The 57671-nt window shown below is 59.3% G+C and carries 38 protein-coding genes and 2 pseudogenes (1 of these 40 running past the window's edge); 26 read left to right on the forward strand and 14 right to left on the reverse strand.

Annotated elements, in window-relative coordinates; all coding sequences use genetic code 11:
- Positions 1 to 277: 277 nt before the first annotated feature.
- Positions 278 to 802, reverse strand: a complete 525-nt coding sequence (locus tag FPT12_RS18920) for an Hcp family type VI secretion system effector (protein WP_145018443.1) — start codon at positions 800 to 802, stop codon at positions 278 to 280.
- A 295-nt stretch (positions 803 to 1097) separates the two neighbouring features.
- Here FPT12_RS18920 and FPT12_RS18925 point away from each other — a divergent pair, with 295 nt between their 5' ends.
- A complete protein-coding gene (locus tag FPT12_RS18925; RefSeq protein ID WP_145018446.1) occupies positions 1098 to 1487 on the forward strand; it encodes a type II toxin-antitoxin system HigA family antitoxin in 390 nt (129 codons plus the stop codon).
- A 6-nt stretch (positions 1488 to 1493) separates the two neighbouring features.
- Here FPT12_RS18925 and selO read toward each other — a convergent pair whose 3' ends face one another.
- The 5 genes and pseudogenes from selO to FPT12_RS28380 all read right to left on the reverse strand — a co-directional run.
- A complete protein-coding gene (selO, locus tag FPT12_RS18930; protein ID WP_145018449.1) occupies positions 1494 to 2957 on the reverse strand; it encodes a protein adenylyltransferase SelO in 1464 nt (487 codons plus the stop codon).
- Between the two features lie 58 nt (positions 2958 to 3015).
- On the reverse strand, positions 3016 to 6363 hold the full coding sequence (gene mscK, locus FPT12_RS18935) for a mechanosensitive channel MscK (protein WP_145018452.1): 3348 nt from the start codon (positions 6361 to 6363) through the stop codon (positions 3016 to 3018).
- 34 nt (positions 6364 to 6397) lie between these two features.
- Entirely contained in the window at positions 6398 to 8140 is a 1743-nt protein-coding gene (locus FPT12_RS18940; RefSeq protein WP_145018455.1) for a potassium/proton antiporter, read from the reverse strand.
- Positions 8141 to 8312: 172 nt separating this feature from the next.
- Entirely contained in the window at positions 8313 to 9185 is an 873-nt protein-coding gene (locus FPT12_RS28375) for a methyl-accepting chemotaxis protein (RefSeq protein WP_371917727.1), read from the reverse strand.
- A gap of 30 nt (positions 9186 to 9215) precedes the next feature.
- Positions 9216 to 9938, reverse strand: a pseudogene (locus FPT12_RS28380) (MCP four helix bundle domain-containing protein); the annotation flags it as partial.
- A gap of 275 nt (positions 9939 to 10213) precedes the next feature.
- Here FPT12_RS28380 and FPT12_RS18950 point away from each other — a divergent pair.
- The 4 genes and pseudogenes from FPT12_RS18950 (at position 10214) to FPT12_RS28390 (ending at position 12780) form a co-directional block, all read left to right on the forward strand.
- On the forward strand, positions 10214 to 10444 hold the full coding sequence (locus FPT12_RS18950; RefSeq protein ID WP_019691434.1) for a hypothetical protein: 231 nt from the start codon (positions 10214 to 10216) through the stop codon (positions 10442 to 10444).
- The gene (locus tag FPT12_RS18955) at positions 10441 to 10743 is read left to right on the forward strand and encodes a cell division protein ZapA (protein ID WP_145018461.1); all 303 of its coding nucleotides are present in this window, start codon (positions 10441 to 10443) and stop codon (positions 10741 to 10743) included. Before FPT12_RS18950 ends, FPT12_RS18955 begins: the two co-directional genes overlap by 4 nt.
- 144 nt (positions 10744 to 10887) lie before the next feature.
- Positions 10888 to 11913, forward strand: a pseudogene (locus FPT12_RS28385) (cache domain-containing protein); the annotation flags it as partial.
- A gap of 135 nt (positions 11914 to 12048) precedes the next feature.
- Complete coding sequence (locus tag FPT12_RS28390; RefSeq protein ID WP_371922593.1) at positions 12049 to 12780, forward strand: methyl-accepting chemotaxis protein; 732 nt, start codon at positions 12049 to 12051, stop codon at positions 12778 to 12780.
- A 49-nt stretch (positions 12781 to 12829) separates the two neighbouring features.
- Here FPT12_RS28390 and FPT12_RS18965 read toward each other — a convergent pair whose 3' ends face one another.
- Both FPT12_RS18965 and putA read right to left on the reverse strand, forming a co-directional pair.
- Positions 12830 to 14632 carry an acyl-CoA dehydrogenase gene (locus FPT12_RS18965; RefSeq protein ID WP_145018466.1) on the reverse strand — a complete coding sequence of 601 codons (1803 nt, stop codon included), beginning with the start codon at positions 14630 to 14632 and terminating at the stop codon, positions 12830 to 12832.
- Positions 14633 to 14814: 182 nt separating this feature from the next.
- On the reverse strand, positions 14815 to 18768 hold the full coding sequence (gene putA, locus FPT12_RS18970; RefSeq protein WP_145018469.1) for a trifunctional transcriptional regulator/proline dehydrogenase/L-glutamate gamma-semialdehyde dehydrogenase: 3954 nt from the start codon (positions 18766 to 18768) through the stop codon (positions 14815 to 14817).
- Positions 18769 to 19227: 459 nt separating this feature from the next.
- On the opposite strand from putA, the gene putP reads away from it, so the two are divergent.
- From putP to FPT12_RS19010, 8 genes are all read left to right on the forward strand, one after another.
- A complete protein-coding gene (gene putP, locus FPT12_RS18975) occupies positions 19228 to 20712 on the forward strand; it encodes a sodium/proline symporter PutP (protein WP_145018472.1) in 1485 nt (494 codons plus the stop codon).
- A gap of 281 nt (positions 20713 to 20993) precedes the next feature.
- On the forward strand, positions 20994 to 23006 hold the full coding sequence (locus FPT12_RS18980) for a type VI secretion system tip protein VgrG (protein WP_145018475.1): 2013 nt from the start codon (positions 20994 to 20996) through the stop codon (positions 23004 to 23006).
- Entirely contained in the window at positions 22996 to 23733 is a 738-nt protein-coding gene (locus FPT12_RS18985) for a DUF4123 domain-containing protein (protein ID WP_145018477.1), read from the forward strand. The genes FPT12_RS18980 and FPT12_RS18985 overlap by 11 nt, the downstream gene beginning before the upstream one ends.
- On the forward strand, positions 23733 to 28514 hold the full coding sequence (locus FPT12_RS18990; protein ID WP_145018480.1) for an RHS repeat-associated core domain-containing protein: 4782 nt from the start codon (positions 23733 to 23735) through the stop codon (positions 28512 to 28514). The genes FPT12_RS18985 and FPT12_RS18990 overlap by 1 nt, the downstream gene beginning before the upstream one ends.
- The gene (locus tag FPT12_RS18995) at positions 28515 to 28931 is read left to right on the forward strand and encodes a hypothetical protein (protein WP_103316354.1); all 417 of its coding nucleotides are present in this window, start codon (positions 28515 to 28517) and stop codon (positions 28929 to 28931) included.
- Between the two features lie 49 nt (positions 28932 to 28980).
- Positions 28981 to 29340 carry a hypothetical protein gene (locus tag FPT12_RS19000; protein ID WP_145018482.1) on the forward strand — a complete coding sequence of 120 codons (360 nt, stop codon included), beginning with the start codon at positions 28981 to 28983 and terminating at the stop codon, positions 29338 to 29340.
- Between the two features lie 172 nt (positions 29341 to 29512).
- Positions 29513 to 29887 (forward strand): hypothetical protein, encoded by a 375-nt coding sequence (locus FPT12_RS19005; protein ID WP_145018484.1) that lies wholly within the window; start codon positions 29513 to 29515, stop codon positions 29885 to 29887.
- A 166-nt stretch (positions 29888 to 30053) separates the two neighbouring features.
- Positions 30054 to 30890, forward strand: coding sequence for a 23S rRNA (adenine(2030)-N(6))-methyltransferase RlmJ (locus FPT12_RS19010; RefSeq protein WP_054595295.1), 837 nt, complete (start codon positions 30054 to 30056; stop codon positions 30888 to 30890).
- A gap of 77 nt (positions 30891 to 30967) precedes the next feature.
- Here FPT12_RS19010 and msrA read toward each other — a convergent pair whose 3' ends face one another.
- The 5 genes from msrA to aceE form a co-directional block, all read right to left on the reverse strand.
- On the reverse strand, positions 30968 to 31615 hold the full coding sequence (gene msrA / locus FPT12_RS19015; protein ID WP_030129439.1) for a peptide-methionine (S)-S-oxide reductase MsrA: 648 nt from the start codon (positions 31613 to 31615) through the stop codon (positions 30968 to 30970).
- Between the two features lie 70 nt (positions 31616 to 31685).
- Positions 31686 to 34379: a GGDEF and EAL domain-containing protein gene (locus tag FPT12_RS19020; RefSeq protein ID WP_145018487.1), complete on the reverse strand. Its 2694-nt coding sequence runs from the start codon at positions 34377 to 34379 to the stop codon at positions 31686 to 31688.
- A gap of 241 nt (positions 34380 to 34620) precedes the next feature.
- Positions 34621 to 36015, reverse strand: coding sequence for an alkaline phosphatase D family protein (locus FPT12_RS19025; RefSeq protein WP_145018490.1), 1395 nt, complete (start codon positions 36013 to 36015; stop codon positions 34621 to 34623).
- A 335-nt stretch (positions 36016 to 36350) separates the two neighbouring features.
- A complete protein-coding gene (gene aceF / locus FPT12_RS19030; protein WP_145018493.1) occupies positions 36351 to 37985 on the reverse strand; it encodes a dihydrolipoyllysine-residue acetyltransferase in 1635 nt (544 codons plus the stop codon).
- A gap of 11 nt (positions 37986 to 37996) precedes the next feature.
- Positions 37997 to 40642 (reverse strand): pyruvate dehydrogenase (acetyl-transferring), homodimeric type, encoded by a 2646-nt coding sequence (aceE, locus tag FPT12_RS19035; RefSeq protein ID WP_145018496.1) that lies wholly within the window; start codon positions 40640 to 40642, stop codon positions 37997 to 37999.
- A gap of 382 nt (positions 40643 to 41024) precedes the next feature.
- On the opposite strand from aceE, the gene glnE reads away from it, so the two are divergent.
- The 6 genes from glnE to FPT12_RS19065 all read left to right on the forward strand — a co-directional run bounded on the left by glnE (position 41025) and on the right by FPT12_RS19065 (position 49558).
- Positions 41025 to 43964, forward strand: a complete 2940-nt coding sequence (glnE, locus tag FPT12_RS19040; protein WP_145018499.1) for a bifunctional [glutamate--ammonia ligase]-adenylyl-L-tyrosine phosphorylase/[glutamate--ammonia-ligase] adenylyltransferase — start codon at positions 41025 to 41027, stop codon at positions 43962 to 43964.
- Between the two features lie 130 nt (positions 43965 to 44094).
- Positions 44095 to 45129 (forward strand): lipopolysaccharide heptosyltransferase II, encoded by a 1035-nt coding sequence (gene waaF / locus FPT12_RS19045; protein ID WP_145018502.1) that lies wholly within the window; start codon positions 44095 to 44097, stop codon positions 45127 to 45129.
- Position 45130: 1 nt separating this feature from the next.
- A complete protein-coding gene (gene waaC, locus FPT12_RS19050) occupies positions 45131 to 46192 on the forward strand; it encodes a lipopolysaccharide heptosyltransferase I (RefSeq protein ID WP_145018505.1) in 1062 nt (353 codons plus the stop codon).
- Positions 46192 to 47313 carry a glycosyltransferase family 4 protein gene (locus tag FPT12_RS19055; RefSeq protein WP_145018507.1) on the forward strand — a complete coding sequence of 374 codons (1122 nt, stop codon included), beginning with the start codon at positions 46192 to 46194 and terminating at the stop codon, positions 47311 to 47313. Before waaC ends, FPT12_RS19055 begins: the two co-directional genes overlap by 1 nt.
- Positions 47313 to 48119 carry a lipopolysaccharide core heptose(I) kinase RfaP gene (rfaP, locus tag FPT12_RS19060; RefSeq protein WP_145018510.1) on the forward strand — a complete coding sequence of 269 codons (807 nt, stop codon included), beginning with the start codon at positions 47313 to 47315 and terminating at the stop codon, positions 48117 to 48119. Before FPT12_RS19055 ends, rfaP begins: the two co-directional genes overlap by 1 nt.
- Positions 48119 to 49558: a lipopolysaccharide kinase InaA family protein gene (locus tag FPT12_RS19065; protein ID WP_145018512.1), complete on the forward strand. Its 1440-nt coding sequence runs from the start codon at positions 48119 to 48121 to the stop codon at positions 49556 to 49558. The genes rfaP and FPT12_RS19065 overlap by 1 nt, the downstream gene beginning before the upstream one ends.
- 555 nt (positions 49559 to 50113) lie before the next feature.
- Here the strand turns inward: FPT12_RS19065 and FPT12_RS19075 are convergent.
- Positions 50114 to 50485: a DUF6124 family protein gene (locus tag FPT12_RS19075; RefSeq protein WP_145018516.1), complete on the reverse strand. Its 372-nt coding sequence runs from the start codon at positions 50483 to 50485 to the stop codon at positions 50114 to 50116.
- A 359-nt stretch (positions 50486 to 50844) separates the two neighbouring features.
- On the opposite strand from FPT12_RS19075, the gene FPT12_RS19080 reads away from it, so the two are divergent.
- The 7 genes from FPT12_RS19080 to FPT12_RS19110 all read left to right on the forward strand — a co-directional run.
- Positions 50845 to 51174 (forward strand): YceK/YidQ family lipoprotein, encoded by a 330-nt coding sequence (locus FPT12_RS19080; RefSeq protein ID WP_145018519.1) that lies wholly within the window; start codon positions 50845 to 50847, stop codon positions 51172 to 51174.
- 152 nt (positions 51175 to 51326) lie between these two features.
- Positions 51327 to 53084: a carbamoyltransferase gene (locus FPT12_RS19085; protein ID WP_145018522.1), complete on the forward strand. Its 1758-nt coding sequence runs from the start codon at positions 51327 to 51329 to the stop codon at positions 53082 to 53084.
- Complete coding sequence (locus FPT12_RS19090; protein ID WP_145018525.1) at positions 53068 to 54198, forward strand: glycosyltransferase; 1131 nt, start codon at positions 53068 to 53070, stop codon at positions 54196 to 54198. The genes FPT12_RS19085 and FPT12_RS19090 overlap by 17 nt, the downstream gene beginning before the upstream one ends.
- A complete protein-coding gene (locus tag FPT12_RS19095) occupies positions 54198 to 55094 on the forward strand; it encodes an antimicrobial resistance protein Mig-14 (protein WP_145018529.1) in 897 nt (298 codons plus the stop codon). Before FPT12_RS19090 ends, FPT12_RS19095 begins: the two co-directional genes overlap by 1 nt.
- A gap of 8 nt (positions 55095 to 55102) precedes the next feature.
- Complete coding sequence (locus tag FPT12_RS19100; RefSeq protein WP_256676808.1) at positions 55103 to 56524, forward strand: PIG-L deacetylase family protein; 1422 nt, start codon at positions 55103 to 55105, stop codon at positions 56522 to 56524.
- Between the two features lie 56 nt (positions 56525 to 56580).
- Entirely contained in the window at positions 56581 to 57465 is an 885-nt protein-coding gene (locus FPT12_RS19105; RefSeq protein WP_145018535.1) for a DUF6625 family protein, read from the forward strand.
- Positions 57462 to 57671, forward strand: the 5' end (the start) of a protein-coding gene (locus tag FPT12_RS19110; protein ID WP_145018538.1) for a glycosyltransferase. 945 nt of this gene lie beyond the right edge of the window; only the first 210 of its 1155 coding nucleotides appear in the window; the start codon lies at positions 57462 to 57464; the stop codon falls past the right edge of the window. Before FPT12_RS19105 ends, FPT12_RS19110 begins: the two co-directional genes overlap by 4 nt.

Here is a 57671-nt window from a genome sequence, read left to right on the forward strand (position 1 = left end):
CCTATCCCTTATCGTAAGGGGGAAACGGTGTCCTGTCTTTCATGGGGCTCGTTCATGTGCCATGTAGTACATTTCGTATATAAATCAATTAGATATGCGTTGTCTGCGTAGGGTTTAACCTGTTTCACTTTAGGAAAAGTCGCTAATGTGCGCAAGAAGTTGCGCACTTAGGGGGTTGAAGCAATTTGCTGGGAAGAGATCAGGTAAGTCGGCTGTTGGCTAAACGCCCATCGGTCAGCACTGCTGAGCGATGGGATAATGCAAGCCGTGGGGGGATTCAACCTGTCTTCTTATCGCTCCAGTCGTAAGAGCCGGAGGTGTTGGAGGCTATATGCTCCCAAGTGATTTTTCGGTAGCTGAAGGAAACTTCTTCTCGGTGGGTCAGTGGCTCATTGTTTGAGTCGAGGCGCAGTGGCATGCGCGATTGAATATCGACGATGACGGCTCCCTCCAACGTGATTGTGTAGAAGAGCTCCAGGGCACCGCCGTTTTCAGCATCGTCGCGGTAAAGCTCAAGGTGCCATTCGGACATTTTCTCGGCCCGTGTCAGGGCAGAAAAAAGCAGGGGTGAAGATTTGTCGAATGCCTTGGTGATCACCAGCGGTTTGTGGGTGCTCTGACCTCCAGCCCTTCCGGAACTTGGGTCGTGGGGGATATAGATGTTATGGCTGACGTCCCAGACCAGGATTTTGTCTTCATGATCTTTCTGCCAGCCACCGATGACCGATTGTTCAGTGGAAGCCCCTTCACTGATGAAGCCCTGCGTGGTCCCCGAAATAGAGAGATAGGTGGGGTTTTGCATGAGCGCTTTTCCTTGCGTGATAAATCAAAGTACTTGGGAGACAACGCTCCCGATGAGTCTCTGATCGTTATCAAGGTCCATGCCACTTAAATTTAATGTATAAAAATCAATAACTTATTATTTTTATCTGACAAATATCGCTGTTTTGTCAAGAAAAGTGCGCAACTTCTTGCGCACCACAGCGCAACAACTTGCACAGTGCCTTGAAAGCCATACAGGCGATGCTGCAAGCCTGATCGAAGGCGAGTTATCCACAGGCATGCTGCGCAAGTTCTTGCGCATCATGGCCATATGACTGCTTGCTTCAGAGCGGCCCTGGCACTTTGTGTCGCCGCTGCTGCGCAAACCGAAAAACGAGGCTGATTACGATGTGCTGGTAAAGGCGCTCGATGAGTTGCTGGACTTGATCGGCGAAGATGAATCAAGTCCGCTCATGAGTCTGGTGGACATTTTCAGTGACTGGATCGAGGCCTACGACCAGCAACACCGGCCAATGCCTGTGGCCAGTGGTGTTGATGTGCTGCGTTACATGATGCGCGAACACGGCTTGAGTCAAAGCGACCTGCCGGGTGTGGGCGCACAATCGGTGGTATCGGAAATCCTGAGTGGCAAGCGCCAGCTCAACCTGCGGCAGATCCGCTGGTTGGCCGAGCGCTTTAACGTGTCGGTAGAAACCTTCATCTGACCGCCCTCAAGACGAACAGCTGATCTCCAGATGCTTGCCCCACTCAGGCGGGCGCTCGGCGTAGCTGTCCATGCCAGGCTGTTCTTCGAACGGCTTGCTCAGGACCGCATGCAGGCGGCGAACCTCTGCGTAGTCACCGCTTTCTGCTGCGTCGATGGCTTTCTGCGCCAGGTAGTTGCGCAGGATGTAGAGCGGATTGACCGCGTGCATGCGGGCGCGGCGCTGTGCTTGATCGCTGTTGCCGTCGCGGGCGACGCGTGCGCAGTAGCGCTCGGCCCAGGTATCGAAGCCCTTGATGTCGACGAAGTCGTCGCGCAAGCGGGCGACGGCAAGCTCGGCGGCTTGATCGCCCAAACGGCGGAAAAACAGGCTGTAGTCGACGCTGCTGTTTTGCATCAGTTGCAGCAGGTTTTCGACCAGTTGCTGGTCGTCTTCTTCGCCAGTGGTCAAGCCGAGGCGACGGCGCATCAGGTCCAGGTAATGAGCCAGATACAGCGGGAAGTACAGGCCGAGGGTTTCGCGCAGGGCTTCGACGCTGATGAACGGTGTCAGGGCCTGGGCCAGTGCGCTGAGGTTCCATTGGCCGATGGGCACTTGATTGCTGAACGAGTAGCGACCCTGATCATCGGAATGGTTGCAGATGAAGTTGGCGTCAAAGTCGTCGAGGAAGGCAAACGGACCGAAGTCGAACGTGACGCCGAGGATCGACATGTTGTCGGTGTTCATCACCCCGTGGCAGAAGCCATAGGCCTGCCATTTGGCGATCAGCCCGGCGTTGCGCTCGACGACTTCGCGGAACATTGCCAGGTACGGTTCCGGCTGTTCCAGGCACTCGGGGAAATGCATCGCCAACACGTGCTCGCCGAGAGCTTTCTGTTGTTCGGGCCGTTTGGTGTAGTAGAAGTATTCGAAATGTCCGAAGCGCACATGGCTCGCTGCCAGGCGCAGGACCATGGCCGCGCGTTCCTGTTTCTCACGCCAGACCGGGGTGTTCGAACCGATAACGCATAGGGCGCGGGTGGTCGGGATGCCCAGTGCGTGCAACGCTTCAGACGCCAGAAACTCACGAATCGACGAGCGCAGTACCGCACGGCCATCGCCCATGCGTGAGTACGGCGTTTGCCCGGCACCCTTGAGGTGCAAGTCCCAGTGTTCGCCGGCCTCGTTGTAGACCTCGCCCAGCAGCAGCCCGCGACCATCGCCCAATTGCGGGTTGTAGGAACCGAACTGGTGCCCGGAATAGACCATCGCCCGCGGCTCGGCTGCTGCCCACAGCTTGTGGCCGCCGAACAGTTCGGCGAACACCGGCGTTTCGGCAACGCTCGGGTCGAGGTCGAGCAGGGCCATGGCCGCAGGGCTGGCAACCACCAGTCGTGGTTCGCCGATGGGCTCAGGCAGTACATGAGTTGAGAGCGCGTCGCCCAGGCGGGCGAAGCGGTTGTCGAAGGTCAGTTCGTCGAGGGCTTTCAACGGCCATCTCCAGCAGAATGTCCGAGCATTCTGCTGGGGAATGGCGCATGGCGTCCAGTCAGTCGAGATGCACCGACGGTGGCTCGGGTGGGGTCTTGCCTTTGTCGGGAGACGTGGCGGGTTTGACCGCATCGCTGGTCAGCAACAGCTGTTCCTGGCCTGTCAGGTTTTTCAGGTGGATATCCACCTGACGGAAAGCGATGTTGATGTTGTGCTTCTTGAATTCGCTGTTGATGAACCGGTTGATTTCATCGAGTGCCGGGTTACGGTCGCCGAGGTCGCGCACATGGATACGCAGCTCGTGATCCAGGGTGCTTTCACCAAAGTTCAGGAAGTACACCGAGGGCGCAGGGTCCTTCAGTACACGCGGGTTTTCCATGGCCGCTCTGAGCAGCAGGGTGCGTACCAGCTCCAGATCCGAATCGTAGCCGACGCCCAGCTTGAGGGTGACCCGGGTCACGGTGTCGGTCAGCGACCAGTTGATCAGTTGCCCGGTGATGAACGTCTTGTTCGGGACAATGATGTCCTTGCGGTCGAAGTCGGTGATGGTGGTGGCGCGGATGCGGATTTTGCTCACCGTGCCTGACAGGTTGCCGATGGTGATCGTGTCGCCGATCCGCACCGGGCGCTCGAACAGGATCATGATCCCGGAGATGAAGTTGGCGAAGATCTCCTGCATACCGAAACCCAGGCCGACCGAGAGCGCGGCCACCAGCCATTGCAATTTGTCCCAGCTCACGCCGAGGGTCGACAGGGTGGACACGAAACCCACACCGGCAATCACATAGGTCAGCAGGGTGGTCGTGGCGTAGGCGCTGCCCTGAGCCAGGTCGAGCTTGGACAGCACCAGCACCTCGAGCAACCCTGGCAGGTTTCGCGCCAGGGCTACGGTAATACCGATGATGATCAGCGCACCGAGCATGTCGCCGATGCTGATCGGCACCATGCTCATGTTGGCGCCTACGCCGCTGGTGTATTCGTACAACGTGATGTTGTCGAGGTACGAGAACACCGAGATCAGGTCTTTCCAGACCCAATACAACGCAGCGATGAAGCCGCCGAGCAAGGCCAGGCGGATCAGGCGCAGGGACTGTTCGTTGACTTTCTCGATGTCCAGTGTCGGCTCTTCGACGACCGCTTCACCGTCGCCGGCTTCTTTGGCGGCCTGGCGTTTGGTCAGGGCGCGCTGGTAGGCCAGGCGCCGCGCCGCGACGGCCAGACCGCGCACAAAGGTGGCTTCAATGATCAGCCAGAACATCAGCAGGTACAGGGTGTTGATCAACCGGTCGCTGAGTTTCAGTGCGGTGTAGAAGTAGCCAAAGCACACGGCGATAAACAAGGCAATCGGCAGCACAGTGAATAGAACGCCGACAGCTTTGCGAAACAGGGAGGCGCTGTTATGGGTCGGACTGTTGATCAGCAGGCGACTGAGCAGCCAGGCCATCAAGGCGTAGCAGGTCAGCACCACGGCGATGCCGATTACGTCGTCCGTCAGGGCCGCCGGTTGCAATTCGGCCACCGCCACCACGGCCACCAGCGCCAGCACCACCAGACCCAGACGACGGATCCAGCCGCGCAGGAATTCCACCTGAGGTTTTTCCCAGCGAAAGTGCAGTTCCGCCACGCCTCCCGGTGCCAGGACCCGGTACGCGGTGTAGAACACCAGCCACGCCTGGGCAATTTGCAACAGGGCGGCGCCGAGGTTGGCGTTTTGTCCGCGGGCGTCGATCTGCAAGGCGAAACCGCACAGGGCCAGGGCCAGTGACACCGGCATCGCCAGCAGCACGTTGATCAGGATCGCCTGCGGCGTGTGCCATTGGCTGTCGCGTTTGAAGTGCCCAATGTCCTGGTGCACCTTGTTCAGTCGCGCATAGAGGTATTTGCGCCGCCAGACCAGGAAGCCGATCAGCAGCACCAGCGGCAGAAACAGCAGTGGTCGCTGGGTCAGGCCGTCGGCCAGCTCGCTCAGGCTCGAAGCCCACGGCAGCGTGACGACCTGTTTCTCCAGTCGGTCCGGCACGCCGCGCATCCATTCGAAATCCAGCGGCTTGTTGCTGGGGATCCAGAACATCTGTTCGTCGAGGGTCGCGCGCAGGCCCTGGGCGGTGGTGAGCAATTGCTTCTGATTCAATTGCAGGGTGATGGATTCATTGAGCAGCGCACTCAGCTCGCGGCTCAGGCGCTCCAGCAGGTCGGCACGAGTGACGGCCAGATCCAGCAGGTTTTTGCGCAGTTGCGGGGTGACCTGATCGGCTGGCTGGCTCGCCAGCAAGTTATCCACATAGGCGCCGGGCGTACTGATCAGTTCGCGTTGTTGATTGACCTCGAACTGGTACAGGCGAATGTCGGCGATGTCGTTGGCCAGGTTCCGATCAAGCGTGAGCCGTGGCAAGGCCTGCTTTTGTTTATAGAGAATCTTGGACAGCAGCAGGCTGCCCTTGAGTACGCTGATTTGCTCGTCCAGCGCGGCGTCGCTTTGGGTCACGCTGTCGAGTTGCTGCTTGGTTTGCAGGTTCTGCTGGGTCAATTCGTTGAGGCGGTCGGTGCTTTTGAGCAGGTAGTCGGAGAGCTTCAGGTTGGCAGCGCTTTCCGTGGCCAGCAGATTGCTGCCGCCGGCTTTTTGCGCTTCGATCGATTGCTGGGTCACCGTCTGTTGAGACTGGGCCAGGCGCTTCTGGTTGATCAGGGTTTGCAGGTCCTGGATCTCCCGCTCCATCCGTGCGGTTTTTTCCAGCAGCAAGTCATGTTGGCTGCTGCCCAGGTCCTGCAGTTGACTGTTGCCAGCCAGTTCCTGACGACGCAGCGGGATCAGCGCATTCAACGCGGCCAGCTCGGCATTGAGGGTGTCGCGTTGTTCATTCGTCAGGGCTTTGCCGTTGTCTCTGCCCAGCTTGAGGATGCCGTTGATTTGCAGGATGCGTGTCTGGCTGGCGCTGATCTCGGCCTGGGCGCGCTCGGGGCGGGTCTGGGCGGTGATGATCAGGCTGTTGGCATCGGCCAGGGCTTTTTGCAGATCGCTTTGCTGGGTGCTGCGTTCAGTCAGCATCTGCTCGAGCTGTGGCACCGACAGGTTGGCGTAGCGTTGCTCGACCGGTACGGATTTGCTGGCCTTGAGGCGCTCCAGCTCGCGCTGGTTTTCGATGTTCTGCTTGGGTGCCGTGCTCAGTTGCTGCTTGAGGTTGTCCAGGCGCTTTTCATAATCGTCGCGGTTGGACAACTGGGTCAGCGTCTGTTGCAGCACCAGTTGCAGGGCTTTTTGATCGGCCTCGGGCAGTTTGCGCTCGGCAATCTTGTCCAGGCTCTTCTGCACGGTCTCGGCAGACGGCGGTTCGGCCGCTTGCAGGGAGCCGACGGAGAGACTGAGCCCGAGCAGGGCAATAGCAAAAAATGAGCGCAGAGTTGGCATAGAGACCGATCGAAAACGTAACGAAAAAAGGAGTTTAGAGGAACAGCCCGGGGCCCGGGCGACTTCCTTCGGGAAATCTGACGCCCACTTTGGCGATCTTGTTCCCGTCCATGACCGCGACCGTCCAGATGGTGTTGTTCCATTCCACCTGGTCACCGACCACCGGAGCGCCACCGACTTTCTGGGTAATGAAGCGACCGAGCGGCATGTCCGGATCGACCCCTTCGAGTTGCAGCCCGTACAGCGCTGAAACCGCACCCAGCTGGGCGTCGCCTTCCAGAACGAAGTCACCGAAGAAACGCAAATCGAGGCCGCGTTGCGGCGCCTGACTGAAGAGTTTTCCGAGCGCCGGAAGGTTGTGTTCATGGCCGATAACGCAGAGCAAATCGCCGACTTCAAGCACTGTACTACCCGACGGATGGAGCAGTTGCTGACGGCGAAACAGTGCCGCGATACGTGTGCCTTCGGGCATTTTCAGCTCGCGAAGGGCGGCGCCGATGCACCATTTTTCCGCGCCAAGGCGATAAACGAACAACTCCCACTCGCTGGTGACATGCACTTCGAGGGCGGCCCGGGAGATCGGCGCGGGTTCTGGCGGGACGGTCACCTTCAGCAGTTTGGCGACCCACGGCAGGCTGGTGCCTTGCACCAGCAGCGATACCAGCACGATGAAGAACGCAAGGTTGAAGTACAGCTGGGCGTTCGGCAGACCGGCCATCAACGGGAACACCGCCAGAATGATCGGGACCGCGCCGCGCAGGCCAACCCAGGAGATAAAGGCCTTCTCGCGGCCATGGAAAGCCTTGAACGGCAGCAGGCCGACCAACACCGACAGTGGGCGCGCAAACAGAATCATCCACAGCGCCAGACCAAGGGCGGGCAGGGCAATGGGCAGCAAGTCGTGGGGTGTCACCAGCAGCCCCAGCACCAGGAACATGCCGATTTGCGCGAGCCAGGCCATGCCGTCAAGCATGTGCAGAATGCCGTGGCGGCTGCGCACCGGACGGTTGCCGATCACCAGGCCGCACAGGTACACGGCGAGAAAGCCGCTGCCGTGCAAGGCGTTGGTCAGGGCGAACACCACCAGACCGCCAGCGATCACCAGAATCGGGTACAGGCCGGCGGCCAGGTGGATTCGATTGACCATTTGCAGCATCAACCAGCCACCGCCCAGACCGACGATGGCGCCGATGCCGAACTCACGAAACAGGTGAGTGAGCAGGCTCCAGTGCAGGCCGGTCTGGCCGCTGGCGAGCATGTCGATCAGGGTGACGGTGAGAAACACCGCCATCGGGTCGTTGCTGCCGGATTCGATTTCCAGGCTGGCGGTCACCCGTTCGTTGAGGCCTTTGCCGCCCAGCAGCGAGAACACTGCCGCGGCGTCGGTGGAGCCGACGATAGCGCCGATCAGCAGACCCTGGATCAGGTTCAGGTTGAACAGCCAGGCCGCGGCCATGCCGGTCAGCCCGGTAGTGATCAGCACCCCGACCGTCGCCAGCGACAGCGCCGGCCATAATGCCACGCGGAAACTCGCGACCCGGGTGCGCAATCCGCCGTCGAGCAGGATCACGGCCAACGCGAGGTTGCCGACCAGATAGGCGGTGGGGTAGTTATCGAAGATGATGCCGCCGCCGTCGACGCCGGCAGCCATGCCCACGGCCAGGATGATCACCAGAATCGGGATCCCGAGGCGGGACGAAAGTGAGCTCACCAGAATGCTCGCACCTACCAGCAACGCGCCGATCAAGAACAGGCTGTTGATGGTCGTCGCATTCAATGGCAGTACTCCAGAAAGCTAAAGGCGGGCGCAAACTGACCATGCAGTCTGCGTGCCAGTGATTCTAACCTGTTGAAATGTGATGCTGTCAAAAAGCTTTTGACCGCAAGGTACGCGACGCACTGATCGTTCCCACGCTCCCGCGTGGGAACGATCAACAGGCTAAGCGTAATTAAAGGCTGAATCGCCCAACCATATTGTTCAGGTCCAGCGCCAAACGCGACAGCTCGTTGCTGGCGGCGCTGGTCTGGTTGGCACCGGTGGCCGATTGCACCGACAGGTCGCGGATATTCACCAGGTTGCGGTCGACTTCGCGGGCCACCTGGGCCTGTTCTTCGGCGGCGCTGGCGATCACCAGGTTGCGCTCGTTGATTTCGACGATGGCGCTGTTGATGGTGTCCAGCGACAGGCCGGCACCACGGGCGATGTTCAGGGTCGATTCAGCGCGTTCAGTGCTGTTGCGCATCGAATCAACGGCGTGTTCGGTGCCGCTCTGGATGCTGCCGATCATGCGTTCGATTTCGCTGGTCGATTGCTGCGTGCGATGCGCCAGCGCGCGAACTTCGTCGGCCACCACCGCAAAACCACGACCGGCTTCACCGGCACGCGCAGCCTCGATGGCAGCGTTCAGTGCCAGCAGGTTGGTCTGGTCAGCCAGGCCGCGAATCACGTCCAGCACCTTGCCGATGTCGCGCGACTCGTTGGCCAGATCGCCGATCAGGGTGGCAGTGCTCTGTACATCGGCGCTCATGCGTTCGATAGCGCTGACGGTTTCCTGCACCAGGTCACGGCCGTCACCGGCAGAGGTGGTGGCGTTTTTCGAGGCTTCGGAGGTGCTCACCGCGTTGCGCGCAACTTCTTCCACGGCGCTGGTCATTTCATTGACTGCCGTCGCGGCTTGCTCGATTTCGTTGTTCTGCTGAGTCAGGCCGCGGGCACTTTCGTCGGTGACGCTGTTCAGTTCTTCGGCAGCGGAGGCCAGCTGAGTCGCCGAACCCGAGATCCGTTGCAAGGTGTCGCGCAGTTTCTCCTGCATCTTCAGCATGGCCTGCAACAGGCGGCCGGCTTCGTCGGTGCCGTCGACAACGATCGGCCGGGTCAGATTGCCCTCGGCGATTTCTTCGGCGGCGCTCAGTGCCTTGGCGATGGGCTGGGTGATGCTGTTGGTCAGCAGCCAGGCAAACAGAAGGGTCAAACCCGTGGCGATCACCAGCAGGGTCACCACCAGATTGAAGGCGGAGGAGTATTGGTCGGCGGCTTTCTGGTTGAAGTCTTCGGCTTGAGCGTTGTTGATCTCCACCAGGCGGTTCAGCACGGTGTTAATCGCATCGGAGGTGGTCAGCAATTCGGTGTTCAGAAGCGTGCGCAGTTCCTCGATCTGGTTATTACGCGACAGCGTCTTCATCCGGTCTTCAATCTGGCGGTATTGACCCAGCAACTGCCCGTACTGGTCGTAGGCCGCGCGTTCCTGAGGGCTGCTGATCAGTTTTTCATAGGCGGTCTGCGCCGTACGGATCTGCTGGCTGCGGGTGTCGAGCAACTCCAGGGTTTTTTGCTGGATATCCGGTTCGCGGTTGACCAGCAGGCGATAGGCCAGAGTGCGCTGGCGCAGGCCGACTTGAGTGAACTCGTCCAGGGCCTTGATACTCGGCACACTGTTCTGAACGATGTCTTCGCCGGCGCTGCGGATCTTGCTCATCTGGTTCAAGGCGAACACACCCAGAATCAACATCAGTGTGCCAATCAGGGTGAAACCTGCGAACGCCCTGGGGGCGATATTCATATTGCGAAGGGACATGGTGTTCACCGTAAAGCGCGCATTGGCACGAGTCTGAGACGAGGTATGTATGACTTATCGGTCATACGACTAAAGTCTTGAGCGCGCTGTGCGCTTTTGCCGCAGATCGGTCGTACTGACGAGCTGTCAGGAACCAGAGCGGACAATCGCAGTCTTTAAAACTCGCAAGCAAGGTCGCCGCCAGGCAAATCAAGGCTTTGCGCCTGAATAACCCTGGCGCCAGTGGTGACTTTTCTTTATCGTACGCGCCCTTTGAAAATGCTCGGAAAATCAAAATGTTGGAAGCATCCCTAAGCCAATTGGAACAACTGGTCAGCGACCTGGTGCAACAGAACCAGGAACTGCTGGGCACGAACGCAACACTGAGCGCAGAACTGGCCCAGGCCAAGGATGAAAACGAAAGCCTGCAACTGAGCCTGATGGAACAGGAAGAGAAGCAGGGCGCCACTGTCGCGCGCATTCAAGCGCTGGTTGAGCGCGTGAGCGCAGGTCCTGTGAACGCATGAGACACGGTGCCGACGGGATAAAAGTCGTTTCGATTCTCGGGGAAGACTATTCGATCAAGGCGCCGGCCGGGGAAGAGCAGACCCTGCTGGACGCCGCATTAATGTTGAAAGCGGTGCTGGCTGAGACCAAAAAGAAATACCCGACCCTGATCGGGGACAAACTGCTGGTGCTGACGGCAATGAACCTGTGCTCGCAGCAGCTCGACATGCAGAAACGTCATCAGCGGGAACTCGACCGTTACCAAGAGCAAGTCAGCGCCACGGTTGAAGTGATTTCGAAGACGATCAATCAGGCCTGATCAGCTTGCGCACAACCAAAGAGTAGATTGTCGACTGAGTTGTATACAATCGGCACGGCTGTTGCAGTAGTTTCGCCTCTTACTCTTTGGGGGTGCTTCATGCAGTTCTGGCGACGCAGTATTCAATGGCAGTTGATCCTGAGTATGGGCACCGCCCTGCTGGTCAGTATTCTGATCGTGGTCGGCATTTATACCCTGGTGGTCAACCGCCTTGCCCAGCGCTATCTGGTCGAGCAAGCGCTGCCGTCGAGCATCGAAGCGATGCGCAACGACATCGAACGGATTCTGGTCCAGCCGCTCACCGCGGCCAAGGACATCGCCAGCAATAGCATGGTGCGCGAGTGGTTGGCCGAAGGTGAAAACGCTGACCGGGCCAACGGCTTCGTCAGCTATCTGGAAGGCATCCGCGCCGAGCACAAAGCCTTTACCGCGCTGATCGCAGGCACTGCGTCGGGCCACTACTTCACCGAAAAAGGGCTTGATCGGACCCTCAGTCGATCCAATCCCGCAGACGCCTGGTTCTACGCCTTCCTCGACGGCAACCAGCCGCGCACTCTCAATATCGACAATGATACGGCGACCGGCGAATTGGCCTTGTTCATCGACCTCAAGGTCTCGCAGGGCGGTAAAGTCGTGGGCGTTGCCGGGCTGGGCCTAAGCATGAAGGAGCTCTCGGAGCTGATTCACAACTTCAGCTTCGGCGAGCGCGGGAAGGTCTATCTGGTGCGTTCCGACGGGTTGATCCAGGTTCATCCCGAGGCCGGGCTCAGCAACAAACGCCAGTTGGCCGAGCAGATCGGTAGCTCGGCGGCGCAAGCGGTGATGGGCCATCAAGGCCCGATCAGCAGCGGTTTTGTGCGCGATGGCGAAGACTATCTGGCCCTGAGCCTGCCATTGCGCGATCTGGGCTGGACCCTGGTGGCCGAAGTGCCGCAATCGCAAATTTACGCCGAGGCCCGACACGCGATGTGGCTGACCAGCGCCATCGGTTTGGGCGTTGCGCTGGTGTGCCTGTCATTGGTGGTGTTGCTGGCTCGCGGCCTGGTTCGGCCGATCCGGCAAGTAACAGCGGCACTGGTAGCGATTGGTAGCGGTGGTGGCGATTTGACCCACAGGTTAGATTCCAGTCGCGCCGATGAGCTGGGGGACCTGGCTCGGGGCTTCAACCGGTTCCTTGAAAATCAACGCAACATGATCGGCGAAGTGCTGGCCACCAGCGAGCGTTTGCGCACCGCCGTCGGGCAGGTTGCGCGAGTGGTGGAGAACACCGCCGAGCGTTCCGGTCGACAGCAGGAAATGACCGATATGGTCGCCACCGCCGTGCACGAGATGGGCCTCACCGTACAGGAAATCGCGCAGAACGCCGGCAACGCGGCGGTCGCCTCGCAGACCGCTCGCGATGAAGCCTTGCAGGCGCGTGAAGTGGTCGGTGGCTCGATCCGGCATATCGAAAGCATGTCCGACGAAATCGGCATCGCTGCCAGCGCCGTGAGCGAGTTGGCGACTCAGGTCGCGTCTATCGATCAGGTGCTGGCGGTGATTCGCGGGATCTCCGAGCAGACCAATTTACTGGCGCTGAACGCGGCGATTGAAGCGGCGCGGGCCGGAGACATGGGCCGGGGCTTTGCAGTGGTGGCTGATGAAGTGCGGACGCTGGCGCGCCGTACGCAGTCGTCCACCGATGAAATCCAGCAGATGATCGGCAGCCTCAAGCAGGGCGCGGAAAACGCGGTGTCATCGATGCACTCCGGGCAAGCGGCAACCGGTACCGGCGTCGAGTCGAGCCAGCGCACCGGAGCGTCGTTGACCGCGATTACCGGGCAGGTTGAGCGCATCAGCGACATGAACCATCAGGTAGCGACAGCTACCGAAGAGCAGTCGGCGGTGACCGAAGAAATCAACCGCAACGTACAGGGGATTTCTGATCTGGCACGGGCCACGGCGGGTGAGGTGAGGGCGTGTCGGGAGGATTGTCAGACCTTGCAGCGATTGGCCGATGACCTGGCGCGGCAGATGGGTGGGTTCAAGCTGGTTTGATGATAATGATCGTTCCCACGCTCTGCGTGGGAACGATCAGTGGGGGGCGTCAGAACCACTCATCCTGCATGTTCAGACACGTATCATCCCGCGCCTCGAGAATCGCCAGTTCATGGTGGCAACCCGGCACTTCCCAGGTCAGGAAGTAGCGCGCCGCTTGCAGCTTGCCTTTATAGAAGCTGACGTCCGCCGCGTTACCTTTGGCCAACCCTTCTTCAGCGCGGATCGCCTGTTCCAACCAGCGCCAGCCGATGACTGTGTGGCCGAACGCCTTGAGGTATAGCGCCGAGTTCGCCAGGCTGCTGTTGACCTTGCCTTGGGCCAGATCGGTGAGCAGGCCGATGGTGACGGTTTGCAAGCGTGCCACCAACGCATCCAGTGGTTGACGCAATGGAGTGAGCGCTTCAAACGCTTGCGCTCGCTCAGCGGTATCGGCGATCAAGCGGATCAATTGCTTGAGCCCGGCACCGCCGTTCTGCGCCAGCTTGCGGCCCAGCAGGTCCAGCGATTGAATGCCGTGGGTGCCTTCATGAATTGGGTTCAGGCGGTTGTCGCGGTAATACTGTTCCACCGGGTATTCGCGGGTGTAGCCGTGGCCACCGAGGATCTGGATCGCCAGTTCGTTGGCCTTCAGGCAGAACTCCGATGGCCAGGACTTGACGATCGGCGTCAGCAAATCGAGCAGTTCGTGGGCCTGTTTGCGCTCGGCTTCGGTCGCCAGCGTGGTGGTGTCGTCGACCAGTCGCGCGGCATACAAACCGAGGTCGAAGGCGCCTTCGACGTAAGCCTTTTGGGTCAGCAGCATGCGTTTGACATCGGCGTGCTGGATGATCGGCACCGGCGCAGTATTCGGGTCCTTGCTGTCTGGCAGGCGACCTTGCGGGCGCTCGCGGGCGTATTCCAGCGAGTACAGGTAACCGGCGTAACCGAGCATCACTGCGCCCATGCCGACGCCGATTCGAGCTTCATTCATCATCTGGAACATGCAGCTCAGGCCTTGGTGCGGCTTGCCTACCAGGTAGCCGACGCACTCGCCGTTATCGCCGAAATTCAGTGCGGTAGACGTGGTGCCGCGCCAGCCCATCTTGTGGAACAGCCCGGCCAGCAGCACGTCGTTGCGCTGGCCCAGGCTGCCGTCATCGTTGACCAGGAATTTAGGCACGATAAACAGCGAAATGCCTTTCACGCCCGCCGGTGCATCCGGCAGTTTGGCCAGCACCATGTGCACGATGTTTTCCGACAGCGGGTGGTCGCCGCCGGAGATGAAGATCTTGTTGCCCTTGAGTCGATACGTGCCATCGGCGTCCGGTTCGGCGCGGGTGCGGATGTCCGACAGCGAGGAGCCGGCGTGAGGTTCGGTCAGGGCCATGGTGCCGAAGAAGCGGCCGTCGATCATCGGTTGCAGGAAGCGCTGCTTCTGTTCGTCGGTGCCAAAGCTTTCAATCAGATTGGCCGCGCCCATGGTCAGAAACGGGTAGGACGTCGTCGCGGCGTTGGCGGACTGGAAGTGCGCAAAGCAGGCTTGCGAGAGCAAGGTCGGCAACTGCATGCCGCCGGCTTCGAAACTGCGTGCGGCGTTGAGAAAACCCGCTTCCAGGAACGCATCCACCGCAGGTTTCACTTCCGGAATCAGGATCGCCTTGCCGTCTTTGTAGCGCGGTTCGTTCTCGTCGCCCTTACGGTTGTGCGGGGCAAAGAATTTCTCGGCAAGGCTGCGCGCCGTACCAATGGCGGCGTCGAAGGTCTCGCGGTTGTGCTCGGCGAAACGCTCGCGCTGGGTCAGGCCCTCGGCATCGAGGACCTCATACAGCTCGAAAGCCAGATTGCGGGAACTGAGCAACGTCTCGGACATGGCGGCCTACCTTGATTGGAATGGACCGAGTCTAGGCGCGAGGAGGGCGGGCTGAACAGGAAGATTGATGACGGTGATAGAAGGGCAGAACAAGCAAGAAGCCTGACGCAGAACTCAGTGGGAGCGAGCTTGCCCGCGAATGATCGTTCCCACGCTCCTGCGTGGGAACGATCAGTGGAATGTCAGCCGATCGTCATCAAGCTGGCATTACCGCCCGCTGCAGCGGTGTTGACGCTCAATGCACGCTCGATCACCAGGCGTTCCAGCGCAATGTTGGTTTCGCCCTGCGACAGGCCATGGACCCCAACGATCGCGCCGGCACGCTTGGCCACCTGCTGGCAGACCGCACGCAACTGGTCGGAGTGGCCGTGATGCAGAACCGCATCAAACACCACTTCGTCCTTGTTCCAGTCGGCTACCGGCTTGATGCGTGCTTGCACTTCTTTCGGCAGACGAGCCAACAGCGCTTTGCTCAGCTCACCTTCCGGCAACACCGCCGAGCCACCCACGGCCAGTACCGCAGCCAGTTGGCTCAACAGATCGCTTTCGACGTCTGCCAGGCACAGCACGTGTTCACGCGGCAGGATGGCGTAGCTGTTGCGCTCGCCCGTCGGGCCGCTCAGCGTACGGGTGATGCCGCTTTGCGATTGTGTCGCGAATTGCACGCACAACGCGCTCAGCTCGGTCAGCTTGTGGCTGTCGGCCCAGGTTTTCAGGGCGCTCAGCGGTTTGCTCATGGCGTCACGCAGACGCACATCCGGCGCGCTCAGGGCATCGCCGCGAGCGAAAGACTGTTCGATCGCGTCGGTAGGGCGAGTCGACAGCAAGCGGTACAAGTACAACGGACCACCGGCTTTCGGGCCGGTCCCCGACAGGCCTTCGCCACCAAACGGTTGCACGCCGACCACTGCACCGACGATGTTGCGGTTGACGTAGACGTTACCGGCGTGGACGTTGTCGATCACCTTGGCGATGGTCTCGTCGATACGCGTGTGCACACCCAATGTCAGGCCGTAGCCGGAAGCGTTGATCTGCCCGATCAGTTGATCGATGTCTTTGCGCTTGTAGCGCACCACGTGCAGCACCGGGCCGAAAATCTCCCGCTGCAACTCGTCGAAGCTTTCCAGCTCGATAAGAGTTGGCATGACGAAGGTGCCGCGCTTGCATTCTTCCATGTCGGCGATGGCGACTTGATAGACGTTGCGACCTTTGTCACGCATGGCCTGGATGTGTTTCTCGATGCCCGCCTTGGCTTCGGCGTCGATCACCGGGCCGATGTCCACGGACAGGCGCTCAGGATTGCCGAGGCGGCATTCAGCCATGGCACCTTTGAGCATTTCGATCACGCGGTCGGCGGAATCTTCCTGCAAGCACAGCACGCGCAGGGCCGAGCAGCGCTGGCCGGCGCTGTCGAAGGCTGAGGACACCACGTCAATGACCACTTGTTCGGTCAGTGCCGAAGAGTCGACGATCATCGCGTTCTGGCCGCCGGTTTCGGCGATCAGCGGAATCGGACGGCCCTGGGCATCCAGACGACCGGCGACGTTGCGTTGCAGCAAGCGCGCAACTTCGGTGGAACCCGTGAACATCACGCCTTTGACCCGATCGTCTCCGACCAGGCGGGCACCGACGGTTTCGCCACGGCCCGGCAGCAGTTGCAGCACGCCTTCGGGAATCCCGGCTTCGAGCAGTATCCGTACGGCTTGAGCGGCGACCAGCGGCGTTTGTTCGGCAGGCTTGGCAAGTACCGGGTTGCCGGCGGCCAGTGCGGCGGCGACTTGACCGCTGAAAATGGCCAGCGGGAAGTTCCACGGGCTGATGCACACCACCGGACCCAATGGGCGGTGGGCGTCGTTGGTGAAATCGTTGCGTGCCTGCACCGCGTAGTAACGCAGGAAGTCCACGGCTTCACGCACTTCGGCGATGGCGTTGGCGAAGGTCTTGCCGGCTTCACGAGCCAGCAGGCCCATCAGCGGCTGAATCTCGCTTTCCATCAAATCGGCGGCACGTTCGAGGATCGCGGCGCGCTCGGCGGGCGGGGTGGCCTGCCAGATCGGTGCAGCGTTCAATGCACACTGGATGGCGTTGTCGACGTCGGTGACGGTGGCTTCTTGCACATGACCGACCACGTCACGCAGGTCCGACGGATTCAACACCGGTGCCGGTGTTTCGGCGCTGGCGGCGCAGCCCAGCATCGGCGCGGCTTTCCAGTTGTTGTGGGCGGTGGCTAACAGGGCGCAGGACAGCGATGCCAGGCGATGTTCGTTGGCCAGGTCGATGCCGCTGGAGTTGGCGCGCTCGCTGCCATAGAGGTCACGCGGCAGCGGGATACGCGGGTGCGGCAGACCGAAGCCGCCTTCCAGCGTCGCCATCTGCTCGATACTGCTCACCGGATCGGCTACCAGCTCCTGAATCGAGATCGACTGGTCGGCGATACGGTTGACGAACGAAGTGTTCGCGCCGTTTTCCAGCAGGCGCCGTACCAGATACGCCAACAGTGTTTCGTGAGTGCCGACTGGTGCGTACACGCGGCACGGACGGTTCAGCTTGCCTTCGGAAACCTTGCCTACAACCTGTTCGTACAGCGGTTCGCCCATGCCGTGCAGGCACTGGAACTCGTACTGGCCGGGGTAATAGTTCTGACCGGCAATGTGATAAATCGCCGACAGGGTGTGGGCGTTGTGCGTGGCGAACTGCGGGTAGATGACTTCCGGCACCGAGAGCAGTTTGCGGGCGCAGGCGATGTAGGAAACATCGGTGTACACCTTGCGGGTGTAGACCGGATAGCCTTCCAGGCCTTCGACCTGGGCGCGCTTGATTTCGCTGTCCCAGTAGGCGCCCTTCACCAGGCGAATCATCAGGCGATGACGGCTGCGGCGAGCCAGGTCGATCACGTAGTCGATCACGTACGGGCAACGCTTCTGGTAGGCCTGGATCACGAAGCCGATGCCGTTCCAGCCGGTCAATTGCGGCTCGAAGCACAGGCGCTCGAGCAAGTCCAGCGACAGCTCGAGGCGGTCGGCCTCTTCGGCGTCGATGTTCAGGCCGATGTCGTACTGCTTGGCCAGCAAGGTCAGTGACAGCAGGCGCGGGTACAGCTCGTCCATCACGCGCTCGTACTGGGCACGGCTGTAACGCGGGTGCAGGGCCGAGAGCTTGATCGAGATGCCCGGGCCTTCATAAATGCCACGACCGTGGGACGCCTTGCCGATCGAGTGGATGGCTTGCTCGTAGGACGCGAGGTATTTCTGCGCGTCATGTTCGGTCAGTGCGGCTTCACCGAGCATGTCGTAGGAATAGCGGAAGCCTTTGGCTTCGAATTTGCTGGCGTTGGCCAGGGCTTCGGCGATGGTTTCGCCGGTAACGAACTGCTCGCCCATCAGGCGCATGGCCATGTCGACGCCCTTGCGGATCATCGGCTCGCCGCTTTTGCCGATGATCCGGCTCAGGGACGAGGTCAGGCCTGCTTCGTTGTGGGTGGCGACCAGTTTGCCGGTCAGCAACAGGCCCCAGGTGGCAGCGTTGACGAACAGCGACGGGCTATTGCCCAAGTGCGGCTGCCAGTTGCCGGTGCTGATCTTGTCGCGGATCAGTGCATCGCGAGTGCCTTTGTCCGGGATGCGCAGCAGCGCTTCGGCCAGGCACATCAGCGCCACGCCCTCCTGGGACGACAGGGAAAATTCCTGCAGTAGGCCCTGAACAATGCCTGCACGGCCGCCGGCATTCTTCTGATTGCGCAGTTTTTCGGCAATCGAGGCGGCGAGCTTGTTGGTGGCGTCGCACATCGCAGCTGGCAGGCGCGCCTGCTCCAGTAGCATCGGCACTACTTCCGGCTCCGGACGACGGTAGGCGGCAGTGATCGAGGCGCGCAGTACCGATTGCGGGAGGATGCTTTCAGCGAATTCGAGGAAGCACTGATGGGCGTGATCGACGTGGACCTCGGCACCTTCTTCGGCTTCGGAGCGGGTCGAGCCGCTCAGCTCGGTCAGGGTTGCACCACCCTCGAGTTTTTCCAGGTAATTGAAAATTGCCTGTTTGATCAGCCAATGCGGCGTGCGATCAATCGAGGTCGCGGCCGCTTTGAGGCGCTCGCGGGTCGGGTCATCGAGTTTGACCCCAAGGGTGGTGGTAGCCATATTTTTATCCTCATGTTTGCCACGACTGCGTGGCATCAGCTGGCGGCAAGATTAGCCGTGCGCCGAAAGAGGTGCAACCGGGTGCAACCCTTTTTTATCGGAATAATCGGCAGCTTGTCAGGAAATAAATTCTGGTAAGGGAGCCTCGTTCCTGCTTGGTGCTTTTTACAGTAGTTGCCAAAGGTTCTTGCTCCGAAAAGGAGCAAAAAACCGGATTTAAAAGAAATCACATACCAAGTGCAACTTATTCCCAAAAACTGGTTGCACCTTATTTGCTTTGTTGAATAGCATTCGCGCACCAAGGTGCAACCGTCATTGATGCGGTTCATCGGCTGATGGCTTTCCTGGGGAAACATCAGTCATAAATGCGCGGATGCCCCGATCGTCTCTCAAACGTCATTGTTTGGCGGCGGTTCAGCAGATCGCTGCTACATAAAAACAAAGCCAGGGCGTTACTCAATGAGTGCAAGCAATCCAACCTTGATCACGTTCGTGATCTACATCGCGGCAATGGTGCTGATCGGCTTCATGGCCTATCGCTCCACCAACAACCTTTCTGACTACATTCTGGGTGGCCGTAGCCTGGGCAGCGTCGTGACCGCGCTTTCGGCGGGCGCCTCCGACATGAGCGGCTGGTTGTTGATGGGGCTGCCGGGCGCTATCTACATGTCGGGTCTGTCGGAAAGCTGGATCGCCATCGGCCTGATCGTCGGTGCGTACCTGAACTGGCTGTTCGTGGCCGGCCGGCTGCGCGTGCAGACCGAACACAACGGCGATGCACTGACGTTGCCGGATTACTTCTCCAGCCGTTTTGAAGACAAGAGCGGCTTGCTGCGGATCATCTCTGCTGTGGTGATCCTGGTGTTCTTCACCATTTATTGCGCCTCCGGCATCGTGGCCGGTGCCCGTCTGTTTGAAAGCACCTTCGGCATGTCCTACGAGACTGCATTGTGGGCCGGCGCTGCGGCGACGATTGCCTACACCTTTGTCGGTGGTTTCCTGGCGGTGAGCTGGACTGACACCGTACAAGCCACGCTGATGATCTTTGCCCTGTTGCTGACACCGATCATCGTGCTGCTGGCTACCGGCGGTATCGACACCACCTTCCTGGCCATCGAAGCACAAGATCCAGGCAACTTCGACATGCTGAAAAACACCAGTTTTATCGGCATCATTTCGCTGATGGGCTGGGGGCTGGGCTACTTCGGTCAACCGCACATCCTGGCGCGCTTCATGGCGGCGGATTCGGTCAAGTCGATTGCCAACGCGCGTCGCATCTCCATGACCTGGATGATCCTGTGCCTGGGCGGCACCGTGGCGGTGGGCTTCTTCGGTATTGCTTACTTCTCGGCGAACCCGGCCGTGGCGATGCCTGTAAGTGAAAACCACGAGCGTGTGTTCATCGAACTGGCCAAGATCCTCTTCAACCCATGGATTGCCGGTGTGCTGCTGTCGGCCATTCTGGCTGCCGTGATGAGCACCCTGAGCTGCCAATTGCTGGTGTGCTCGAGTGCCCTGACCGAAGACTTCTACAAATCCTTCCTGCGTAAAAACGCTTCCCAGGTTGAACTGGTCTGGGTTGGTCGCGCGATGGTTCTGGCCGTTGCACTGATCGCCATCGCATTGGCCGCCAACCCGGAAAACCGCGTACTGGGTCTGGTCAGCTACGCTTGGGCCGGCTTCGGTGCCGCGTTCGGTCCGGTGGTACTGATCTCGGTACTGTGGAAAGGCATGACCCGTAACGGCGCACTCGCCGGTATCGTGGTGGGTGCACTCACTGTGATCGTCTGGAAGCACTTCAGCCTGTTGGGTCTGTACGAAATCATCCCGGGCTTCATCTTCGCCAGCCTCGCTATTTTGCTGGTCAGCAAAATGGGTGAGCCGTCTGCCGGTATGTTGCAGCGTTTCGCCGCGGCGGAAAAAGATTTTCACTTGAACAAGTGATGTGAAGCGCTGAGGCGCTGATCTTTCGCTGAATAAAAAACGGCTCGCAGCCTTTATGGATGCGAGCCGTTTTTTTCGTCCGTCGGTTTTAACCATCGTGTTGTGGCTCAAGATGGCGCCAACACGGTCCGTCCGACAGGAATGTCTGTAGTAGTTCATCCTGATATCTGAAGGAAAACTCTCTAAAAAATCAGGGCGAATCTGATTTTTCTGACCCTCCGTCACCCCCCCTTGTCGCTCATGCAGAATCGCCCGCCTTCATTCTGCTTCAGAGGCATCGGATGCTCGCGTCAGCCCATCAACCGCATTTCACGTTGACCCTCGACGGCGTCCAGAATGAGCTCAAAGTGCTTGAGTTCACGGGCAAGGAAGCCATCAGCCAACCCTATCGTTTTGACCTGGAGCTGGTCAGTGAACATCCGGACCTCGACCTCGAGAGCCTGCTGTATCGTCAGGCTTTCCTCAGTTTCGATGCACTGGGGGCCGGCATTCATGGCCAGGTGCATCGCGTCGCCCAAGGCGATTCCGGCAAGCGTCTGACCCGCTACCAGATCAGTCTGGTGCCGCGGCTGACCGATCTCGATCGACGCATCAACCAACGAATCTTCCAGCATAAAAGCGTTCCCGAGATCATCGCTCTGGTGCTCAAGGATCACGGCATTCTGGGTGATGCATTCGCCTTTCGGCTCGATAGCGAATACCCCCGGCGCGAGTACTGCGTGCAATACGCCGAGAGTGATCTGGCGTTCATTCAGCGTCTTTGCGCCGAGATCGGTATTCATTACCACTTCCGGCACAACCCGAAAGGTCACCTGTTGGTGTTCGGTGACGATCAGACGTTTTTCCCCAATCTGGCGCAGCCGACCCTTTATTTGCCAGGCAGTGGAATGGCCGCCGACCAGCCTGCAATCAAGCGCTTCAACGTCCGCCTGGAAACCCGCACCACCGCAGTCACCCGTCGCGACTACGACTTCCACAAACCCGGCCTGTTGCTGCAAAGCACTGTCGACAGCGAGCAGCGTACGGTGCTGGAGGACTACCGTTATCCCGGTCAGTTCACCGATCGCGACCACGGCAAACACCTGGCGCAGCGGGCGCTGGAGCGCCATGGCGCGGATTTCCGTCAGGCCGAAGGTCGCAGTGATCAATCGGCGTTGCTCACCGGCCATTTTCTGAAGATCGCCGAACACCCGCGCACAGAGTGGAATGACCTGTGGCTACTGACAGAAATTCAGCACCACGGCCGGCAACCGCAAGTGCTGGAAGAGTCCGCTGACAGCGGTGATTTTCAGGGGTATCGCAATACCTTTCTGGCGACGCCGTGGGACGTACCGTTTCGTCCGCCTTTGGCCGAAAACAAGCCGCGGGTTCCGGGCTATCAGAACGCGGTCGTCACTGGGCCGACCGATAGCGAAATCCATTGCGACGAGTTTGGGCGGGTCAAGGTGCAATTTGCCTGGGACCGCGAAGGTCAGCGCAACGAACATTCCAGTTGTTGGCTGCGCGTCGCCAGTGGCTGGGCTCATGACGGTTACGGCAGTGCGCTGATCCCGCGGGTTGGAATGGAAGTGTTGGTGGGGTTTGTCGATGCCGACCCGGACAAACCCATGGTGGTGGCCTGCCTGCCGAATGGGGCCAACCCGGTGCCGCTCGATCTGCCGGCGGACAAAACCCGCAGCATTTTTCGCAGCCAGAGCAGTCCCGGTGGTGGTGGTTACAACGAACTGCGCATTGAAGACCGCAAGGGCGCCGAGGAAATCCATCTGCGGGCCCAGCGCGACTGGACACAACACGTATTGCACGACTTGCACACGCAAGTGGGCAACCAGCGAAGTGTGGTCGTCGCGGGTCTCGATCGCCATGAACTGAAGGCTGGCGAACAGCGCATCACCCACGGCATTCGCCAGGCCGAAGTGAGGCGCAGCGATCACCTGGAGGTGGTCGGCGACCGGCACATTCGGGTGAGCAGTCAGGTGCTCAATGCCAGTCAGCAATTCCATGTCAGCGCCGGCCAGCAAGTGGTTATCGACGGTGGTGCCAGCGCGACCATTCAGGCGGGCGGGCAGTGGATCAACATCAGCGCTGCCGGGATCTTCAGCAGCGTGCCGATTCAGCTGGGTGGCGCGCCGATGGTGGCGATGGTTGCTGCTGCGCCGAAGTCGCTGGACGTTCCATTGAAACTCGCCGCAACTCCAATTGCGCTGCTGAGCGCCGCACAGATTCTGAGCCTGAAAAGCGACGCGCCGTTCTGCGAAGAATGCGAGCGCTGCAAGGAGGGTGTCTGTGCAGCCTGATGCCTTGTCACCTCGTGCCTGGCTGGAGCGCCATCCGCTGAAACCTTCCGAGCAGTTGATCGCGGTGTTCGGCAATGCGAGCTCTGCCGAGCCCCTTAAAGCCTGGCAACGCTCGATCACTACGCAAGCACCGAGCGCCATCTGGGCCGACACCGCTTACGCCGAGTGGATGTCGGTGATGCCCTATGTCGGCATCGTCGCTGCGGACAGTGAGTTTCTGGAGTGGGTTGCCACTACCGAGTCTCGCGACTGGGGTTGGCTGGCGGTGTCTTCTGCTCCTCAAGAGGCTTTGGTCGACCATCTGCGCAGCCTTACGCAAGCCCTGTTACCCAACGGCAACGCAGTATTTTTCCGTTTCTGGGACGGACGTTATTTGCTGCCGATTCTTCAGTCTGAACAGGTTGATGTCGCGCAACTGATGCCGCCGATCGGGCGCTGCCTGATCAATGGTCAGGCCCTGGAAATCGGTGGTTGTGCGCTGAAAACATCGAAGGTTTTTCCATGGTGGGAGATTCCCGGCGCGCTATTGGAGCAACTCGCGGCCCTGTCTGCCACCACTCGAATCAACAACCTGCTGACGTGGCTGAGCGACGATCACCCGGACCTGTTTGAAGCGTTTTCCGAAAGCGTTTTACGGCACAAGGTTGCGGTCTTTCTTGACGCACCTGACCTGCCTCAAGCACCGAAAACTGCCTTGGTGGAGTTCTTGATGGCGGAGCTGATCTGATGGATCAGATCGCACGTATCGAGCAGGAACTCGACAGCTTTAAAGACACCCTCAGCCTCTACCGCGAACAACTCAACCGCTGGTTCATCAAGGCCGCCGACAAGGTTAGCCACGCTACTGACATGCCGTCGCTGATGGGCATGGAGCGGCAGATCAAGTTCGGCAGCACGACCACCGCGGTGAGCAGCGGCGATGACGATTTCATTTCCAGTGTGGCGCAGTGTCCGGCCGGCGGCCTGTTGCAGATCGAGAGCAAGTTCGAATCGGTCTACGACATTCCCTTGGGGAATATTCAGGTCGATGTGATTGCCGTGGAGGGCGGTGAAAAGACGCCGGTCCTGCTGGATGAAAACGGCAAAGGGACGTTTAAGGGGACCGCCGGGAAGTTCTATCGCGTTCATGTCCAAAGCGAAGTGACGGCGGGGCAAGTCGATGAGCTTTTCGACGCTTACGAGGGCCTGACCGAAGAGCTGGAAAACTGGCTGCGTGATGAGTGGGAAGGGTTCAAGCCGCAGTGGTCACAGCAGTCGGCTTCGGCATCGTTGGCGGCGGCGGGCAATGGAATGCTCGCGGGGAGTTGGGCGGCGATTCAGGGTGTTTGGGATGGCATCGGCGAGCTGAGCGACATTTTGAAAAATCCCGAAGCCTATGTCGAGAAGCTCGGTGAAAGCGCCGGCAGACTTGCCGATCTGGCCGTAAGCGCTCCAGACAAGATGGAAAAAGCCATGTTGCTGGCCAGCGACGAGGCGGCGCTGTGTCTGCTGATGCGCACCGCGACTTTGTGGCTGGAAGCATTGCCTCCGACGCAACTGGCCGGGTCTTCGGCCGAGGCCATTTCCAAGGTCGTGGTCGAGTTGGTCATCGATCTGCTGATGGGTCTGGTGCTGAGTGTCGTCGGGGTTGGCATTGCCTGGCTGACAGTGCGTCTGGCCAGGTACAGCGCGCAGATTTTTCAGGCGGCCATGGGGTTCGTGAAGTCGATGGTCACGATCATCAACAACTTCATGGACTACGTCGACCGCTACAAAAAAGTCGCCGCACGGGGTGTCGCGGCGGGTCTGAAAAAAGGTCGGATGCAGCTGCGCTGGAATGGTCGCAAAAACACCACGTTGAAAAAACACGAGCCTCACGTCGACGCCCCGACGCAGGCGAAAAACCCCAACGGCGACAGCGCCGATTCGGCAGATAAAACCGCGACCAACAAGTGTCCGGTGTCGATGGTCACTGGCGAAGAACTGCTGACCTTGGTCGATGGTTCGCTGGACGGGATTCTGCCGTTCGACTTCACCCGGCTCTATCGCACCAGCGCCGCCGAGATCGATAGCGGGCTCGGCTTTGGCTGGAGCCATTCGCTGGCGCATCGCCTGGAAATCGACGGTGACAACGTCATTTGGATCGACCACGAAAACCGTCGTACGGCATTCCCGTTACCGAACGTCGAGCGCCCGGCGATCCATAACAGTCTCTCGCGGGCGGCGATTTATCTGGGCGATGAGCCCGAGGAACTGATCCTCGCCCAGGCCGGTGACGACACGCGTTTTTATCACTTTCATAACGGCCGGCTGACGACCGTCAGCGACGGTTACGACAACCGCCTGCGCATCACCCGCGACCGTCAGGATCGCATCAAACGCTTCGATAACGGCGCCGGTCGCGCCTTGCTGTTGCGTTATGACCGCCGTCATTTGATCGCCGTCGATTACCAGCGTTTTGTTCCGGCCCAGAGCCTCGACGAGGCGTGGCACACCGAGCAGACGCTGGTCAATTATCGCTATGACGAACGCGATCAACTGATCGAAGCGGCCAACGCCGCAGGCGAAAGCGAGCGCTACGACTACGACGCTCAGCACGTCATTTTGCAGCGGCAATTGGTCGGTGGTGCGAGCTTTTTCTGGGAGTGGGAAAGGTCCGGCAAGGCTGCCAGATGCATTCGGCACTGGGCGTCGTTTTCGCAGATGGACGCCCAGTACGCCTGGGATGACCAGGGCGGTGTCACCGTCCTGAATATCGATGGCAGCGAAGAGGTTTACGTCCATGACGATCGGGCGCGGCTGGTGCGCAAGGTCGACCTGGAGGGTGGCGAACATCTCAAGGCCTACGATGACAAAGGTCGGCTGATTGCCGAGCAGGATCCGCTGGGGGCCGTCACCGAATACCGTTACGACGAGGTCGGACGGCTTGTCGCGCTGATTCCACCGGAAGACGAACCGACGGCCTACGAATACCGCGACGGTTTCCTGCATGCGCGATATCGCGGTAAAGCCGTGTGGAAGTATCGGCGCAATGCTCAGGGAGACGTTACTGAAGCGACCGATCCCGACGGGCATGTCACGCATTACCACTACGACACTCGGGGGCGGCTGCTGTCGATCCGTTATCCGGATACCAGTCGGCATGTGTTCGTCTGGAGCGACTTGGGGCAACTGCTCGAAGAAACGTTGCCAGACGGTGGCCGGTGTCGGTTCTCCTACGATGTTTTGGGTCGGCAGATTAGCCGTCAGGACGAACACGGTGCCGTCACCCACTACCAATGGGATGCCGTCGGGCGACTGATTCAGACAACGTTTCCCACAGGAGCCAGCCGCGCCTTCAGCTACAACGCCTACGGCAAAATCACCGCCGAACGCGATGAGCTGGGCCAGGTTACGCGCTATGAATACGCCGACGACCTGCACCTGGTCAGTCGCCGAATCAATGCCGACGGCACGCAACTGCGTTATCGCTACGACAACGCGCAGCTGTTGCTGACAGAAATCGAGAACGAGTCCGGCGAAAAGTATCGGCTGGACTACACGCCCAATGGCCTGATCCGACAGGAAACCGGTTTCGACGGCCGCCGCACCGCCTATGCGTACGACCTCAACGGCCATCTGCTGGAGAAAACCGAGTTCGGCGATGACGGCTCAACGCTGATCACCACCTACCAGCGGGACTCGGCAGGACGGTTGCTGGTCAAGACCCTGCCCGATGGCGTCAACGTCGAGTATTGCTACGACGGTCTTGGCCGACTGGTCAGCGTCGATGACGGTCACGACCACCCGTTGGAGTTCGAGTACGACCAGCAGGACCGCCTGATCACCGAACATCAGGGTTGGGGCACCTTGCGTTATGGCTACGACGCCTGCGGCCAGCTCAATCGTCTGCGCTTGCCGGACAACAGCACACTCGACTACCACCACGCCAAGGGCGGGGTGCTCAGCGCTATCGACCTCAACGGCACGCGGCTGACCACGCACGTCTTTGACGCGGGGCGCGAACAACAACGCCAGCAAGGCCAACTGCTTAGCCAGTACCACTATGACGAGCAGGGCCGGTTGCACGCCCACGCGGTCAACCAGTCAGACCGACCGCTGTACATGCGCCACTACAGCTATGCGGTCAACGGCAACCTGGCCGCCATCGCTGACAGTCGCCACGGCCAGTGCAGCTACTACTACGACGCGCTCAACCGCCTGACGCGCGTACGCCATTCTCGCGGCGAACCCGCGCAAAGCTTTGAGCACGACCCGGCGGGCAACCTGCAAATGCACGATCGCCCGGGCCTGGCGACGATCAAAGGCAACCGCCTGCTGCTGCAAGGCGACCGCCATTACGACTACGACGCCTTCGGCAACCTGATTCGCGAGCGCCGCGGCACCGCACAAAAACTCGTCACCGAATACCGCTACGACTGCCAGCACCGGTTGATCGGCGTCACGCTGCCGGATGGCAGAACCGCCAGTTATCGCTATGACGCCTTCGGTCGGCGCATCACCAAAACCGTCGACGGCCACACCACCGAATTCTTCTGGCAAGGCGACAACCTCGTCGCCGAAAGTAGCAAAGAACACTACCGCAGCTACCTCTACGAACCCGGCAGCTTTCGCCCCCTGGCCATGCTCGACGGCAAAGGCCCTCGCAAGGCCTGCCCGTTCTACTACCAACTCGACCACCTCGGCACCCCGCAGGAACTGACGGATTACGGTGGCGAGATCGTCTGGTCGGCGACCTACAAGGCCTACGGAAGACTCGCCAGCCTGAAGCACTTCGGTGAAGAACAGCTCGAGCAGCCGTTACGCTTTCAGGGGCAGTACTTCGACGCCGAAAGCGGCCTGCACTACAACCGGCATCGCTACTACAATCCGGACATCGGCCGCTACCTGACACCCGACCCGATCAAATTGGCGGGCGGGCTAAACGGCTACCAGTACACCCCGAATCCGACGGGGTGGATTGACCCGCTGGGGTTGAACGGAAATTGTCCGCCACCGAACAAGCCGGGTTGTAAGGCGCCGGATGATGTGGGTGGCGCAGCGGTTGATGAGCAGTCTCCAGCACTACCTAAGACGGAAAAGTTTGAGCCAGAAAATGAGGCAGAGGCCAAACGCCAAGTTTTGGATTGGGAAAAACAATACAAAATGCATACGGTCGCGAAGCATGGTCCGGAAATTGGTGACAAGGCCTTAAAGCAACGGGCAATTGACGGCTCGCATCCAACAAAAAAAGGAGTAAGAGAGAAGATTAATTCTAGCTCTCAGTTTAAAAGTTGGACTATGCAGTTTCGGGCGATAAGTTATGCTCTGTCGAAGATGCATCGTGACCCACCTGAACCAACTGGCTATGATAGCGAACGGAATCCTATTGTTCGAATGGAGTTGCCAGGAGCCGGTCGTGGATATAAGCCGAATGATAAAGATAGAAATAGCCCCAAGTATATTGAGGGTTTGGATGGTGCGGAGATTAAGTTTGATAAGAAAAATATAAAACGACCATTTACTGCTTTTCCACGAAAGGTGAAATGAATGTTGACTCATCCGTTTGTAAACATCCCTTATGTACCAGTCCCTTTGTATTTGCTTGGAGGGATATCAATATACGATAGAGAGGAAACGCTGGGTGAGGAGCTGTGGGTATATAATCCGAATGAGAAAAATGATAGGGAGAAGATAATAAAGGTATTCATACTTCCGGACTTTGACTATTTAACTTATAGGCATAGATTTGTAACGTTCAAAATGCTTGAGGATATCCTGAGACAAGAAAATTTTGATTTTGCTGCTCAGTTTGAAAGTGATTACGATGAGCCACGCACTATTGCGTGGAATGAAACAGAAATAGACGATCCTCGTGGATTTTTCGAGGACATATATCGGTTGGCAAGCGAAGCGTGGAAAGACGACCTCCATAAAGCCAGTCTTGAAGATCAGTCCACTTGGTAAAGAAGCGACCCCGAAACGGAGGCGAAATTTCTTATACGGACTTTGATTAATGAAAGATGCCTACAATATCTGGGATATACGTAGTTTGCTTTTCGTATTTGATATGGAAAACACAAGTGATGTGGCGAGGGAGGAGATTATCGTTTCGAAGGATGTGAACGATGAGCAAGAGCTTGCTGAGCTTTTTGATATTTTAATGCGGCCAGAATTTCTTATTTATAGCGAGAATGAACGACAGTTGCTAATTGGTACTTTGGTATATTTTTTAGGCATAAACGATGATTTTGATGGGGTGTTTTCAAAGATTGATACTTATTTTTATGAGGATGTTAAGGATCAGCGTCAGTTCATGCGGGTCCTCTTGGAGTGTTTGATGCGTTATCAATCGCAAGCAACACAAGAAAAATAACCGCTGGTTAATATTGATCGTTCCCACACTCTGCGTGGGAATGCAGCCCGTGACGCTCTGCGTCACATCGGAGCCAGGCTCGATACCGGCCAGTGCGGCTGGAACGCGGAGCGTCCCTTGAGGAATTCCCACGCGGAGCGTGGGAACGATCATCAAGTGGTGAGGCCCTCAAATGACTAAAGTTGAAAATGCTCTTGTTGTTTCCATCGGGGAGATAGTTGAAGAGGAGGTGGTGCTGCTCGTAAACGGTGTGTTGATCAAATGCTTTATGAGCTATTGCCCCGAAAAAATTATGGTAGGAGCACGTTATGAGGTTGAGCTTGAAATGATCCTGCCCGATAGCAGTTTTGTTGTGACTGCCCAAGAAACAGATGTCATGGTTGAGATGTTGGGCGATGGTTTTTCAGGTTTCCTTTATGGGTATTTGGACGGAAGTGTCTTTAGGTCGTTTGTTGAGTTTTTTGATCAGGAAATCCACCATGAACATCCGTCTCTCAATGGGCAGTTTGTGAAAGTAAAAGTAGATCGAATTGATGTGGCCTTCTGAGGGGCTCTCTGAGAGAAGGGCGCGCAGTCGGCAAAACTTCTAGGCAAAGTCGTCGGAGATTTCCCGCACGTTGATCAATGATCGTGGTTTGTCTGCCCGCTCAGCTGCGAACCCCTGACGCTGGGCGCGGTACAAGGTAAACTTCGCCTCCTTCGCAGGAGCAGCCATGAATTATCGTCACGCCTTCCACGCCGGCAATCACGCCGATGTGTTCAAACACCTGACCTTGACCCGCCTCATCGCCTTGATGTCGCGCAAGGAGCAGCCGTTTGCCTATCTCGACACCCACGCCGGCATTGGTCTGTATGACCTGCAGGGCGATCAGGCGAGCCGTACCGGTGAATACCTGGAAGGCATCGCACGCTTGTGGGGCGAGCAGGATCTGCCGCCGCTGACCGCCGATTACATGCGCGTCTTGCACGAGATGAACCCGGATGGCGAGTTGCGCTACTACCCAGGCTCGCCAGAACTGGCGCGACGTTTGACCCGTCCGCAGGACCGGGTGTTGCTCAACGAGAAACACCCGGAAGACGGGTTGCTGCTCAAGGACAACATGAAGGGCGATCGCCGGGTCAAAGTGCACTTGGGCGAAGGCTGGCACGTGCCGCGGGCGTTGTTGCCGGTGCCGGAGAAGCGTGGGTTGATGCTGATTGATCCGCCGTTCGAGAAGCTCGATGAAATGCAGCGTTGTGCCGCATCGCTGAAAGAAGCGATTGGCCGGATGCGTCAAACCGTAGCGGCGATCTGGTACCCGGTGAAGGACCAGCGCATGCTGCGTCGTTTCTACCAGGATCTGGCCGGCACCGGTGCGCCGAAGTTGTTGCGCGTGGAGTTGCTGGTGCATCCGCTGGATACGCCAAACAGCCTGAACGGTTCCGGGCTGGCGATTGCCAATCCGCCGTGGGGGCTTGAGGAAGAGTTGCGCGAGTTGCTGCCGTGGCTGTCGAAAAAGCTCGGCCAGACCCAGGGTGGGTGGCAGATGGATTGGTTGATCGCTGAGTAGCAGCTGCAAGATTCAAGCTACAAGCTACAAGCGGTTCGCCGGCAACTTGTAGCTTGAGGCTTGCAGCTTGTCGCTGCTTAGATAGGGCAAGTCACGCCCGTACCGCCAATCCCGCAATACCCTTCAGGGTTCTTGGCCAGGTACTGCTGGTGATAAGCCTCGGCAAAGTAGAACGTCGGCGCTTCTTCGATTTCGGTGGTGATGGTGCCTTTGCCAGCCTTGGTCAGTTCAGCCTGGAACACCTGCTCGCTGTGCTTGGCGGCTGCCAACTGTGTCGGGTTGGTGGCGTAGATCACCGAGCGGTACTGAGTGCCGATGTCGTTACCCTGACGCATGCCCTGTGTCGGGTTGTGCAGTTCCCAGAACATCTTCAGCAGTTCTTCGTAGCTGACTTTTGCCGGCTCGTAGACCACCAGTACCACTTCGCTGTGGCCAGTCAGGCCTGAGCAAACTTCTTCGTAAGTCGGGTTCGGGGTAAAGCCGCCTGCGTAGCCCACTGCCGTGCTGACCACGCCTTCGCGCTGCCAGAATTTGCGTTCTGCGCCCCAGAAACACCCCAGACCGAAGATGGCGAAATCCACGTCGGTCACGAACGGGCCCAGTAGCGGAGCGTCGTGGACGAAGTGTTTTTCGGGCACGGTCATTGGGGTTTCGCGGCCAGGCAGAGCTTGTTCTTTAGTCGGGAGCACGTTTTTGTTCACCAGAATTTCCGAGCGCAAGACCATGATCAGTCCTCTCAGTCAGATTGAAATGTAAATAGTCAGACTAGCAGTGTGCCCGAGTGTTACAGCGCTGTCAGGCGATTGGGCCGCGCGGATAGCGTTTGAGCTTCTCGATCAGATCAAAGCCCGGGATCGGCCGGTCGAACAGGTAGCCCTGGCCGACGTCGCAACGGTGGCGCCGGAGGAATGCCAGCTGTTCGGCGGTTTCGATGCCTTCGGCGACCACTTTGAGCTTGAGGTTGTGGGCCATGGCGATCACGGCCGAGGTGATTTCCATGTCGTCCTGGTTGTCCGGGATTTCATGGATGAAGCTGCGATCGATCTTGATGATGTCGATCGGGAATTTTTTCAGGTAACTGAGCGATGAGTAGCCGGTGCCGAAGTCGTCCATGGCCAGGGTCAGGCCCAGACGCTTGAGTTGGTCGAGCTGCAAGTGCGTATCTTCGGTGGCTTCCAGTAGCAGGCCTTCGGTCAGTTCCAGTTCCAGCAAGCGCGCAGGCAGTTGCTCTTCCTTGAGGATGTTGGCAATCGATGAGACCAGGTCCGGATCGGAGAACTGCTTGGGCGACAGGTTGATCGCTACCTGCAAATTGCCCAGCCCGGCGGCGGTCAGTTCTTTGCTCATGCGACACGCCTGGCGGGCGATCCATTTGCCGATGGGAATGATCAGACCGGTTTCTTCGGCGACGCTGATGAACTGATCCGGGCGGATCATGCCTTTTTCCGGATGGTTCCAGCGCAGCAGGGCTTCCATCCCCAGCAAGCGCCCGGAGCGCAGGCACAGCTTGGGCTGGTAGAACACGTCCAGCTCGTTCTGGGTCAGGGCGCGGCGCAGGTTGTTTTCCACGAACAGTTTGTAGCTGGCCTCGGCGTTCAGCGCTTCGGTAAATACCTGAACCTGATGTTTGCCGTTGGCCTTGGCCTTGTGCAGCGCGAGCCCCGCATTGCGCATCAGGGTTTGCGGATCGCGGCCGTGCAGCGGCGCGCAGGCCAGACCGACGGAGCCGGTGACGCTGATCAACTGGTTGTCGACGAACATCGGCTTATCCAGCGTCATCAACAATTGGCTGGCGATCTGTTGGCCGGCTTTAAGGCTGGTGTCGTCCAGCAGCACCGCGAACTCGTTACTGGCGAAACGCGCCAGGCTGCCACTCGGGCTCAGGCTGTTGCGCAGCCGCCGGGCCAGGCTGATCAGCAGTTTGTCGCCGGTCTGGTGTCCGAGGCTGTCATTGATCCGCTTGAAGTTGTCGATGTCCACCAGCAGCAGGCAGATCGGGCTGTCGCTGTCGCGGGCGAAACGCTCGTCGAGGTTGCGGATGAACGCCGGGCGGTTGCCCAGGTTGGTCAGGTTATCGGTGTAGGCCAGGCGCTCGATACGTTGCTGGGCGAGCTTGGTCTGGGTGATGTCTTCGTAGATGCCGATGTAGTGGGTCAGTTCACGGTTGTCGCCGTAGACCTTGGAGATCGACAACTGACCCCAGTACGGTTCGAGGTTTTTGCGCCGGCTCTTGAACTCGCCCTGCCAGCTGTTGCTCTTGGCCAGGCTTGAGGGCGCGTCGAACAGCAGTTCGCTGAGGTTCTCCAGCGCCGGCAGTTCCGACAGCCGATGGCCGTGGACTTCTTCGGTGCTGTACTGGGTGATCGCGGTGAAGCTCGGGTTGACGTACTCGACCACACCGTCGCAATTGACCAGCAAAAAGGCGTTGGCACTTTGCTCGACCGCGCGCTGGAACAGGTGCAGGGCGCTGGTGGCGGTGCGGCGGTTGTGGTTGTTGATGACCTGGGCGAACTGGTCGGCCAGCTCGCCGGCGAAGGCAATTTCGTCCGACTGCCAGGCGCGGGTCATGCCGGTTTGCTCAAGGCACAGCACGCCGACGACCTGGCCATCGATACGGATGCTGGCGTCGAGCATGGCATTGACGTCGCGCAGGCGCAGGCTCTCGGCCATTTCTCGGGTGCGCGGGTCACGCATGGCGTTGTGGGCGTCGATCGCGCGGCTGGTGTGCAAGGCTTCCAGGTAATCCGGGAAGCTGCTGGCGTCGATCACGTCCGGCAGCCAGTACTCTTGAGAGGCGCGTCGATAGGCGGAAATCGGCACCAGCTTCTGACCTTCGAGGTTCCACAGGCTCGCGCAATCGATCTCGTAGATCTCGCAGGCACTGCGGGTGATCAGTTCGGCGGCTTCTTGCAAGGAGTTGCCGGTGCTGTAGCGCTGGCGGGCGAGCAGCAGGATCAGGTCTTGCTGGGCGCGAACCCGCTCCAGGTGCAGCAGTTGTTCCTGCTGGGCGCGCTGGTTCAGTTCCAGGGCAATCTGCAGGCGCGAGTTCTGGGTTTCCAGGTCCAGCGCCGGGAGCAGCGGATCATCGGTAAACAAACCGTCGACCACCAGCAGATAGCCGCGTAGCAGGTGGCGATTGTGTTGTTTATAGGCTTCGCCCAATTCGAGCAGGCTGAGGGAGCCTTGGGCGGTGTGCAGCGTGTAGCGGACCAGGTAATGCGGGCTTGCGGTCAATTGCTGCTGGATTGCATCGTGCAACTGATAGCGCGCTTCGGGCTCCATCAGGCTCGCATAGGGTGAGCCGACCAGAGCGCACAGCTCGACAGCGGGCAATCCGAACTGGCGTTCGCAGTTTGGGTCAAGGAACAGCAGCGCCCAGCTTGGTTCATTCAGCCGTTCGAAACGCAGCATGCCGAGCCGCGAGGGCACAGGCAACTGCGTCACTACCTCGGCCACCATACGGCTGGCGGCATCGGGATGGCTTTTCATGGAAGAAACTCGCTTCGAAAATGCTGATCGCGCCGGGCTCGCGCCCTCTTTACTGTTGCCTGCGGCAAGGTTGCATCATGCTGCACTGACTGACAAGTAAGGATGAAGGCTAAGTGCTATAAGACTGTATCGGCGAGGGCGGGGTTTTCTCCAGCGAGGGTCTGAAAGTAATGTGGTAGAGCGAAAAGATCGCAGCCTGCGGGAGCTTCTACGGGGGAACGCGCTGCGATCTTTTCCGGGCTTAACGCAATTTAATGCTTGTCGATTGCAGAGGGTTGCCCTCCGGGTCGTGATAACTGACGCGAATCTGCTGTGCATCGACCACCAGGTGCGCAAAGTTATCCTGGCTGACCACGTTACTGGTCAGTTGGTGGTGATAGTCGCCCGCAACGGTCTGCACCAACGGTTGGTCGAGTATGAAGGTCGAGGCTTTGGCGTAGGGCAGCAGTGCGCTGTTGCACAGAGGCGACGAGACGATGGTGTGAACCTCGAAGTCCGGGTCTTCACTATGGCTCAGGCGGCTGGTGAGGGAGCCATGAACGTCGCCGGAAACGAAGATGACGTTGTTGATCTTGTGGGTCCGGATGGTTTCCAGCAGGCGCAGGCGCTGTTCGGGAAAGGCTTTCCAGGCATCGTCGCCATGACGCTTGCGGTCAGGGTAGAACATCACGCTGGTGACCACGAACTTGACCCGTGCCGGGCTGTGAATCAGCCATTTGAGCAGGGCTTGCTCCTGCTCTGCATCAAGGATGCGTCGATCGTCGGCCGAGAGCGTGCGTCGGGTTCGACTGTCGGTCACGAACCATTCGATATCCCCTTCGGAAAACTGATACCAGTAATGCTTTAGTTCTCGGCTGGGTTGCCCGTTGGGCAGTAACTCATGAACAGGGCTATGACTGGCCTGATACAACTCATAAGCCGCCATGGCATTCCTGTAGAGGAGCTTGTCGCTAGCGCTTGCATTGGCTGGCCAGTTATCTTCTATTTCGTGGTCATCCAGAATCATGTAAGTCGGAAGTGATGCCATCAAGTTCTGAATATGTGGCTGTGAAAAGGCGGTGCGATATTTGCTGAGAATCTCCTTGTACTCCCGATCAGGGCTGAGAAAGTTCAGGTCATCCACATAAACCTGATCGCCCGTCATCAACAAGGCACTGATCGGGGGGGAAGTTTTTTCAGCCAATGAGTTGATAGCAGCAAAAATTCTATCGCCTTTCGCGGGTGCCGACGGAACGCCCAGCGTCATGCGCAGGTAACGGCATGAGCCAACGATATAGCCCCGTGCTGCAGTGGTTTTGCTCGATGCGGTGCGAAAGCGGTAGATCTCTTTCGGCCATTGCAGGGGTAGCTCTTGCACCGTTTCCACGGTGTGTACCGGGCTCATGGTGCTGAACCAGCCAGCCTGGTACTCGTAGGCGGTATCGGCGTCGAGGTTGTTGAGCACAATAACGTCGGACAGGTCGCGAAGTGCTGTTAAAGCAACAAACAGGCCTGTGGACCAGTGTGTATCAGCGGCGCGGCGATAACGTATCCCCGCAAAGACCGGGGCATTGTCTTCTATATCGCCGCGTAAAAAAATGCGCGCATGGTGAGTTGTTGTATGGCCAATAATCGGGCCGACAGTCGGTTTAAACATTTTCGAATCCGTTCGAAATATAGCGGTGAAAGTTACAGTGTTTTGTGAAGGCGGTCAGCGTGCTTTGTTGGCACTATCCTATTGTTCGTTGGGTGATAAATATTGATAGGTAAGTGGACTTTGGCTGTAGTCTGAATAAGCCACGAAAGTAGTCTCGACTGTTATCGACGGTAGGAATACATACAGCGCTTAATCGACCGTTGACGGGATGCTTGAGTGGCGGGTGTTTTTCAGGCAAAAAAAGCCCCGCCAAATTGGCGGGGTTGAGGTACGAGCGTGGCGCTCGGAAAACGTGGAGCCCGAGTGGCCCTCCGGTGAAGGAGGGCTACTCGGTCTTACAGCAGAATGGTGCGGATGTCGCCCAGCAGGTCGCTCAGACGCTTGGTGAAGCGTGCAGCAGCGGCGCCGTTGATCACACGGTGATCGTAGGACAGCGACAGTGGCAGCATCAGTTTCGGCTGGAAGGCTTTGCCGTCCCAGACTGGCTGGATGGTTGCCTTGGAAACGCCGAGGATCGCCACTTCCGGCGCGTTGACGATCGGCGTGAAGCCGGTGCCGCCAATGTGCCCGAGGCTGGAAATCGTGAAGCAGGCGCCTTGCATCTCGTCTGCCGAGAGCTTCTTGGTCCGGGCTTTTTCAGCCAGGGACGCGGCTTCGGCAGCCAGTTGCAGCAGGCTCTTCTGGTCGACGTTCTTGATGACCGGTACGAGCAGGCCTTCAGGGGTGTCGACGGCGAAGCCGATGTTTACGTATTTCTTGCGGATGATCGCTTTGCCACTTGGCGCCAGCGAGCTGTTGAAGTCCGGCAGTTCCTTGAGCAGGTGTGCGCAGGACTTGAGCAGCAGTGGCAGTACGGTCAGCTTGACGCCAGCCTTCTCGGCCACGGCTTTCTGTGCGACACGGAAAGCTTCCAGCTCAGTGATGTCAGCCGAATCGAACTGCGTCACGTGAGGCACATTCAGCCAGCTGCGATGCAGGTTGGCGGCGCCAGCCTGCATCAGGCGGGTCATCGGCACTTCTTCGATTTCACCGAAGCGGCTGAAGTCCACGACCGGAATCGGCGGGATACCGGCACCGCCGGTTGCGCCTGCGGCTGGAGCTTCTTTGGCCTTCTGCATCATGGCCTTGACGTAAACCTGCACGTCTTCCTTGAGCACGCGACCGTGCGGGCCGCTTGGGCTCACCGCGTTCAGCTCGACGCCGAACTCACGGGCCAACTGACGAACCGCCGGGCCTGCGTGAACCTTGGCACCGCTTGGTGCTGGAGCAGCAACCGGCACCGGAGCGGCCTCGGCTTTTGCAACCGGTGCAGCAGCGGCAGGCGCAGCGGCTGCAGCCGGGGCTGGAGCAGCAGTTGGTGCTGGTGCAGCAGGTGCCGCAGCACCTGCCACTTTCAGCTTGAGGATAAAGTCGCCAGTGCCGACTTCGTCTTCGAGTTTGACCGCGATGCTTTCCACTACGCCGGCAGCCGGCGAAGGGATTTCCATGCTGGCCTTGTCGGACTCCAGGGTGATCAGCGATTGATCAGCCTCAACGGTGTCGCCAACCTTGACCAGTACTTCGATGATCTTGGCCTTGCCCGACGAGCCGATGTCCGGGACATGAATGTCCTGAACGGTGGCCGCAGCAGGCGCAGCGGCTGGCGCTGGAGCAGCTTGCGGTGCCGGTGCCGCAGCAGGTGCTGCAGCGGCCGCAGGTGCAGGAGCGACGGCCGGAGCCGCAGGTGCCGCAGCGGCACCCTCGACTTCCAGTTCCATCAGCTCGTCGCCTTCTTTCAGGCGATCGCCCAGCTTCACTTTCAGGCTCTTGATGACGCCAGCCTTCGGGGCCGGAATCTCCATGCTCGCCTTGTCCGACTCAAGTGTCAGCAGGCTCTGGTCAGCTTCGATGCGATCACCGACCTTGACCAGCAATTCAATTACTTCACCTTCACCGCTGCCGATGTCAGGTACGCGAATGAGTTCGCTCACAGAGTGTCTCCTCAGCAGTCCAGTGGGTTGCGTTTTGCCGGGTCGATACCGAACTTGACGATGGCTTCAGCCACCACCTTGGGTTCGATGTCGCCACGGTCAGCCAGTGCTTCAAGGGCTGCCAACACCACGAAATGACGGTCGACTTCGAAGAAATGACGCAGTTTCTTGCGGCTGTCGCTGCGGCCGAAACCGTCGGTACCCAGCACTTTGAATTCCTTGGACGGAACCCACTGACGGATCTGCTCGGCGAACAGCTTCATGTAGTCGGTCGACGCGATGACCGGACCTTTACGGCCGATCAGGCAGTCTTCAACGTAGCTGCGCTTAGGCTTCTGGCCAGGGTGCAGACGGTTGGTGCGCTCTACGGCCAGGCCATCGCGACGCAGTTCGTTGAAGCTGGTAACGCTCCACACATCAGCGCCGACGTTGAACTCTTCACGCAGAATCTTCGCCGCTTCACGGACTTCACGCAGGATGGTGCCGGAGCCCATCAGCTGCACGTGGTGCGCCGCTTCGCGGGTGTCTTCTTCGAGCAGGTACATGCCCTTGATGATGCCTTCCTCTACACCGGCCGGCATGGCTGGCTGCTGGTAGGACTCGTTCATCACGGTGATGTAGTAGAAAACGTCCTGCTGCTCTTCGGTCATCTTCTTCATGCCGTCCTGGATGATCACCGCCAGCTCGTAGCCGTAGGTTGGATCAAAGGTGCGGCAGTTCGGGATGGTGGCAGCCAGGATGTGGCTGTGACCGTCTTCGTGTTGCAGGCCTTCGCCGTTCAGCGTAGTCCGGCCGGCGGTGCCGCCGATCAGGAAGCCACGGGTGCGGCTGTCGCCAGCGGCCCAGGCCAGGTCGCCGATACGCTGGAAGCCGAACATCGAGTAGAAGATGTAGAACGGCAGCATCGGCTGGTTGTGGCTGGAGTACGAAGTACCGGCAGCGATGAAGGAGCTCATGGCGCCCGCTTCGTTGATGCCTTCTTCGAGGATCTGGCCCTTCTTGTCTTCTTTGTAGAACATCACCTGGTCTTTATCGACTGGCTCATAGAGCTGGCCGACGGACGAGTAGATGCCCAACTGACGGAACATGCCTTCCATACCGAAGGTACGGGCTTCGTCCGGGATGATCGGAACGATGCGCGGGCCGATGTCCTTGTCCTTGACCAGCTGCGCGAGGATCCGCACGAAGGCCATGGTGGTGGAAATTTCACGGTCGCCCGAGCCGTCGAGGATCGCCTTGAGGGTATCGAGCGATGGCGTCGGCACGCTGAAGCTCTGCGCGCGGCGCTGTGGCACGAAACCGCCCAGTGCAGTGCGGCGCTCGCTCAGGTAGCGGGCTTCGGCGCTGTTTGGCTCCGGTTTGAAGAACGGCAGGTTTTCCAGCTCTGCGTCTTTGACCGGAATGTCGAAGCGGTCGCGGAACAACTTCAGGCTCTCGACATCGACTTTCTTGGTGTTGTGCGCAGTGTTTTTCGCTTCGCCGGCACCGGTACCATAACCCTTGATGGTCTTGGCCAGGATGACGGTCGGTTGTTCTTTGTGGTTGACCGCTTCGTGGTACGCCGCGTAGACCTTGTACGGGTCGTGGCCGCCACGGTTGAGCTTCCAGATCTCGTCGTCGGACAGATCGGCAACCATCGCCTTGAGTTCTGGCGAGTTGAAGAAGTGTTCACGCACGAACGCGCCGTCTTTGGCTTTGTAGTTCTGGTACTCGCCGTCGATGACTTCGTCCATCCGGCGTTGCAGGATACCGTCGACGTCTTTGGCCAGCAGTGGGTCCCAGAAACGGCCCCAGATGACTTTGGTCACGTTCCACTGAGCACCGCGGAACACGCCTTCGAGTTCCTGGATGATCTTGCCGTTGCCGCGAACCGGGCCGTCGAGGCGCTGCAGGTTGCAGTTGATGACGAAGATCAGGTTGTCGAGCTTCTCGCGGCCAGCCAGCGAGATCGCGCCCAGGGATTCCGGCTCGTCGCACTCGCCGTCGCCCAGGAAGCACCAGACTTTTTGCTTGCCTTCAGGGATGAAACCACGGGCTTCCAGGTACTTCATGAAGCGTGCCTGGTAGATCGCCTGGATCGGGCCCAGACCCATGGATACCGTCGGGAACTGCCAGAAATCAGGCATCAGCCACGGGTGCGGGTAGGACGACAGACCGTTGCCATCGACTTCCTGGCGGAAGTTGTTCATCTGGTCTTCGGTGATGCGGCCTTCCATGAATGCGCGGGCGTAAACGCCTGGCGAGGTGTGGCCCTGGAAGTAGATCAGGTCGCCGCCGTGTTCGTCGGTCGGGGCCTGGAAGAAATAGTTGAAGCCAATGTCGTACAGGGTTGCGCTGGAGGCGAAGCTGGAGATGTGACCGCCCAGGTCAGAATCTTTCAGGTTCGTACGCATCACCATGGCCATCGCGTTCCAGCGTACCAGCGAGCGAATGCGGCGTTCCATGAACAGGTCGCCAGGCATGCGTGCTTCGTGGGTAACGGGAATGGTGTTGCGGTATGGCGTGGTGATGGCGTAAGGCAATTGCGAACCGCTGCGGGTTGCGAGTTCGCCCATACGGGTCATCAGATAGTGAGCACGGTCTTCGCCTTCTTTGTCGAGAACCGATTCCAGGGCGTCCAGCCATTCCTGGGTTTCGACGGGATCGAGGTCTTGCATGGCTTGCTCCAGGGCGGAAAGGCTTCCAGAATCGGTTGCCTGAGTTAGCGACTGGCCTTGTGGGCAGACGTTATAAATTCTTGGAATGCCGGAGGTTGATTCGGCGGCGTGTAGTTTTACTACAAATCGTCGGCCATTTCAGCCTTTCGAATGTATATACGAGTAGTAAAACTACAGAGGATGGGCGTGTGGCCTCCTGCTGCGTTGTGAGAATAATCGTTACTGTTGGTCTTTAGCTAACCGAGATAGGTGGAAGTTTGATGCCGGCTGCCAAAAAAACCGAAATTTCAGCTATTTCTAACTTTTGTTCGACGGTCCATTGCGTAGTGCATTTCATGCATTCACTACAGACAGCCCTTTCTACGCCGATCAAGGATAGACCATGAGCCTTCCTTCGCTTGCCGAACTGCCGGCCATTCTTCTTCCGTTTGTCAGTCGCGCCGAGCAGTCGTTGCGTGCCGCTGTTGCCCTGTTTGACGATGATCATGGTCTGTCGACCTGGTCGCCAGAGTGCTGGGCAGCGTTTGCCCGAGTGACCGCGGCCAGCGATTTTGTCATTGAGCAGAGCTTGCGTGACCCTTTGATGTTGCTTGAGCTTGTGCAGTCCGGCGAACTCGACCGAAGTTTCACCGCCGGTGAAATGTGCGCTCAGATCGCCGCCGCTGTGCAGGTGGCCACCACCGACGATGAGTTGGGCCGCGTATTGCGCCGTCAGCGCAACCGTCAGCAAGTGCGGATCATCTGGCGCGACCTGACCCGCCAGGCCGATCTGATCCAGACCTGCCGCGACCTCTCGGACATGGCCGATGCGAGCATCGATCAGGCTTATCAATGGTTGTATCAGCGCCATAGCCAGCAATTCGGTACGCCCACCGGGCGGCGCAGCGGCGAGCCGCAACAGATGGTCATCCTCGGGATGGGCAAGCTTGGCGCAGTGGAGCTCAACCTGTCGTCGGACATCGATCTGATCTTCGCTTACCCCGAAGGTGGCGAAACGGTTGGCGTGAAGCGTGCGCTGGACAACCAGGAATTCTTCATTCGTCTGGGCCAGCGGCTGATCAAGGCGCTGGACCCGATGACCGTCGACGGTTTTGTATTCCGCGTCGACATGCGCTTGCGGCCGTATGGTTCGTCCGGCGCGCTGGTGCTCAGCTTCAATGCGCTGGAGCAGTACTACCAGGACCAGGGGCGCGACTGGGAGCGTTACGCGATGATCAAGGCGCGGGTGGTGGCCGGTGATCAGGCCGCGGGTGCGCAATTGCTCGACATGCTCCGGCCGTTCGTTTATCGCCGATATCTGGATTTCTCGGCCATCGAAGCGCTGCGCACCATGAAGCAGCTGATTCAGCAGGAAGTCCGGCGCAAAGGCATGGCCGACAACATCAAGCTTGGCTCTGGCGGCATTCGCGAAGTTGAATTTATCGCACAGGCCTTCCAGCTGATTCACGGGGGCCGCGACCTGAGTTTGCAGCAGCGCCCTCTATTAAAAGTACTCAGCACGCTGGAAGGGCAGGGTTACCTGCCGCCGGCGGTGATCGGCGAGCTGCGCGAAGGCTACGAATTCCTGCGCTACACCGAGCATGCGATCCAGGCGATTGCCGACCGTCAGACGCAAATGCTCCCGCATGATGAGCAGGATCAGGCGCGCATTGCCTTTATGATGGGTTTTGCCAATTGGACCGCGTTCCATGAGCAACTGATGTATTGGCGCGGTCGGGTCGACTGGCACTTCCGTCAAGTGATCGCTGACCCGGATGAAGAGGAAGGCGAGAAGCACGAAGTGGTGGTCGGCGGTGAGTGGTTGCCGCTCTGGGAAGAAGCCCAGGATGAAGAGGCCGCTTGCCGTCAGTTGGAAGAGGGTGGTTTTGTCGATGCGCCCAAGGCCCTGAAAACGCTTGCCAGCCTGCGCAGCAGTCCGCAATTGCGGGCGATGCAACGTCTGGGGCGCGAACGGCTCGATGCCTTTATTCCGCGTTTGCTGGCGCAAGCGGTGGAACACGCAAGTCCAGACCTGGTGCTGGAGCGCGTGTTGCCGCTGGTTGAAGCGGTGGCGCGGCGCTCGGCTTATCTGGTGCTGCTCACCGAGAACCCCGGTGCACTGCGACGTCTGTTGACCTTGTGCGCGGCCAGCCCGTGGATTGCCGAGCAGATCACTCGCTTCCCGCTGCTGCTCGACGAGTTGCTCAACGAAGGGCGACTGTTCAAGCCACCGTTGGCGCCGGAGTTGGCCGCTGAATTGCGCGAGCGGTTGACGCGGATTCCCGAAGATGACCTCGAACAACAGATGGAAGCCTTGCGGCATTTCAAACTGGCACACCGCCTGCGCGTGGCGGCCTCGGAAATTGCCGGCAGCCTGCCGCTGATGAAAGTCAGCGACTACCTGACCTGGCTCGCCGAAGCCATTCTGGAGCAAGTGCTGACCCTGGCCTGGCGCCAGACCGTCGCCAAGTACGGCACGCCGCAGCGTACCGACGGCACCTTGTGCGATCCGGGGTTCGTCATTGTCGGTTACGGCAAGGTCGGTGGCCTGGAGCTGGGGCATGGTTCTGACCTGGACCTGGTGTTCATCCACGATGGTGATCCGCAAGCGGAAACCGACGGCCCGAAACCGATCGACGGCGCGCAGTTCTTCACCCGGCTGGGGCAGCGGATCATCCATTTGCTGACCGCCCAGACCAACTCCGGCCAGCTGTACGAAGTCGATATGCGCCTGCGCCCTTCCGGCGCGTCGGGGCTGTTGGTCAGTTCGTTGGGGGCATTCCAGCGTTATCAGGAAAACGAAGCCTGGACCTGGGAGCATCAGGCGCTGGTGCGGGCGCGCGTGCTGGTCGGCAGTCAGGATGTCGGCCAGTCTTTCGAAAAAGTCCGGGCGAAGGTTCTGGGCCGGGCACGCGATTTAACCAAGCTGCGCCAGGAAGTCAGTGAAATGCGCGCCAAGATGCGCGACAACCTGGGGAGCAAGGGCACCGCTGCCGGGACCGCGCCAAACGCCTTCGAAGCCACTGCGCCGTTCGACCTCAAGCAGGACGCCGGTGGTATCGTCGATATTGAATTTATGGTGCAATACGCCGCCTTGGCGTGGTCTGACACGCACCCTTCGCTGCTCCGCTATACGGATAACATCCGCATCCTGGAAGGTCTGGAGGACGTCGGGTTGATACCCGCCGAAGACGCCAGCCTGCTGCGTGAGGTGTATAAAGCCTACCGCTCCGCCGCGCACCGCCAGGCCCTGCAGAATGAGGCCGGGGTGATTCCGGGCGACCAGTTCGAGGCGGAGCGTCGAGAAGTATTGCGGATTTGGGCCGGGCTTGGCTTGAGCTAAAAGGACGAGATCAGGCAAGGAGCAGAAAATGCAGGATGACCGAGTGGCGTACACTATCAAGCCTGGATAAATAAGACGGGGAGGCCGCCAGGAAGACTGGTCATGCCTCCCCGCTCGTTTGTGGATAACTATGAATATTCTGATCGTTGGGCCCAGTTGGGTCGGTGACATGGTGATGGCGCAGACACTCTTTCAGTGTCTGAAACAGCGTCATCCTCAGTGCGAAATCGACGTGCTGGCCCCCGAGTGGAGTCGGCCGATCCTTGAGCGGATGCCCGAAGTGCGTCAGGCCTTGAGCTTTCCGCTCGGCCACGGCGTGCTGGAGCTGGCAACGCGGCGACGGATCGGCAAGTCCCTGGCCGGCCAGTACGATCAGGCGATTTTGCTGCCCAACTCGCTGAAATCGGCACTGGTGCCGTTCTTTGCCGGCATCCCGAAACGCACCGGTTGGCGTGGCGAGTTTCGTTACGGCCTGCTCAACGACGTGCGCACCCTCGATAAAGAGCGTTACCCGCTGATGATCGAGCGCTTCATGGCACTCGCCTATGAGCCGGGCGCCGAGTTGCCCAAGCCGTATCCGCGCCCGAGCCTGCAAATCGACCCGGCCAGCCGCGACGCCGCGCTGGCCAAGTTCGATCTGGCCCTTGATCGTCCGGTGCTGGCGCTGTGCCCGGGTGCCGAGTTCGGCGAGTCCAAGCGCTGGCCGTCGGAGCACTACGCCAAGGTCGCCGAAGCGAAAATCCGCGAAGGCTGGCAAGTCTGGCTGTTCGGTTCGAAGAACGATCACGCGGTCGGTGAAGACATTCGCTCGCGACTGATTCCGGGCCTGCGTGAAGAGTCGGTGAACCTCAGTGGCGCTACTTCGCTGGCCGAGGCCATCGACTTGCTGTCGTGCGCCGATTCAGTGGTGTCCAACGACTCCGGCCTGATGCACGTCGCGGCAGCGCTGAACCGTCCGCTGGTGGCCGTCTACGGCTCGACATCGCCGAGCTTCACACCGCCGCTGGCCGAGAAGGTCGAGATCGTTCGTCTGGGCATCGAGTGCAGCCCTTGCTTCGATCGTACCTGCCGTTTCGGTCATTACAACTGCTTGCGCCAGCTCACGCCGCAACCGGTGAACGAAGCCCTAGATCGCCTGCAAGGCGCACCGGTCGAGGTCCGTTAAGTTGCGGGTACTGTTGATCAAGACTTCTTCGCTGGGCGACGTGATTCATGCGTTGCCGGCGTTGACCGACGCGGCACGGGCGATCCCGGGCATCAAGTTCGACTGGGTGGTGGAAGAAGGCTTCGCCGAGATCCCGACCTGGCACCCGGCGGTCGGCAAGGTGATTCCGGTGGCGATCCGTCGCTGGCGCAAGAATATCTGGCAAACCCTCAAAAGCGGCGAGTGGAAACGCTTCAAGCAAAGCGTTCGTGCCACCCAATACGATCTGGTGATCGATGCCCAGGGCTTGCTCAAAAGCGCCTGGCTGACCCGTTACGTCCGCGCGCCGGTAGCCGGGCTGGACAAGAACTCGGCCCGTGAGCCCATCGCCGCGCGATTTTATTCCCGACGTCTGGCGGTAGCCCGTGGGCAACACGCCGTGGAACGACTGCGTCAGTTGTTCGCCGTGGCGCTGGGTTACGACCTGCCGCAAGGGTTGGGCGACTATGGCCTGAACGTCGAGCGATTGGTCGAGCTGCCGCGCAAGAATCCTTACGTGTTGTTCCTGCACGGCACTACGTGGGACACCAAGCACTGGCCGGAAGCTTATTGGCGTGAGTTGGCCGAACGCATGGGCCACCTCGGCATGGCGGTGAAGCTGCCATGGGGTAACCCCGTCGAAAAGGCCCGGGCCGAGCGCATCGCCAAGGGTCTGCGTAATGCCGAAGTGCTGCCCAAATTGAACCTGGCCGGCGTCGCCAAAGTGCTGGCCGGTGCGCAAGCCTGCGTGGCAGTCGACACCGGTCTCGGTCATCTGGCCGCCGCGCTGGACGTGCCGACGATATCGTTGTTCGGCCCGACCAATCCGGGCCTGACCGGTGCCTATGGCAAAAGCCAGGTGCACCTGGCGAGCGACTTCCCGTGTGCGCCGTGCCTGCAAAAAAAATGTTCTTACCAACCGACCGCTGAAGATCAGCGTCGATTCGATCTCAAGCGCGAGTGGCCATTGTGCTTCACTCGCCTGAACCCCGAGCGTGTCGCGAGCCGACTGAGCACGTTGTTACTGGCTGAGGAGCTGCGCTGATGCAATTGGCTTTTGTCCTTTACAAATATTTCCCGTTTGGCGGATTGCAGCGCGATTTCATGCGCATCGCCCTGGAATGTCAGCAGCGCGGGCATCAGATCCGCGTCTACACGCTGATCTGGGAAGGCGATGTGCCGCCGGGTTTCGAAGTGCTGGTGGCGCCGGTCAAGGCCATCTTCAACCATCGCCGCAACGAGAAACTCAGTGCCTGGATGGAAGCCGACCTGGCCAAGCGTCCGGTAGACCGACTGATCGGCTTCAACAAAATGCCGGGGCTTGACGTCTACTACGCCGCTGATGGCTGCTTCGAGGACAAGGCACAGACCCTGCGCAATGCCCTCTACCGTCGCTGGGGCCGCTACCGGCACTTCGCCGAGTACGAGCGCGCAGTGTTCGCCATCGATGCGAAAACCGAAGTGTTGATGATTTCCGAAGTCCAGCAGCCGCTGTTCATCAAGCATTACGACACACCGCTTGAGCGCTTCCACCTGTTGCCACCGGGAATTGCCCTGGACCGTCGTGCGCCGGCCAATGCGGCTGACATTCGCGCTGAATTCCGTCGCGAATTTTCCCTGGCCGACGACGACTTGTTGCTGGTACAGATCGGGTCCGGGTTCAAGACCAAGGGTGTCGATCGCAGCCTCAAGGCGTTGGCCGCGTTGCCAGCGGAACTGCGTAAACGTACCCGGCTGTTTGTAATTGGCCAGGACGACCCCAAAGTATTCCAGCTACAGAGTGCCACGTTGGGGCTCGGCGATAACGTGCAGTTCCTCAAGGGCCGCAGCGATATCCCGCGTTTCCTGCTCGGTGCCGACCTGTTGATCCACCCGGCGTACAACGAAAATACCGGGACGGTATTGCTTGAAGCGTTGGTGGCTGGCTTGCCGGTGCTGGTCAGTGCGGTGTGCGGTTATGCGCATTACATCGCTAAGGCTGACAGCGGCCTGGTGCTGGACGAACCGTTCGAGCAGGCGCAACTCACGCAGTACCTGACGACCATGTTGAGCGACGACGCAGCGCGTGCGGCCTGGAGTCGTAATGGCCTGGCCTTCGCTGACACGGCCGATCTCTACAGCATGCCGCAGCACGCGGCGGATGTGATTCTGGCGGAGCAACACTGATGAAGTTGATTCTTGCCGAACCGTTCAAGAGCCTTTGGGCCGGACGCGATGCGTTCACCGAAGTCGAAGGTCTGAAGGGTGAGGTGTACCGTGAGCTCGAAGCTCGCCGGACCCTGCGTACCGAAGTGGCCGGGAACGGCTTCTTTGTGAAAATTCACCGCGGCATTGGCTGGGGCGAGATCTTCAAGAATCTGCTCACCGCCAAGCTGCCGGTACTCGGTGCCGGCCAGGAATGGCGGGCCATCCAGCGTTTGCAGGAAGTCGGTGTGCCGACCATGACCGCCGTCGCTTACGGCGAGCGCGGCAGCAACCCGGCGGACCAGCACTCGTTTATCGTCACCGAAGAACTGGCGCCGACCGTCAGCCTGGAAGACTTCAGCATCGATTGGGTCAAGCAGCCGCCAGAGCCAAAACTCAAGCGCGCGCTGATCGCCGAAGTGGCGCGCATGACCGGCATGATGCACCGCGCCGGGGTCAACCACCGCGACTGCTACATCTGCCACTTTCTGCTGCACACCGATAAACCGGTGACGGCCGACGACTTCAAGCTCTCGGTGATCGATCTGCACCGTGCCCAGACCCGCCAGGCGATCACCCGGCGCTGGCGTAACAAGGATCTGGCGGCGTTGTATTTCTCGGCGCTGGATATCGGCCTGACGCGTCGCGACAAGCTGCGTTTCCTCAAGGGTTACTTCCAGCAACCCTTGCGCCAGATTCTGCGTGAAGAGGCGTCGTTGCTGGCGTGGCTCGAGGGCAAGGCCAACAAACTGTATGAACGCAAGCAGCGCTATGGAGATGCGCTCTGATGCGTTTGTCTGAGTTGAAGGGCGCCGGTCGTGCGCCAAACCTGCCATTGAGCATCGAGTTGACTGACGCCGCAGGTCCGGCGCAGTTGCAACTGCTCAGCTTGCTGCGGGTGCTGCCGGGTCGGCGTTACGTGGGCGCCGCTGTTTGGCGCGGGCGTCCGGTGTTGGCCAAGTTGCTGGTGGGTAGCAAGGCCGCGCGGCATTTTCAGCGCGAGCTGGACGGCGTGCGCCTGCTCGCGGCTCAAGGGTTGACCACGCCATTGCTCTTGGCCGATGGTTTGAAAGACGGCGAGGGTGGCTGGCTGCTGTTCGATTTCCTCGAAGGCGCCGAAAGCCTCGGCGATGCCTGGAAGCAGGTTGAAGCGCTGCCGGCGCTGGCGGACGAGCAAGCCTCGGTGTTGGCCGAGGCGCTGGCCGCCATCGGTCAATTGCACAGTAAGGGCCTGTGGCAGGAAGACTTGCACCTGGACAACCTGTTGCGCCACGACGGCCAACTGTACTTGATCGACGGTGCGGGTATTCGGGTCGAGCAGGCTGGTCAGCCGTTGTCCCGGCAGAAAGTCCTGGAGAACCTCGGGGTGTTTTTCGCTCAACTGCCCAAGTCGCTTGAGCCGTTCACCGAAGAATTACTGGTCTATTACTTGTTGAGTAACGGCGAGCACGCCTTGCCACTGGAAGCGTTGCAGAAGCAGGTCGACAAGGTCCGTAATTGGCGTTTGAAAGACTTCCTGATCAAGGTCGGCCGCGAATGCACGTTGTTCAGTGTGCAGCGCGGGGCGTTCGGTTTGCGCGCGATTCCTCGTGAGGAAGAGGCGGTCATGCTGCCGGTGCTGGCGCAGGCCGATGCCTTGCTCGATCAGGGGCATCTGTACAAGACCGGCGGCGCGGCGAGTGTCGGTAAAGTCGAGGTGGCGGGTCGGACGCTGGTGGTCAAGCGCTACAACATCAAGGGCGTTGCCCATTGGTTCAAGCGCTTCTGGCGCCCGAGTCGCGCCTGGCATTCATGGCGCGAGGGTCATCGCCTGGGGTTCCTCGGTATCGCTACGCCCAAGCCGTTGGCGCTGTTGGAGAGGCGTTTTTTCTGGCTGCGCAGTCGGGCCTATCTGATTACCGAGTACCTTTCGGGGCCGGACATTATTGAGCGCTTTGCGCCGTTCGTTGAGAGTGGTGAGGCGCCTGAAGCTGAGTTGCTGGCGCTGGATCACTTGTTTGCCGAGCTGATTCGCGAGCGCATCAGCCATGGGGATTTCAAGGGGCATAATCTGTTTTGGGACAAGGATCGCTGGTCGTTGATCGATCTGGATTCGATGTGTCAGCACGGTTCGGTCAGTAGTTTCGCTCCGGCGTATGCGCGGGATCGGGCGCGGTTCATGCGTAACTGGCCTGAGGACAGTGCGCTGTATCGGGTGATTGATCAGCGTTTGCCCAAGGAAGTGTAGGCGCTGCCGCAGGTTCGGGCCGTGTTCGGACGATCTTTTGATCTCGGCGGCCTGACAGCCGACCAATCTCCCGCAGATGTACATATCCATTCCTGCGGTAACGGCCACTTACGGTTTCGCTCTTACAGCGACTCCCTTTGGCAGACGCCCCAAAGGAAGCAAAGGTCTTCGCCCCAAGCGTACGGCACCTCGCCTAGGCTCGGCGTTCCCTCGCTCCGCTGTCCATCAGGGGGCATCGCCTCCGGTCTGCTTCGCGACGACCTCCTCTCGATGTGTCCGGCTGCGCCGTACGGCGCTGCGCGCCAACCCCCTGATGAACACCTGCACTCGGCCTCCCGATGGGGCGGGTGGATCAAGATCAAAGGCCACAGCACGGCGGCCTGCCGGCCGGCCTGAGTGGTTGGGGCGTGCACGGCTTTAGATCGTTAGATCGTTCCCACGCTCTGCGTCACGATTCGTGAGCTGATGCAGAGCGTGGGAACGATCACAATCATTTGCAGATGTGCATCGATCAAAACTGTGGGACGGGCCGGGTGGCCCTCCCACAGTGCGGTGTTACGGCGCCTCTGGCTGATCAAAATTATCCAGCGCTCGATTCACCAACAGTTCACTCAGCGAGACCATCTGCTGAATCGCCAGCGCCACGTGCCGGCGCGTACCTTCAAGCTCGAAGACCAGATCGCTGGCCAGCACATTCAACGACGCCAGGGTTTCCGAGGCATGCGCCAACAGCGTCTCATTATCCAGATCGGGGATGACTGTGAAGATGTTGGAGGGACGTTTATCGGGCAGGTTGCCCTTGTCGAACGGCGGTTTGAGGTAATGATCCAGCGCCCGCTCGGCGGCGTCGTGGAGTTTTTTTGAGTCGTTGGAAGCGTAAGGGGAAGTGCTTGGGGTTTCAGGGGGATTTGTAGTGGATTTGTCCATGATGACGCTCCTTGAGTTGGGAAGTTGCGCCTTGATTGATCCGGGCCGCGACGCCCGTTCGCTGAATTGGCAGCGACCACCAAAGACTAGTGATGCCGCTTCCCACCAGCAACCTTAAAAACATGTCGGAAGCTTCTCTGTGCCCTACGTTTAGGGACTTTCCGGGCTTCGCCCAGCTGTAGGAGATGAGCTTGCTCACGATGGCGGCCTGACAGCCGGACTGAGTGGTGGGGTCAATAGCCGTTTGTGTCCTCAGTGACAACTCTTTATGAATCATCCTACGTCATCTACAGAAGTCGTGATCTGTGGGGCCATCAATCGCGGTGCTAGCGTTGCCTGACGTTCTCGGAGGGCAAACATTGACTATCAAAACGGCTATTTCGCTGGGTGCTTTTTCTCTTGCTTTAGGCGGTTGCGGGACCGTTGCTACGGTATTGCAGGATGATGCCGAGGTGGCTCGCTGTCTCAGGAAGCAGAAAACCTATTGTCAGTCCATTCCTCGTATCTACAGCGGGGTGGCCTACGATTTTTGCGTGCTGAACGGGCCGCCCAACTCCATGGTGGGAGTGACGATGAGCGGTGTGCCTTGGGTGTACTTTGACTTTTTGGTGTCAGGCGCTTTCGACACCGTTGTGCTGCCCTACACGATTTATCGGCAAAGTACCGATGGCAGCATAGATATCCGCTGAGTGCCAAGCCAAACCCTTGAAGCTTGCTGCTAGAGGCTTGCCACTGCTTTTACGCTATAATCCCGCCCTTTAGCTGTTTCTCGCCCTTTTGCGAGGACACATTATTTCCAGGCGCACGTCGCCTGCATGCAGACTTAAGAGGCTAGACCCCTGTGGCATTGACGATTCTTGGCCTGTCCGGCGCCCTTAGCCATGATCCTTCCGCAGCCTTGTACATCGACGGCAAGCTGGTCGCGGCCGCTGAAGAAGAGCGCTTCGTACGCGATAAACATGCAAAGAACCGCATGCCTTACGAATCGGCGAAGTTCTGTCTGGAACAGGCGGGCATCAAACCTTCCGACGTTGACGTAGTGGCGATCCCGTTCGCCCCGATCAGCCTGTTCGGCAAGGCCCGCTGGCACTACGCCAAGCGTTACTGGTACGCCCCGGATCGCGCGCTTGACGCGATCCTGATGGGCAACCGTCGCTACAAGCGCTATCGCAACAAAATTGTCTGGTGCCTCGAGCAACTGGGCTTCGATCCGAAGAAGATCAAGATCGAGCCGGTCGAGCATCACCTGGCTCACGCCTCCAGCGCCTACCACTGCTCCGGTTTCAAAGAGAAAACCGCGATCCTCGGGATCGACGGCAAGGGCGAGTACGCCACGACCTTTTTCGGTTATGGCCAGAACGGCAAGATCCACAAGATCAAGGAGTTCTTCGACCCGGATTCCCTCGGTGGCCTGTACGGCGCGATCACCGAGTTTCTCGGCTTTGAGATGCTCGACGGTGAGTTCAAGGTCATGGGTATGGCGCCGTACGGCGACGCCAGCAAATATGATTTCTCCCGCCTGGCGTCGTTCGAAAACGGCGAGCTGGTGATCAACACCGATTACGCCAACGTCATCGGCCTGCGTCGCTACAAAGAGAAGGGCAAGGGTTTCTACTTCTCGCCGAAGCTGATCGAGTGGCTGGGTCCGAAACGCGAAGGCGATATTGCTGACGAGCCGTACATCCACTACGCCGCGAGCATGCAAGCGCTGTTCGAGAAACTAGCGTTGCAGATGATCGACTACTACCTGGGCGACGTGCTCAAGGAAACCGGCAAGCTGGCGTTCGCTGGCGGCTGTGCGTTGAACGTCAAGCTGAACCAGAAAATCATCGCTCGCGACGACGTCAAAGAGCTGTTTGTACAGCCTGCGTCCGGCGATGCTGGCACCGCGGTAGGGGCTGCGGCTTACGTGTCCCACGCCCGTGGTGTTCCGGTCGAGAAAATGGAACACGTTTACCTTGGCCCGTCCTACAGCAATGAAGACGTGATCGCGGCCTGCGCCCGTCACCCAAATGCGCCCAAGTGGCGCAAGCTCGACGACATGCCGGAAAAAATCGCCAAAATCATGGTCGATGGCAATCCGGTGGCCTGGTTCCAGGGTCGCATGGAGTTCGGTCCGCGTGCGTTGGGCGGTCGTTCGATCATCGGTTGCCCGAGCGCCACTGGTGTGGCTGACCGGATCAACCACCAGATCAAGTTCCGCGAGCGCTGGAGGCCTTTCTGCCCGTCGATGCTCGACACCGTGGCGCCGCAGATGATCAAGATCGATCACCCGGCACCGTTCATGACCTTCACCTTCGAAGTGGCTGAAGAGTGGAAAACCCGCGTGCCGGAAGTCGTCCATGAAGACGGTACGTCCCGTGCCCAGGTGCTCAAGCGCGAATACAATCCGCGCTACTACGACATGATGAAAGCGCTGGAAGTGCTGACCGGCAACGGTGTGTCGCTGAACACCTCGCTGAATCGCCGTGGTGAGCCGATGATCTGCTCGCCGACCGACGCCCTGAACATGTTCTTCGGTTCCGATCTACAGTATCTGATCATGGAAGACATTCTGGTGGTCAAAGACGGCGCGGACGCTTATGACACGCTCGGCTGAACGCCATGTGCTGCAGTTCTGTCACGGCTATGACGGGCCGTTCCTGGACTGCGTCCGACAGTACGCCAGCCTGTTTGCAGGGTCTGGTTATCGAGTGACCACGGTGTTTCTCACCGGGGTCGCCGATGCTGACGTTGCAGCAGGTTGTGCGTCTGATGAAGTGCTGTTCATGGAATACAGCTCCAAGGCCATTCGTGGCCTGAAGCTTTCGGCGATTGCCGATCTGCGCAAAATCGTCCAGTCGCGCAATTTCAGTTTCTGTATCGCCCACCGTTTCAAGCCGATCTACATCGCCTTGCTCGGTACGGCGTTGCCGGTGATTGGTGTGCATCACGGCTTTGGTGATTACCAGCGGCGGACGCGCAAGCTGTTCGCGCATATTTTTCGCAAGCGCCTGAGCCTGCTCGGGGTTTCCGATGCGGTCCGCGACGACATGCGCCGTTGCTTGCCGAAGTGGCCGGCGGCGCGGATTCAAACCCTCTACAACCGCATCGATGTCGACGCATTGCAGGCCTCTCAGGTGTCCTTCGATGAGGCGCGCGATGCCTTGGGGCTGTCGCCGGATGCGTGGGTGATCGGCAACGTCGGACGCCTGCACCCGGACAAGGACCAGGCCACGTTGCTGCGCGGCTTTGCCCAGGCCTTGCCGCGTTTGCCGGTCGACAGTCAACTGGCGATTCTTGGCTCCGGCCGTCTGGAGCAGAAGCTCAAGGATCTGGCTCGCGAACTCGGTATCGGTGACCGCGTGCTGTTTCTCGGCCAGGTACCGGAGGCGCGTCGTTACTTCCGGGCCTTCGATGTGTTTGCCCTGAGTTCCGACCACGAACCGTTCGGCATGGTACTGCTCGAAGCCATGGCCGCCGGTGTGCCGTTGCTGGCTACCGCGTGTGGCGGGGCGAAGGAAGTGGTCGAAGGTGTCGGTATTTTGTTCCCTCTGGGAGATGTCGAACATCTGGCGCAGGGCCTGCAACACCTGGCCGTGATGAATCAGCACGAGCACCAGGTTTGCGCCGAAATGATGCTTGACCGCCTGCGCGAGCGTTTCTCGGATCGCGCGGTGCGCGAGGCGTTCTGGCGTCTGCCGCACGTCCTTGAACTGACGGCGAGGGCCTGATGCTCAACCGATTTCAAGGCTGGCGCGAGCGTGGCTGGTCCGTTGTCGACGCGTCGACGTATAGCGATGTCTGGCAGCGTTTTGGCGGTAGCGTCGCGACTCATCCGCTGGTGGTCGAGCGTCTGGCGCAGTTGGCCGATATCCCGGTGCGTTACCTGGCCTGGGAGCAGGGTGGCGAACTGAAAGCCGCGATCCCGACCTGGGGCCGCGACCTCGCATTGTCCAAGGACGTGCTCAAGCGTAACGGCAAGAAAGGTCTGTTCGATCTCGGCAACGCTGAATTCATCCTGCCGGCTGCGGCCGACGCGCAAGCGCTGTTGCGGCACCGCGGGCGCTACTTGTCGGCATTGAATGAAGGTCGCTTTTCCGGTCTCAAGCTGCAAACCGAACAACTGGCCATGGCCCGCACACCTGAAGAGTTGTCGAAGAAGTTTCGCTACAACCAGCGCCGTGAATTGCGTTTGCTGGAAGAGGCCGGAGGCGTGATACGAGCGGTCAGCGACTTTTCCAGTCAGGAACTGGCGGCGATCTACTGCGATTTGTTCCAGCGCCGTTGGGGTTTCCCGGCGACCGGTGCGACACGCATGAGCGAGGTGCTCGAACTGCTGCGCGAGCTGATGATCGGCTCGGTGATTTTCCTCAACAATGCGCCGATTGCGATTCAGTTGGTCTACCGTGTTGAAGCGCCAGAGTGGATCAGCGTCGAGTACATCAACGGTGGCGTCGACCCCGAGACTCGCGAGTTCAGCCCCGGCAGTGTATTGAGTTTTCTCAATACCCAAAGCGCCTGGGAGCACGCACGAGCAATCGACAAGCCGCTGCGCTTTTCCTTCGGGCGTGCCGATCGTGAATACAAGGACCGCTGGTGCAACCCTGTGCCGGTGTTTACCGTATGAGCCAGACCATGAGCCAGCCCCTCAGTCGCAAGCAGCAACTGCTCAAGCGTCATCGACGTAACAAGCGCATCGGTCTGTTGATCGGCGTCTTCCTGTTGATTGCGGTTGGCGTGCTGGTCACCTGGTGGCTGCCGCTGGTACTCGCGGTCCTGGCCTGGGTCGCCCATGAAGCGTGGTTCGCCGACCATTTGTTTTACTCGCCCAAGGACGATTACCAGTACAGCTTCCCGCCGTACACGCAGCAACCCAAGGTCCGACGGGACGGTGGGCGTCTGCTGTTGGACGACGGCGTCATCCTGACCGACGACGCCACGCTGGTACTGGCGCTGCGGGTCAAAAGCACCTGGCTGGGACGTTTTTTCGATCCTGTAGTCGAGTTGTCGGGTGGCGACAATCCAGACCGGCAAGCCTTCGAACGTGGGGTAGACGGCCTGCGTTACCTCAACCTCAGTGGTCAGGCAGACGTTCTGTCACAGGGCAACTTGTGTGTGCGTGGGCATTTCTGCCGACTGCTCGGCGAGCCTGTGCTCCGCTCGTTCGAACACCCTGATTACCGCCGTCAGCGAGTGATGGTGATCGCGCCTCACGCCGACGATGCGGAACTGGCTGCATTCGGTTTGTACAGTCAGGCCGACGAAGCCTGGATTGTCACGTTGACCGCTGGCGAAATTGAAGCCGGGCACTATCGGCAGATGGGGCTGAACGCCGTCGAGGCGTCGCGCATCAAAGGCCGCCTGCGCGCCTGGGACAGTATTGCGGTGCCGCGCTGGGCCGGTGTGCCTGAATCGCAGTGTGTGCAATTGGGGTATTTCTGCCTGCAATTGCCCGCCATGCAGGCGGCGCCGGATCAACCGGTAGGCTCGCGTGAGGCGGATCTGAGCGACACGCGACTGTTTCGCCAACTCAATCCGTTCGCGTTGCCCGGTGACCGCGATGGTGCGCCGACCTGGAATAACCTGCTGGCCGATCTGCGTGAGCTGCTGCTCAAGGCGCGCCCTGAAGTGATCGTCCTGCCGCATCCATCGCTCGATCCGCATCCCGATCACATCTGTGCACAGCATGCGGTGCTGGAAGCCTTGAAGGGGCTTGAGTGGCAGCCGACTACACTGCTCGGTTACGCGAACCACCTGCACGACAATGATCGCTGGCCAATGGGTGATTCAGAGGCCGGGATTGCGTTGCCGCCGGTGTTTGATCCGGCGCAGGTGCTGCACCCATATTGCCTGGCATTGTCGATCGGGCAGCAGTGCGACAAGGCTCTGGCGCTGGGGATGATGCATGACTTGCAGCCGCGTGCGCCGTTCAAGCGTCGCATGCGTCGTGGATTGCAGCGTCTGTTGGCAGGGCGTTCGGGCTCGCCTTATGGCGAGAACGAGTTCTTTCGCAAGGCGGTCAGGCGTCATGAGCTGTTCTGGGTTTTGAAACATTAATAAAGACGTGCGGGTATAGCGTTACTTCGTGTTCTTTTCTCTGTAGTGAGCTCTCAGTGAATAATCCGTCTTCCCGCATTCTTTTCCTTATTCCTTATTTCGGTCGCTGGCCGTTCTGGATGCCGTTCTTTCTCGAGAGCTGCCGGCGTAATGCGGACATCGACTGGCTGTTGTTCAGTGACTGCGGTCGTCCACAGAATCTGCCAGACAACGTAAAGATCGAGAACATCGGTTTCAGTGAATACTGCCAATTGGTGTCGCGCCGCCTGAATATCGATTTCTCGCCTGATGTGGCTTACAAACTCTGTGACATCAAGCCAGCGCTCGGTCATATCCATGCCGATCGCCTGACGGGTTACGATTTCTGGGCTTTCGGTGATATTGACCTGGTGTATGGCGACCTGCGTCGCTATTTTACGGCTGAGCGATTGGCCCGCTTTGACCTGTTTTCGACCCATGAGCGACGAGTTTCCGGGCACCTGTGTCTGATACGCAATACGGCTCGCCATCGTGAGTTGTTCATGCGGATCAAAAACTGGCAAACGCGTTTTACCGATCAGAAACAATACGCTCTGGATGAAGGGGCGTTCAGCCGGATTTTCCTCTGGCGCAAGAATTTCCCCAAACCGTTATTCAATCTGGTTGGCAAGTTCAATCCGTGGCGGCGGCGCAGTGAATTCACCGAAGCGTTCAGCACCCCCGGCGGCCATATCAAGTGGCACGATGGCTCTGATAATGTTCCCCAGCGTTGGTACTGGCGTGATGGTTGTTTGACTAATGATCAGGACGGAGAGCGCTCGTTTCTGTACTTCCACTTCTATATCTGGAAACGCAATGAGTGGTCACGGATGTCCGAGCCTGATCCTGAATACGTAAAAGGCCTGGCTGCCAAGTCAGCTTGGGTCATTGACGCAACGGGTTTTACCGGGGATGAACCATGACTCAGCGTTCCAAGGTCTTGCAGCTGCAGCCGGACTACAACGTTAAAGCGCACGATTTTGCCGACCTTGCGGAGCAGATCGTCAAAGCCCTTCCGGTAGAGCGATATGAAATAACGGCGGCGTTCTTGCGCGGCCGGCCGGGGCCGGGTGAGGCCGTGAGCCGTGCTGCTCGCTCGGTCTATTTCGAGTTCTCCGACAAGTCGCTC

Source organism: Pseudomonas sp. H3(2019), assembly GCF_007713465.1.
GTDB lineage: Bacteria > Pseudomonadota > Gammaproteobacteria > Pseudomonadales > Pseudomonadaceae > Aquipseudomonas.

Excerpts from the sequence above, each read along its gene's own strand:
- FPT12_RS18920 (WP_145018443.1), bottom strand. The coding sequence starts at position 802 with ATGCAAAACCCCACCTATCTCTCTATTTCGGGGACCACGCAGGGCTTC.
- mscK (WP_145018452.1), bottom strand. The coding sequence starts at position 6,363 with ATGCCAACTCTGCGCTCATTTTTTGCTATTGCCCTGCTCGGGCTCAGT.
- FPT12_RS28375 (WP_371917727.1), bottom strand. The coding sequence starts at position 9,185 with ATGCTGAAGATGCAGGAGAAACTGCGCGACACCTTGCAACGGATCTCG.
- FPT12_RS18950 (WP_019691434.1), top strand. The coding sequence starts at position 10,214 with ATGTTGGAAGCATCCCTAAGCCAATTGGAACAACTGGTCAGCGACCTG.
- FPT12_RS18955 (WP_145018461.1), top strand. The coding sequence starts at position 10,441 with ATGAGACACGGTGCCGACGGGATAAAAGTCGTTTCGATTCTCGGGGAA.
- FPT12_RS28390 (WP_371922593.1), top strand. The coding sequence starts at position 12,049 with ATGGTCGCCACCGCCGTGCACGAGATGGGCCTCACCGTACAGGAAATC.
- FPT12_RS18965 (WP_145018466.1), bottom strand. The coding sequence starts at position 14,632 with ATGTCCGAGACGTTGCTCAGTTCCCGCAATCTGGCTTTCGAGCTGTAT.
- putA (WP_145018469.1), bottom strand. The coding sequence starts at position 18,768 with ATGGCTACCACCACCCTTGGGGTCAAACTCGATGACCCGACCCGCGAG.
- putP (WP_145018472.1), top strand. The coding sequence starts at position 19,228 with ATGAGTGCAAGCAATCCAACCTTGATCACGTTCGTGATCTACATCGCG.
- FPT12_RS18980 (WP_145018475.1), top strand. The coding sequence starts at position 20,994 with ATGCTCGCGTCAGCCCATCAACCGCATTTCACGTTGACCCTCGACGGC.
- FPT12_RS18990 (WP_145018480.1), top strand. The coding sequence starts at position 23,733 with ATGGATCAGATCGCACGTATCGAGCAGGAACTCGACAGCTTTAAAGAC.
- FPT12_RS18995 (WP_103316354.1), top strand. The coding sequence starts at position 28,515 with ATGTTGACTCATCCGTTTGTAAACATCCCTTATGTACCAGTCCCTTTG.
- FPT12_RS19000 (WP_145018482.1), top strand. The coding sequence starts at position 28,981 with ATGAAAGATGCCTACAATATCTGGGATATACGTAGTTTGCTTTTCGTA.
- FPT12_RS19005 (WP_145018484.1), top strand. The coding sequence starts at position 29,513 with ATGACTAAAGTTGAAAATGCTCTTGTTGTTTCCATCGGGGAGATAGTT.
- FPT12_RS19010 (WP_054595295.1), top strand. The coding sequence starts at position 30,054 with ATGAATTATCGTCACGCCTTCCACGCCGGCAATCACGCCGATGTGTTC.
- msrA (WP_030129439.1), bottom strand. The coding sequence starts at position 31,615 with ATGGTCTTGCGCTCGGAAATTCTGGTGAACAAAAACGTGCTCCCGACT.
- FPT12_RS19020 (WP_145018487.1), bottom strand. The coding sequence starts at position 34,379 with ATGAAAAGCCATCCCGATGCCGCCAGCCGTATGGTGGCCGAGGTAGTG.
- FPT12_RS19025 (WP_145018490.1), bottom strand. The coding sequence starts at position 36,015 with ATGTTTAAACCGACTGTCGGCCCGATTATTGGCCATACAACAACTCAC.
- aceE (WP_145018496.1), bottom strand. The coding sequence starts at position 40,642 with ATGCAAGACCTCGATCCCGTCGAAACCCAGGAATGGCTGGACGCCCTG.
- glnE (WP_145018499.1), top strand. The coding sequence starts at position 41,025 with ATGAGCCTTCCTTCGCTTGCCGAACTGCCGGCCATTCTTCTTCCGTTT.
- waaF (WP_145018502.1), top strand. The coding sequence starts at position 44,095 with ATGAATATTCTGATCGTTGGGCCCAGTTGGGTCGGTGACATGGTGATG.
- FPT12_RS19055 (WP_145018507.1), top strand. The coding sequence starts at position 46,192 with ATGCAATTGGCTTTTGTCCTTTACAAATATTTCCCGTTTGGCGGATTG.
- rfaP (WP_145018510.1), top strand. The coding sequence starts at position 47,313 with ATGAAGTTGATTCTTGCCGAACCGTTCAAGAGCCTTTGGGCCGGACGC.
- FPT12_RS19065 (WP_145018512.1), top strand. The coding sequence starts at position 48,119 with ATGCGTTTGTCTGAGTTGAAGGGCGCCGGTCGTGCGCCAAACCTGCCA.
- FPT12_RS19075 (WP_145018516.1), bottom strand. The coding sequence starts at position 50,485 with ATGGACAAATCCACTACAAATCCCCCTGAAACCCCAAGCACTTCCCCT.
- FPT12_RS19090 (WP_145018525.1), top strand. The coding sequence starts at position 53,068 with ATGACACGCTCGGCTGAACGCCATGTGCTGCAGTTCTGTCACGGCTAT.
- FPT12_RS19095 (WP_145018529.1), top strand. The coding sequence starts at position 54,198 with ATGCTCAACCGATTTCAAGGCTGGCGCGAGCGTGGCTGGTCCGTTGTC.
- FPT12_RS19100 (WP_256676808.1), top strand. The coding sequence starts at position 55,103 with ATGAGCCAGCCCCTCAGTCGCAAGCAGCAACTGCTCAAGCGTCATCGA.